Here is a 55,753-nt window from a genome sequence, read left to right on the forward strand (position 1 = left end):
TAACGACCCATCTGTATCATTTTTTAAAACTGGTGGTCGTTACTGGGCTCGAACCAGTGACCCCCTCCTTGTAAGGGAGGTGCTCTCCCAGCTGAGCTAAACGACCTGGGATATTGCTAAATGATGGTGGGTCGTGCTGGATTCGAACCAGCGACCAATTGATTAAAAGTCAACTGCTCTACCGACTGAGCTAACGACCCATCTGTATCATTTTTTAAAACTGGTGGTCGTTACTGGGCTCGAACCAGTGACCCCCTCCTTGTAAGGGAGGTGCTCTCCCAGCTGAGCTAAACGACCTGGGAATTCTGTCTCCACCTGGTGGAGAAAATGGTGGGTCGTGCTGGATTCGAACCAGCGACCAATTGATTAAAAGTCAACTGCTCTACCGACTGAGCTAACGACCCTCACCACGACCAGCTCCGACCGCGTTATCGCTTCGGCTCTGACGGCGGCCTATATTACGGATTTAAATTTCCGGTGCAACCTAAAATTCGTAATTTAAATCCGTTTGCTCACTGCGCATACAAATGCGCGCCGTTTTTACAGTACCGTTACGAAAACAGTAACATACGGCAATGTTACAGCTTGCTCAGGCTCTGCTTGGCCAACTGGGCCGGCGAGGTGTTGGGATATCCCTTGATCACCTGCTCATAGAAGCTCTTGGCTTCCGCCTTCTTGCCATCCAGCTGTGCCAGCATCCCCAGCTTCAGCAGGGCATCGGCGCGCTTGGGCGACTTGCTGTATTTGTTGGCCAGGGTGGCAAACTGGGTAGTGGCTCCGGCTCTGTCCCCCTTGTTGAACAGCAGCTGACCCAGCCAGTAGTGGGCATTGGGGGCATAGCTGGAGTTCGGGAACTGCTTGATGAACCCTTCGAAGGCAGGAATCGCCTTGTCGTAGTTCTTCTCCTTGAGCACCATGTTCACCGCGGCGTCATAGGCCTGATTCTCGTCCTGGTTGGTCGAGTAGTTGGCCGCCGTTGCGGGAGTGGTGGCGGGCGCGGCAGGAGCTGCCGGAGCGGCCTGCTGGCTGCTGGCAACCTTTTCCAGCTCCTGGTAGAGCTGACGCTGACGCTCCTGCGACTGTTCCATCTGGTAGGTCTGTTGCTCCAGCTGACCACGCAGCTCGGAGACTTCACCTTGCAGGGAGTCAACCTGCTGTTGCAGCTCGGCCTGCATCCGCAGACGGGCGTTGAGGGTGCGCTCCAGCAGGGCAACCCTGTCTTCCAGGCTGCCAGACGGGACTATGGCACCGTTATTGCCGCTAAGGATAACGCCACCGCTCGAATCACCGCCCAGATCGCTGACCGGAGCCGCGGCATGAGCAGTGACTGCAAATAAAACGGCCATCGAAATGGCCGCTTGCTTATACACAAAATTCATCCGAATCAAACCTTAGTAAACCAGGACCGCACGACGGTTCTTGGCAAAGGCATCCTCGGTGTGAGACAGATCCAGCGGCTTCTCTTCGCCATAGCTGACGATGGAGAGCTGCTCAGCCTGCACACCCAGGGTTTGCAGATACTTGGCAACAGCCTTGGCACGACGCTCGCCCAGCGCGATGTTGTACTCCGGAGTACCACGCTCGTCGGCGTGACCTTCGATCAGCACTTTGACGGACGGGCGCTCACGCAGGTAGCTGGCGTGGGCATCCAGCAGATCAGCGTACTGACCCTGGATGTCATAACCGTCGAACGGGAAGTAGATGACGTTGTCACGCTGCAGTGCTTCGAACTTCTGACGCATCTGCTCTTCCGGGGACAACATACCGTTGGCGCCGCCGGTTTGTACACCGCCCATGCCGTCGGTCATGCCTGATTCGGCACCAGCGGCGTCGGAATCAGAAGAAGAGCTACAAGCGGCCAGGGTGAACAGTGGCAGTGCGATGGCCAAACCCTTGAGCAGTTTATTGAGTTGCATGCTATTTCCTTAAACCTTTATAACAAAACAAAAAACAATCGGATTTTTATCAATTCAAGAAGGGCGACCAAGCTGGTGCACGTATTTCACCGCTACTGGTCGGAAGCACAGCCTTGAAGCGACCATCAGTCGACACCAATGCCAGACTCTTACGACCCTGATAGATGGTGGCATAAATGATCATGCTGCCATTGGGAGCCACACTGGGCGACTCGTCCAGAGCACTTTGGGTCAACACCAACAGAGCACCGGTTTCCATGTCCTGACGTGCGATGCGATATTGTCCCTGAACCCGGGTCACCATCACCATGGTCTTGCCGTCCGGAGTAATGGATGCCCCCTGGTTGGATTCACCTTCCCAGGTCATCCGGCGAGTCACGCCAGTCGACAAATTTACGCTATAAATCTGGGGTTTGCCACCACGTTCGGAGGTGAACAGCAAAGTTTGCCCATCCGGCATCCAGGACGGTTCAGTGTCGATGGTGCGGTTATTGGTGACTCGAGTGAGTTGCTTGCTAGCCACATCAACGACATAGAGATCAGGCTGACCATCTTTGGACAAAACGATAGCCAGACGACGACCATCCGGAGACCACTCCGGCGCCCCGTTGATGCCACGGAAACTGGTGATCAGGCTGCGCTGCTGGGTGTAGATATCCTGCACGTAGATCTCGGACTTCTGGTTCTCGAAGCTCACATAGGCCAGCTTACTGCCATCCGGCGACCAGGAGGGAGACATCAGCGGCTCGCGGGAGCGCAGCAGAGTCTTCTCGTTGTAGCCGTCGTAATCGGAGATACGCAGCTGATACGGGAACTGGGCACCCTGCTGGACCGCAACATAGGCCAGACGGGTCAGGAAGGCGCCACGCTCGCCAGTCAGACGCTCATAGACGATGTCGGAGATACGGTGGGCAAACTGGCGCATCTGGGCACCTGGGATGGTCGCCATCCGGCTGTCCAGGATGTAGCCGCTGCTTTCACCGCCCTGTGCCTTGGCCAGCTGGCCCTTGAGCACATCGACCAGCTCGAAGTTGACCTTGTAGGTGCCATCTCCGACCGGCGCAATGGTACCAACCACGACCGCTTCTACCCCCTGGGCAGCCCAGGGCGCGAAGTTGATCTCACCGCTGGTGCTCGGGGTCTGCGGCATCTGGCTGCGGGCCAGCGGCTTGAACTTGCCGCTGCGCATCAGGTCGTTGGAAACCACTTCGGCGATGTCCTGCGGCAGCTGGCCATTGCCTTCCCACTTGAAGGGAGCGATGGCGATGGGACGTGCGCTATCGATACCGCCTGTGATGACGATGTCCAGGGCCGCCTGGGCACTCTGGCCCAGCAACAAACAGCCAACCAAAGCAAAAAACACTTTTCTGATCATGGCTTAAATACTCGGTTCCAATAAAAATGAGAGGTTCAATTCCTTTGTCAGCAAGATGCTGCCTACCACAGTCAATGACCCCGTTATCCCGTGCTTAGATGTTCGGTTCCAACTGGAGGTTGAACTCCTTCAACATCTCGAATGCCGCAGGATCCTTGGGTACCGGCAAGGAGCCAGCCTTCAGGACCGCCGCCTTGCCGGAGCGACAAACAGCCGGATCACCTTGGCCATTATCCACCGAGATGACAAAACCGGAGCTCGCAAGACGTACACCGATAGTACAGGTTTTGCCCCGCATTGTGGGATCCAAAATCATATACCGCTCAACAGTGGCCTTGATGAGGGCCGCGTATTTGTCGACCTCCCCCTGCGCCGCCGCCGATGCCGCCTGACTGCGGGCATTGGCCTCGGCCGCCAGCTGCTGTTGCATCATGGCTTCCATCTCTTTTTGCAATCTGGCCTCTTCCGCCGCCTTGCGCTTGCGTTCAGCCTCGGCCTTGGCCTTCTTCTCGGCCTCCTCCTTGGCTTTCTTCTCTGCGTCAGCTTTTGCCTTCTTGGCCGCCTCTTCCTTGGCCTTCTTCTCGGCCTCGGCTTTGGCTTTTTTCTCTGCTTCCGCCTTGGCTTTCTTCTCGGCTTCGGCTTTGGCTTTTTTCTCCGCTTCCGCTTTCTTGGCCTTGGCCTCTTCTGCCTTGGCCTTCTCCTCAGCTTCTTTTTTCTCTTGTTCCTTTTTCTTTTTCAGCGCCAGCGCCTTGGCATCTTCTGCGGCCTTGCGCTCGGCTTCCGCCTTCTTGGCCTTCTGCTCTTCCAGCTTGCGGGCTTCCTCGGCTTTCTGGGCCTTCTCTTCCGCCAGCTTCTGCTCGGCTACTTTTTTCTGTTTTTCGGCCTCGGCCTTGCGGGTCGCCTCTTCAGCTTCCTTGCGCTTGGTCTCGGCGATGCGCAGACGCTCCTGCTCCTGGGCCAGCTCACGCTTGGCCTGCTCCGCCTCTTCCTTTTTCTTCTGCTCGGCAGCCTTGGGCTGGGCCTTCTGCTGCTGGATCTGCTTCGCCTGCTGATCCAGGAATTCGCTGTCCAGCATCACCGCATTGACGATCTGCCCCGTTGACTCGGGTCGCTTGGGCTTGCTGAAGTCGAGACCGACAAACAGGATGATGCCGATGATCAGATGCAGCAGGAACGATGCAACGAGATAACCGGAAATACCACGCTTCACATCCATCTCCGTCAGTTCACCGGATCCGTCATCAGACCAACCTGAGGCACACCGGCATTCTTGAGGGCCACCATCAACAGGATCACCTCCTCGTAGCGCACAGCCTTGTCACCGGCGACGACCACGGGGGCGTTCTGGTTGATGGCCAGATAGCCCATGGCCTTCTCGGTGATGTATTGCTGCATCGCCTCGGGCGTGCCACTGGGGACCGGCTCGTCATCCGCCTCGCCCGCCTTGATCACGTATTCACCGTCAGTATTGACGCTGACGATGAAGGGCGGCTTGGCATCTTCCGGCAGCTGCTCGGATTCAGCCTGCGGCAGATCAACCTTGACCCCTTGCGTGATCACGGGCGTCACCGCCATGAAGATGATGAGCAGCACCAGCATGACGTCGATATAGGGAACCACGTTGATCTCGGCCACCTTCTTGCGCCGGATCCGCTGATAGGTTTGCATTACTGATCACCCTGCTGCTGAGCAATTTGACGGTTCAGAATGGTGGAGAACTCGTCCATGAAGTTGGCGTAGGCGTTCTCCAGCCGCTCGACCTTGTTGGAGAAGCGGTTGTAGAAGATAACCGCCGGGATCGCCGCAAACAGACCCATGGCGGTGGCGATCAACGCCTCCGCGATACCCGGAGCCACCATCTGCAGGGTCGCCTGCTGCACCTGACCCAGGGCGATAAAGGCGTTCATGATCCCCCATACGGTACCAAACAGACCGATGTAGGGGCTGATGGAGCCGATAGTCGCCAGCACCGGCAGGTTCGATTCCAGATCGTCCACCGCGCGGGAAAGGGAGACACGCATGGCACGGTAGGTACCATCCATCACCGCATCCTGGCCACGGGCGCCGGCCTTGAGCAGACGGGCATACTCCTTGAAGCCGGAGTAGAAGATGTCTTCCATGCCTTCGATGTCATCGCGGCGGGAGGAAGACTCCTGATAGAGGCGGTTGAGATCGACCCCGGACCAGAATCTGTCTTCAAACTGCTCGGAGGCAAGATTGGCCGCCTTGATCACCTTGGAGCGCTGGATAATCAGCGCCCAGGAGACCACGGACATCCCCATCAGGGTGATCATGACCAGTTTGACCAACAGGCTGGCTTGCCAAAACAGGCCAATAAACGAAATTTCAGCGTGCACTTAACAGCACTCCCTTGATATTTTCAGGTATTGCGACAGGTTTCATTTGCGGATGACTGACACAGGCTATCTGTACCATGGCCCGGGCGACAAGTCGTCCGTCGGCCGCCAGGATCTGCTGGGAAAAGCGCAGGGATGCGCGTTTCATTTCAGTCACTTGCGTTAACACATTCAGTAATTCATTAAAACGGGCCGCCGAGCGGAAATCGATCTCAGTGCGAGTCACAACGAAGGCGAATCCCTCCTGCAGCAGGACGTCCTGTTCGACGCCCATGGCACGAAGAAACTCGGTGCGAGCACGTTCCATAAACTTGAGATAATTGGCGTTGTAGACGATGCCCCCGGCGTCGGTATCTTCGTAGTAGACACGCACCGGAAACTCAAAGACTTCCCCCATAGCAATCTGTGATCCATTCGACAGTCAGATGGGGGGCTATCATAGCGCAGGGCTGAATAGGAAAGAAGCAGGGGGAGACAGGGAAATCCTGCCTCCCCCCGTTTTTTATGAAAGGAAATATGACTGCATCAACCAGAGCCCGTACAACAAACTGGGCAAGGCGAGCCAGGGGTTGAAGAACAGGCGTCCGAACAGGCTGCGGGGATGGAATCCCAGTCCGTGTAGCACGCCGCAACAGACAGCCCACATCAGCCAGGGCGCCAGCCAGTGACCGTGTTCACTGGTGTTGGCCGCGATCAGGTTCGGGGCCTGCAAAATGGCGACGCCCAACAGGGCCGCCGCCAGCAACATCAACCCCTGCCATGGCTGGCGCTCCAGGGGAGCGGCCAGCCTGGCGAGTCGATCACTTGTCTTCATCGATCTGGCGATCCATGTTCTCGGTGTGTTCCAACCACAGCGCATTGATGATGCCAAATGCGCAGGCCAGCAGCAGACCCAGGATCCAGGTGAAATACCACATTGTCAGGGCTCCTTCTTAGTAGGCCGAATGTTGGTTATCTTCGATGTGCTTGTTGGTCACCCGGCCATACATCTTGATGTAGGTCCAGAGGGTGTAACCCAGCACAATAGGCACGAAGATAGCAGCGGCCACCGTCATCACCTGCAGGGTGTTGAAGGAGGCTGTGGTATCCCACATGGTCAGGCTCTGTGACGGCTCAAGGCTTGAGGGCATCACGAACGGGAACATGGAGAAACCGGCGGTCAGGATGATGCCTGTCATCGCCAGGGAGGAGCAGGTAAACGCCAGCCAGCCCTTGTTCAGCTTGGCAAACACGGCAACCAGCAGGCTCATGGAGAGGCCCAGCACGGGGGCTGCCACCATCCACGGGTAGAGGCTGTAGTTGTTCATCCAGGCGCCGGCCTGTTGCACCACTTCCTTGCCGAGCGGGTTGGAGACGGCATCGGTCGCGGCAGCCTTGACGATGACATAACCATCCATGCCACTGACCCACCAACCGGCCAGGGCGAACAGCACCATGGTCAGCAGGGAGCTGCCGATGGCGGCGGTACGGGAGCGGGCCAGCACTTCACCTTCGGTCTTCATCATCAGCCAGGTTGCGCCCTGCGCCAGGAACATGCACAGGCTCACCACGCCGGCCAGCAGACCGAACGGATTGAGCAGGCCGAAGAAGTTGCCGTGATAGGTGGACATCAGGAACTGGTTGAACTCGAACGGCACGCCCTGCAGCAGGTTGCCAAACGCCACACCAAACACGATGGGCGGTACGGCACCACCGATGAACAGGCACCAGTCCCAGTTGTTGCGCCATCTCGGGCTTTCCAGCTTGGAGCGGTAGTCAAAACCGACCGGACGGAAGAACAGCGCCATCAGGGTCAGGATCATCGCCACATAGAAGCCGGAGAATGCGGTGGCATAAACCAGCGGCCAGGCGGCGAACAGGGCGCCACCTGCGGTGATCAACCACACCTGGTTGCCATCCCAGTGGGGGGCAATGGAGTTGATCATGACACGACGTTCAATGTCTTTCTTGCCGACGAAGGGGAGCAGTGCGCCCACCCCCATGTCGAAGCCGTCAGTGATGGCGAAACCGATCAGCAGCACACCGACCAGCACCCACCAGATGACACGCAGAGTTTCGTAATCAAACATGGTTACTCTCCTTATGCCTTGAGCTGTTCGAAGTGATACTTGCCGGTCTTCAGGCTGCTAGGGCCGAGGCGGGCAAACTTGAACATCAGGTACATCTCGATAATCAGCAGCACTGTGTAGAACAGGCAGATACCGATCAGGGAGAACCAAATCTCGGACGCAGGCACGTTGGAAGCGGAGACGAAGGTCGGCAGCACTTCCGCAATGGTCCAGGGCTGACGGCCGTACTCGGCTACAAACCAACCGGCTTCAATGGCGATCCACGGCAGCGGGATACCCCACAGCAGGGCCTTGAGCAGCCACTTGCGCTCGCCGATGCGGTGACGGGCACTGTCATAGAAGGCCAGGCCGATCAGCACCAGCATCACCATGCCGGTCGCTACCATGATGCGGAAGGCGAAAAACAGCGGCAGTACGTGCGGGATGGAGTCATCCACCGCAGCCATGATCTGCTCCTCGGTCGCATCGGTCACATTGTTGGTGTAACGCTTGAGCAGCAGACCGTAACCCAGATCCTGCTTCACTTCGTCGAAGCGAGCGCGGGTCTCGTCAGACTTGTCGCCGGATTGCAGCTTGGTCAGCAGGTCGTAGGCGGTCATGCCGTTGCGCACGCGCAGCTCGTGCTCGCTCTTCAGATCCTTGAGGCCGGTCACCTGACCGTCCAGGGAACGGGTCGCGATGATGCCAAGGGCATAAGGGATCTTGATGGCGTAGTCGGTGCGCATCTCTTCCTGATTCGGAATACCGAACAGGGTAAAGGCAGCTGGCGCGGGTTCAGTCTCCCACTCGGCTTCGATGGCAGCCAGTTTCACCTTCTGCACTTCACCTGTCTCGTAACCGGACTCGTCACCCAGCACCAGCACGGAGAGGATGGAGGCCATACCAAACGCGGCAGCGATGGCGAAGGAGCGACGGGCGAAGGCCACATCACGATTCTTCAGCAGGTAGTAGGAGGAGATGCCCAGTACAAACATGGCACCGCAGGTGTAGCCCGCTGCAACAGTGTGCACGAACTTGACCTGAGCTACCGGGTTGAACACCAGATCGGCAAAGCTCACCATCTCCATCCGCATGGATTCGAAGTTGAACTCGGCACCGACCGGATTCTGCATCCAGCCGTTGGCAACCAGGATCCAGAGGGCGGAGAGGTTGGTCCCCAGCGCCATCAACCAGGTCGCAGCCAGGTGTTGATGCTTGGAGAGACGATCCCAACCGAAGAAGAACATACCGACGAAGGTGGACTCCAGGAAGAAGGCCATCAGCCCTTCGATGGCCAGCGGGGCCCCGAAGATGTCGCCGACATAGTGGGAGTAGTAAGCCCAGTTGGTCCCGAACTGGAACTCCATGGTCAAACCCGTGGTCACCCCGAGGGCGAAGTTAATGGCGAACAACTTGCCCCAGAACTTGGTCATGTCCTTGTAGATGGGGTTGTTGGTCATAACATAGACAGATTCCATGATCGCGAGAATGAAGGTCATTCCCAGCGTCAGGGGGACAAACAAGAAGTGATAAAGGGCCGTCGCAGCGAACTGGAACCGCGATAGGTCGACCACATGCTCAGCAATCATGATGTTTCCTCACCGATTATTGGCACGGCTATTTTAAGATTTAGGGACAAAGCTTCCGTTGGGGGTTAGCAAATGGAGCTCGCTGTAAATCCTCACAACAAAACCCCTTCACCAACGACCAATATTAACAACAAGGCAATATCTGAGAACAAAGAAAGCTAATGTTTAACAATTCTAAAACAACCAGCTGGAATTTATTCTCGCCCATGATGACCGTGGTTTTATATCACCTTTATTTGATTGAAATCAATGTAAAAGCGCCCCAAATACATGGCTTCAAAAGGCATCTTTAAACTATTTACAAAGCAATGAAGAGAGCTGGATCACAAAATTATATTTGATGTAAAACATTGATTTAAATCAATTTAAATTTTTAACATCTCGCTCTGTAGTTTAATTTAAAAATAACAGCCAAGGTCATGTTTATCATGTTATCCGGATTGTTCTGGCCGCCTCGAAAAAGCAATTTAAAACTGCAAACAATGCATACTCATGCGAATCAATCAGACCAAACTCATCATTAGTTAAACTAATTTGAATGGTGCAATTTTTCTTGTTTGCCCGGGCTGATTCGAACTCCTACAATGCGCCTCGCAGTGAGGGCATCCCCTTGGATACAGGCCGGTTAATCAGGGTTCACGGTACGTATCCGACCATCCGTTTGAACCTGTTTATTGGAATCGAAGATGAAAAAGTTTGTTGCTAAAACCATCAGCTACTACAAGCTTTCTTTTGTTCAACTCTATCAATTGAACCGACTCTGAGAGCTCGCGACGGCTCACTCGTTTTTTTCCGGTCTGTATCCGGACGTACTCACTGGTTGTGAACATCCATCCTGAATTGTCTTTGCCCACCGCATCCGCCGTGGGCTTTTTTTTATCCCGCCAATAAAAAAACCGCCGTTGGCGGCGGTTTTCTATTCAAATGTCTGTTTTCACTTCTCATCTGGCCGCTGAAGGCCGAAATGGGCATAGGCTCGCGTGGTCGCTATCCGCCCTCTGGGTGTGCGTTGCAGATATCCCTGCTGGATCAGGTAAGGCTCCAGCACATCCTCAATGGTATCTTTCTCTTCCCCGATGGCGGCCGCCAGATTATCAAGCCCCACAGGGCCTCCCATAAACTTGTCGATGACAGCCAACAATAGCTTGCGGTCCATGAAGTCGAACCCCTCGTTGTCCACGTCCAGCATGTCCATGGCGCGGGCTGCAATGGGGCCGTCAATCTTGCCGTCAGACTTGACCTGGGCAAAATCCCGCACCCGCCTTAACAAACGGTTAGCAATTCGCGGGGTGCCGCGAGAACGACGCGCCACCTCGATGGCGCCATCCTCCGACATGTCGAGCCCCAGACAACGGGCGCTGCGGGAGACGATGTCGGTCAGATCCTTGACGTTGTAGAACTCCAGCCGCTGGACGATGCCGAAGCGATCCCGCAGCGGGCTGGTGAGAGAGCCGGCCCGGGTGGTGGCCCCAATCAGGGTGAAGGGGGGCAGATCGAGCTTGATGGAACGGGCCGCCGGCCCCTCCCCTATCATGATGTCGAGCTGGTAATCCTCCATCGCCGGGTAGAGCACCTCCTCCACCACGGGGCTCAGGCGGTGGATCTCGTCGATGAACAGCACATCGTTGGGCTCGAGGTTGGTGAGCAGCGCCGCCAGATCGCCGGCCTTTTCCAGCACCGGACCCGAGGTGGTCTTGATGTTCACCCCCATCTCATTGGCGACAATGTTGGCCAGCGTCGTCTTGCCCAGACCCGGCGGGCCGAAGATCAGCAGGTGATCGAGGGCCTCTCCCCGTTGCCGCGCCGCCTCGATGAAGATCTCCATCTGTTCGCAGACGGTATCCTGGCCTGTGTAGTCGGCCAGTTTCTTGGGACGAATGGCCCGATCGATAATGTCATCCTCACGGGCGGCACTTGCCGAGATGAGACGATCCGCTTCAATCATCGACTACCTCACACCAGACTACGCAGGGATTCACGGATGATCTCTTCCACCGACATGCCATCGGCGGCGATCTTGCTGACGATCTGGCTGGCCTGCTGTGGCTTGTAACCAAGGGCCACCAGCGCGCTGGCCGCCTCTTCTGCCGCATCCGGCGCCCGCAGGGCCGGTTCGCTGGCAGGCAGGGGCACGGCCGCCGGCGAGAAGAGATCGTGGCTGACCCAGCCCTTGAGCCTGTCCTTCATCTCGACCACCAGCCGCTCCGCCGTCTTCTTGCCCACCCCGGGCAATTTGACCAGAGAGCTTATCTCCTCGCGCTCGACACACAGGACAAACTGGCTGGCAGTCATGCCGGAGAGAATGGCCAGCGCCAATTTGGGGCCCACGCCGTTGGTCTTGATCAGCTCGCGAAACAGCGCTCGCTCCTGCTTGTGGTTGAAGCCATAGAGCAGCTGAGCATCTTCACGCACCACGAAATGGGTCTGGATGGTCGCCTCCTGGCCGATATCCGGCAGGTCGTAGAAGCAGCTCATGGGCATCTGCACCTCGTAGCCGACCCCGCCAACCTCCAGCAAAACCTCGGGGGGCTGCTTTTCAATGACAATGCCTCTCAAGCGACCGATCACGGCTCTCTCCTTACCAATACGACGATTCAAAAATTGGTTCATAGCATAAAGAATAACTGGATAAGTATCCAGCATAGGCCGTACACCGCCGGGTGGTCAGAGCGGCTTTTTATGCCTTTCACCACCATGCTTTCCTTATTGGTTACAAGGCACGGGCGATCCCTGCCACGCTGCGGGCGTTGTGCCGGAACATAAACGACTACACTGAATCCGTTCGGAACTCTGTTCGATCCAGTGTCGATACCAAGGAAGGCATCAGATGAAAATTGTCACCACATTCACCCTGGCGCTCACCATACTGCTCGCTTGCACCCTGGGTATGGGCGCTGCGGGTTGGTATGGCAGTCAGCGGCTGGAGGCACTGCTCTCCTACGTGCTGGGCGCAGCCTGGCAAACCGCGGACGGCGCCATGGAGGGCTCCATCGAACTGGGCAACCAGCAACTCCATATCCAGAAGATGCAAAACGGCACACCCCTTGATCGTCCGGCCCTCAATGCCGCCAGGGCCACCGCCGACGATGCACTGTCCCGGGTCGCCCAGGGCAAGCTGATCGACGACAGCACCATCGCCGCCATGACGCAGCGCAAGCAGGAGTATCAGCAGCAACAGGAAAAACTGCTGGGCCTCCATGACAGCTATATCGAGGTGGATAAGGCGCTGCGGGATAACGCCGAGCGCATGGAACGTATTTCGACCCAGCTGGAAGTGATCGGCGATGGCGCCGTCGAGGCGCTCACCCAGTCTCCCGACCAGCTCATCAGCTGGAATGGCGGCCTTGCCACCCGCTGGGAAGCGGCCGATGGCGGCATGGAGGCCAACATCGGTTTCTTGCGCCAACTCTATGCGCTGGAGAAGATGCGCAGCCAGGGCGTCACCCCCACCATCAGGAAAGAGCTCAAGGAGGCGACCGATTTCTATCAGAGCGCCGTTGACCGCATGCTGGCCACCGGGTTGTTCGACAGTGAAGGGAGCGGCGAATTTGCCGGCCAGTCGCTGGCCAGCCAGTACCGCACCCTGATGTCACGGCACCACCAGTTGCTGGAGACCTGGACTTCGGCCCTGAGCGCCTATCAAATCCAGCAAGCCAACTACGAGGCCAGTGCCGATGAGCTGCAAAAACAACTGGTTGATATCGAAGCCCAGGGGGACGCCACCGTGGAAGATCAGGTCGCCCGGCTGCACGACATCATCGGCCATACCCACGGTCTGTTGCTGACCGGTCTGGTGCTGAGCCTGATTGCGGTCATTCTCTGCGGGTTCTGGCTGACCCGCACACTGGTAGCCCCGCTGCTGCAGGTCGACAGGCGGATGCAGGACATAGCGGCAGGGGACGGAGACCTCAACGTACGCATCAACCTGCAGCGGGATGACGAGATTGGCTCGCTGGCCAACAGCGTGGATCGCTTCATCGAGAAGCTGCAGCAGATGATAAGTTCGACCATGGACAACAACCAGCACATCAGCGAGCACGTGCACACCTCGGTCAACCGGGTCGAAGCCATCAGCCAGAGCAGCCGCCAGACGGCGGAACACGCCCAGGCGCTGCATCAGGACAGCGAACAGATGGTGCAAATGGCCACTCACATCTCGGACAACTGCAGCATGGCCGCCCAGAATGCCAACGACGTACGCCAGCTGACCGTCGAGAGCAGCCAGTATATGGCGTCCGCCACCACGGGCATGCAACGCATGGTGACGGAGGTAGGCGAGTGCGCCATTGCCATCAACTCCCTCAAGGAGCAAGCGGGCCAGATCGGCCAGATCATCTCCACCATCAGCGGTATTTCCGAGCAGACCAACCTGCTGGCCCTCAACGCCGCCATCGAGGCCGCCAGGGCCGGAGAAATGGGTCGCGGTTTTGCGGTGGTGGCCGACGAGGTGCGTACCCTGGCCAGCCGCACAGCTGCCTCCAGCGCCGAAATCAGCCAGGTGATCAGCAGCATCCAGCAGCAGACGGAGACGGCCTACCTGATGATGCAGCGCAACATGAAGACGGTAGAGTCAGGGATGCAGGATTCCGAGAATACCAGGCAGATCCTGTTTCGGGTGGAAGAGGCCATCGACCGGCTGGCCACCATGGTGCAGCAGGTGGCCGATGCCACCGGCCAGCTCTCGCTCACCCTGAGCAGATCTTCCGACAAGGTATCGGGGATCAGCCAGCAAGCCAGAACCGGCGAGCAGGAGGCCCAGGAGTGCCTGCATATCGCCTCCTCCCTCCATCAGGTCAGCTTGCAGCAACAGAGCCTGCTCTCCCAGTTCCGGGTCTGACCCGGCCACGGAAACGAAACATGCCAGCCCGGACAAACGGGCTGGCATGTTGTTTTCTACTGGCCGAACTCTGTCTCCGGCCATGCCCTGTTACTGGCGAACCAGACGGTAGATGGCGTAACCGGGATGCTTCTCATCATCCATCGGCAAGGTGGACTGATAGGCCAGATCCGCCCCAGCCACCGCCTTGGCCTCCTCGCGGGGAGAGGAGTAGAGGCGTACATCGACGCCCGCAGGCAACGCCTTCATGTGCCAGTTGTTGTCGGCCACCGGACTGAAGCCCTGGGGCTGGCTGGCCGAACGTGACTTCAGGTACTGGGCCACAATTTCACGTGTCTCGAAGGGGTCTTCGTGGACAATATTGCCACCATCCACACCCGGGAAGTGGCCGCCACCGCTGGCGCGGTAGTTGTTGGTCACCACGTAGAATTTCTGGGCCGGATCGACGGGTTTGCCGTTGAAGGTCAGCTTGCCTATCCGCTCACCCTCGCTCACCTTGACCCCTTCCCTGTTGTAACGGGCGGGTTGGGTGATATCCACCTCGTAGCTGACCCCATCGATCACGTCGAAGTTGTAGGTGGGGAAACTCTCGTTCACCAGCCACTGCACCTCGCGGCTGGCGGGATCCACCCGGTTGAACTGGCCGGCGCTCATCTCCAGCCACTCCTTGACGGTGGCCCCGTTCACCTCGACCACCTGCAAGGTGTTCGGGTAGATGTAGAGATCGGAGACGTTGCGCAGGGAGATATCCCCCGCCGGCACATAGGTGAAGTCCGTGATGCCGTTGCGACCGCCACGAAACGGCGCCGCCGCCGAGAGGATCGGATAAGGCTCCTTGAGCAAACCATCCTTTTGCAACTGCTCGGCATGCCGGCGCTGGGCATCGCTCACCAGCTGCACCGAGGGATCGTCCTGCACCAGGGCGAAGAAACTGTGGATGGGGTTGGTGATCTTGCCAAGAGGGCGATCCAGCCACTGGTTGGTGCCCTCATGATCTGCCTTGACCAGCTCGGTGACTCGCGCATCCACCTTGCTCCCTTCGCTGGCATCGATCTGGCGCAGGCTGGCCTGGCTCTGCTTCACCCGCCACTTGCCATCCACCTGCTCCAGCTTGAGGTCGATGATGCCGAGGTGATTGCCCCAAAAGCCCGGCATCACGGTTGGTACACCACTCAGGGTGCCGGCCTGGTTGTCCACCTCCGGCAGATTGGGGAAATCCCCCGGGAAGTTCTTGTGGGCATGGCCCAGCATCAGGGCATCTATGCCCTCCACCTTGGCCAGGTGCCAGGCGGCATTCTCCATCATGGCCTCGTAACTGCCGGCATTGATGCCGGTGTGCGCCACCACGACCACCAAATCGGCCCCCTTGGCGCGCAGCTCGGGAATATAGTGGTTCGCGGTCTCGACCATGTCGGCCACCACTACCTTGCCCTGCAGGTGACGCTTGTCCCACTGCAGTACCTGCGGCGGGGTCAGGCCCAGAATGCCGACCTTGACGGTCTGTGGCTGCCCCTTGTCATCCTTCACCTGACGCTCCAGCAGCAGGTAGGGGGTGAACTTGTTGCCGCTCCAGTCGATCTTGCCCTCTCCATCGCGCTTGAAGGCATCGGCCGCGAACACGTTGGCATTCACGTAGGGAAATTTGGCCCCTTGCAGCACCTTGCCGAGGTAATCCAGCCCGTAGTTGAACTCGTGGTTGCCCAGGTTGCCGGCGTCATAACCCAGTTCGTTCATCGCCTTGAACACGGGATGCGCCTGCTTGTCGAGGTAGCCCTCGCCCGCTTGTTCGAAGATGTAGTCGGCCAGCGGCGAGCCCTGGATCAGGTCGCCGTTGTCGAGCAGCAGGTTGTTGGGGTTTTCGGCGCGGGCCTCCCGGATCAGCACGGCGGTGCGGGAGAGACCAAATTTGCGATCTTCCTTGTTCTGGTAGTAGTCATACCCCAGCACATTGGAGTGAATGTCGGAGGTCTGGATAAGCCGCAGCGAAACCACGCCAGGCTGCGCCTTCTCCTGTTGTTCTGCTCCGCAGGCTGATAGCAGCACGACGGAGGCGATAACCCCTAACTTCATGGTTTTATTCACTGGGTACTCCTGATTGAACCAGATCTCATAATGGAGTACTGAAATTTATCAGAAGAAAGTGACTCAGACAGGTATCTAAGGCCCATTTTTATGACTCCGGACCATAAAAACAGCCGCCAGCCTAGCGCCCCAAAGCCAGTTGCAGCGCCAGGGCCAGCATGATAAGGCCCACCAGCAGATCGATCCCCTGCTGCACCTTCCCCCTGGCCAGCCAGGGCGCCAGTGCCGCCGCTCCCAGCGCCAAGGAGTAGAACCACACCAGAGACGCCAGCATGGCACCGGCGGCAAAGGCCGGACGCAGCGGTTCAATCACCTGGCTGCCGAGGGAACCGAGCAGCATCAGGGTATCCAGATAGACATGAGGATTGAGCAGAGTAACGCCCAGGGTCATGGCGAGCACGCTTCTGGCGCCCATCAACTGCGGCGAATCCGCCAGTCCCTCTCCCTGGCCGCGCCAGGCACTGCGCAGGGAGCGTACGCCGAACCAGCCAAGAAACAGCACGCCCCCCCAGGTCAGCACCGTCAGGCCGACCGGGTTGGCGGCGATCAGATTGGCGCCGCCAAAGACCCCGATGGCAATCAGAGCCAGATCACAAAAACTGCAGAGCGTTGCCGTCAGCAGATGGTGATTACGATGAATGCCCCGACTAAGCACAAACGCATTTTGGGCACCAATGGGGATGATCATGGCAAGGCCGAGGGTAAAGCCTTGCAGAGTGGTCGCGAGCATAAGAGTACCGAGGGTAGTGATGAGTGAGTGGCACTATAGCGGGGGCAAATCATCCAGAGAAATTCATTGATTTACTGGTTGATTCATTTTGCTAATAACCCATCACACCCTTTTGCAACCGCTTGTCAATTACCGGATCTGACAATTGTGGCCTCCCCGATGACGGCAGGAGAATCCAGCAAACTGGTCAGGATACGCACTATTGCAACACCATGGGGAAGTTGGTCACCACTACCTGCTCCAAGTTCGGCAACAGCAGACCACTGCTGACCCCCTTGGCCACGGCCTGATAACGGTTCATGGAGCCGGTTTTGCGAGTGACCTGATTGAGATGGTAATTCACTGTGCGCTCGGTAATCCCCAGGATGCAGGCGATCTCGTTCGAGGTTTTCCCTTCGCTGGCCCAGAACAGGCACTCGGTCTCCCGATCGGTCAGAGGCTCCTTGTCCAGGTTCTCCACCATGCTGAGGCGCACGATGCGAATAGCCGCCTCGAAGATGTAATTGGACATCCAGGAGAGGATCGGCGAGGACTCCAGCAGCAGATCGCTCGAGGCTCGCTCGGAGGTGATGAAGGAGAGGATGCCGTTTTCACCGGCAGCCCCGTGCAGCGGGAAGGAGATGCCGTTGCGCAATCCGAACTCGGCGGCCAGCCCCATCACGTCCATGCTCCCTTCCTGCAGGAAACGGGCGCGCTCATCCAACCGGTTCCAGTAGATGGGCAGGGTCTGTTTGCGTGCCAGCTGGATCACGGGATCGCTGGCCAACATGTTGTGTTCGGTATAGGCCTGAACCCAGGAATCCGGGCACTGGTTGAACAGCACCACCTTGGGCCTTTGCATCGACATCGGCATGATCAACGCAAAGCGGAAATAGTCGTACCCCATCCCGAGCGAGAAGCTGCCGATCAGTTCGGACAACCGGTTGCCATCCGTCACCGTACTGAAATGTTCCAGGTACTCAAGCAGTTGGTCTCTTGTCATAAAAAAGCCCCCTTGGCCAGACATGTGATTATAACCGCGAATAACAAGAGAGAGAGTCCATAATGTTGGTTTTCAAAGGGAAATTGAGAGAACACCCGCGAAAAGAGGTCGAAAGTGAACTTTATCGCTTTCGAAACGACGTTTTTTCCGACCGACTCGGCTGGGATGTGGAGTCCCGTCAAGGACTTGAGCGAGACAGCTTCGACACCCCCGACACTCACTGGGTGCTGATCGAGGATGAGCAGGGAGTGTGTGGCTGCATCCGCCTGCTCAACTGCGCCGATGCCTACATGCTCCCGACCATTTTTCCCGCCGCCCTGGCCGGTGAACGCCCGCCATGCAGCCCGCAGATCTGGGAACTGACCCGGCTGGCCATCGACGCCTCCCGTGCCCCGCGCATGAGCAACGGCGTCAGCGAACTGACCTGCGTCATCTTCCGCGAAGTCTATGCCTTCGCCCTGGCGCACGGGATCCGCGAGCTGGTTGCCGTGGTCAGCCTGCCGGTGGAGCGCATCTTCCGCCGTCTCGGCCTGCCCATCGAACGCCTCGGCCATCGCCAGGCCGTCGATCTGGGAGCGGTTCGGGGCGTCGGTATCCGCTTCCATCTGGATGAACGCTTTGCCCGTGCCGTTTCCCAACCCCTGCTCGGTCATTACCAGCCCCATAGTCGTCCTGCTCAATCCCAACGACATCCGCTGGCCGCATCATCATAAAAAATCCCGGGAAACATACCCGGGATAAACGCATCGCTATGAGCCACATCCGGCAGCCACTGCCCGTGCGGCGATGTGCAGTATCCTCTCTGAACCGGTTAACCACTACTGTAAAAAATCACACTAGCGGCCTTGCCCCACTCTCATCGCAACCGGCCATTGTTGTCCGGATCCGGCTCGCGTAGAGTCTGCCACGGGATCAAGACAGGGAGATGGCATGAAAGAGCTGGACTACAAATTGCTGCGGGCACTGGATGCGGTACTGCAGGAGCAGAATTTCGAACGGGCAGCCAGATCGCTGCACCTCACCCAGTCCGCCATCTCGCAGCGGATCAAGCAGCTTGAACAGCAATTTGCCGAACCCCTGCTCATCCGCAGCCAGCCGCTGCAGGCCACCCCCCTCGGCCAGAAGCTGCTGGCTCACTATCGCCAGGTGCACCAACTCGAGATTGAACTGGCGGGCGAGTTGACCCCGGCCACGCCGCAAGGCCCCATCCGCATCAGCATTGCCGTCAACGCCGACAGTCTGGCTACCTGGTTCCTGCCCGCCATCGCCCCTTTGCTGGAGCAACACCCAATCGAACTCAATCTGCTGGTGGATGACGAGAGCCGCACCCTCGACAAGGTACGCGAGGGTCAGGCGTTTGGCGCCATCAGCCTGCAATCCCAGCCGCTGGCGGGCTGCTGCATCGACGAGCTGGGTGAGATGCACTACCTGCTCACCGCCAGCCCCGCCTTCGTCGCGCGCCACTTCCCCAATGGCCTGACCCGGGAAGCACTGGCCAAGGCCCCTGCGGTGGCGTTCGATCAGCGCGACGACATGCACGTCAGCTTCATGCACCGCCACTTCGGGCTGGAGCCCGGCGGCTATCCCTGCCATACGGTGCACTCGTCGGAGGCCTTCGTTACCATGGCCGAGCAGGGGCTGGCCTGTTGCCTCATCCCTGAATTGCAGATCCGCCAGCATCTGGCCACGGGCAGCCTGGTCAATCTCAGCCCGGACCAGCGCCTGACAGAGCGACTCTACTGGCACCGCTGGGTACTGGAAAAAGGCATCCACAAGCAGCTCTCCCTGAGGCTGATTGACTACGCCCGTTGCCAGCTGCAACCAAGCTGAAAAGGCCATTCACCTTGGCTTTGGAGGGCTAAAAACGTATAGTGCTGGGCGTTTCTTCATCAGGTCTCCACTCAGGTTCCTCACTTATGTTCCAAGACAATCCGCTGCTGGCCCAGCTCAAGCAACAAATCCGCGAAAACATCCCCAAGAAAGAGGGTGTTATCCGCGCCTCCGATAGGGGCTTCGGCTTTCTGGAGGTCGATGAGAAGACCAGCTATTTCGTGCCGCCGCCCTACATGAAGAAGGTGATGCACGGCGACCGGGTGACCGCCCTGATCCGTACCGAAAAAGAGAAAGAAGTGGCAGAGCCGGACGAGCTGCTGGAGCAATCCATCACCCGCTTCGTGGCCCGGGTCAAGATGTTCCGCGACCGCCTCAACGTGGTAGCCGACCATCCGCTCATCAAGGATGCCATCAAGGCCCGCGTCAAGAAGGGGCTGGACGAGAAAGAATTCAAGGAAGGGGACTGGGTAGTCGCCACCCTCAAGCGCCACGCCCTGGTTGACGGCAACTTCTCCGCCGAGATCACCCAGAAGATCGCCTCTCAGGAAGATCACAACGTGCCCTGGTGGGTGGTGCTGGCGCGCCACAACCTGGCCCAGGTCGAGCCGGCGGATCTGCCGGAGTGGAAGGTGATCGAAGAGGAAGAGCTGCCCCGCCGCGATCTGACCCAGGTGCCTTTCTTTACCATCGATGGCGCCAAGACCAAGGACATGGACGACGCCCTGGCCATCACCAAGCTGGACAACGGCTGGGAGCTGCTGGTCGCCATCGCCGACCCGACTGCCTACGTGGCCGAAGGGAGCGAGCTGGACAAGGAAGCCGCCCAGCGCGCCTTCACCGTCTATATGCCGGGCCGCAACGTACCGATGATCCCGCGCACCCTCTCCGACGAGCTCTGCTCCCTGAAAGAGGGCGAGGAGCGCAACACCCTGTGCGCCCGCTTGCTCATCACCGAGGATGGCCTGCTGCAGGAGGAGACCGAGTTCTTCGCCGCCCGCATCTGCTCCCACGCCCGCCTCAACTATGACGACGTCTCCGACTGGGCCGAACACGGCAAAGAACTGGATATCGACGCAGGCGTCTTGGCCCAGCTGCCGCTGATGAAGGCGATGACCGAGGCGCGCATCGCCTGGCGCACCGAGCATGCACTGGTATTCCCGGATCGTCCCGACTACGACTTCGAACTGGGCGAAGATGGCGAAGTGCTGGCCATTCACGTCGAGCCACGCCGCATCGCCAACCGCATGGTGGAAGAGTCGATGATCGCCGCCAACATCTGCGCCGGCCGCGTGCTGGGCAAGACCGTCGGCTACGGCATCTTCAACGTCCACACCGGCTTTGACGAGGAGTCCCTCGATGGCGCCATCGACCTGCTGAAAAGCGCCGAGGCTCCGTTCGAGAAGGAAGAGATCGCCAGCCTGTCCGGCTTCTGCGCCCTGCGCCGCTGGATCGACGGCCTCGATACCCGCTGGCTGGACGGCAAGATCCGCCGTTTCCAGAGCTATGCCCTGATGTCCTCCGAGCCGGGAGCCCACTACGGCCTGGGTCTGGATGCCTACGCCACCTGGACGTCACCTATTCGCAAATACGGCGACATGGTCAACCATCGCCTGCTCAAGGCCGTCATCGCCGGCAAGACCCCGGGCGAGCGTCCGAGCCAGGAGCTCACCGAGCACCTGACCGCCTGCCGCCGCCTGCACCGCATGGTGGAGCGCGACATCGGCGACTGGCTCTATGTGCGCTACCTCAAGGCTGCCGCCGGTACCGATCAGGTATTCAACGCCGAGATCATCGACGTGATGCGTGCCGGCCTCAAGCTGCGCCTGCAGGAGAACGGTGCCGTGGTCTTCATGCCCGCCCGCCACATCCTGGACAACAAGGAGCGCCTGGAGTGCAACTGGGACAACGGCCGCGTCTATCTGGACAAGACCGAGGTAGTCTACGAACTCGGCCAGATCATCGAGGTGAAGCTGACCGAGGCGGTGGAAGAGACCCGCTCCCTCATCGCCAAGCCGGCGGTGGAGCTGGTGCCGGGTCCGGCGCCGGTCGCACCGGCAGCCGAGGCCGATGCAACCCCGGCCGAAGAAGCGCCCAAGGCAGAGTAAACACCTGTCAACTTATAGAAAAAGCCCGCCATTGTGCGGGCTTTTTTATGTCCCTGATGCCTGCTCTCCTCGTTCAGATCATGCTTTTCTCACCTGCTAACGACCCAGTCGCCCCCTTCAGGCAAATTGCGACCGCCTCCCAACCTTAAAGCAGCAGAATTTATGCGCACTGGCTCTCTTTTTTAATATTTCAATCAATATATTAGAGGGAGTGTATATATACTCGCTTGGGTACACCCAAAGGGACATTGGCATGCAAGAATGGGCACCTGAGCAGTTCACCAGCTTCGCGCAGCTCTGCGAGGCGAGTCTCGCGACCATCAGGGAGAAAACCGAGGCGGAGCGCCTCTATCTCTGGTTGCAGGCGCCGGAGCTCCTGCTTTACAGCTTTCATCCGGATCAGGGGTTGCTAACCCTGGATCCGGCCCATCTGGTGACGTTGCAGTTGCCGGATGAATTGATCTCCCGGGCCGTCGAACACGGGCAGATGGTGGTGGAGCAGATCCAGCCGCAGAGCGATATCTGGGAATATGTGGAAACCGTACAACCCAAGCTGCGCGTCTGCTTCCCCCTCAAGCGTCATCAGGAGCTGGATGGCGTCATCTATCTGGAAACCCGGCGCCGGCTCGATCGCCTCTCCCGTCATCAGCGCCAGGGGATCCAGCTGCTGACTCACTACCTGACTGCCGAACTGAGCAACCATCTGCTGGCCTGGCAGATAGATCATGAACGGGATCAGCGCCGCCACACCCAGACCGATCTGGTGCAGAGCCAGGCGATGCAGCGCTCCTTCCTCCAGATGTTGCAGGCCCTGCACACGGTCAGCGTCACCCTCTCTCGCAGCCAGAGCGAACACCAGCTGCTGCGGGAAGCCGTGGTGCTGGCCCGCGAGGAGCTGCAATTCGATCGGGTCGCCATCTTCCTCATCGAGCCCGATGGCAAGACCATGCGCGGCACCTGGGGCACAGATGAAGAGGGCAAACTGGTGGACGAGAGCGGCTTCATCAGCCCCATCCCTGATCACCCCACGGTACAGCAGGCGCTGCGCAGCAAGGACTATGTACTGGTGCTGGAGGATACCCCCCTCTACTATGAACGCCAGCAGGTGGGCCGCGGCTGGAACGCCATGGTCTCGCTGTGGGACGGCGCCACTCCCATCGGCTGGATTGCCGCCGACAACCTGCTGTGGCAACGGCCACTCAAGGCCTACCAGAGCGAGATCTTCAAGCAATACGCCGCCATGCTGTCGCAGTTGTTGATCCGCCAGCGCACCCAGGAGGAGCTGGAGAAACTCAACCGCCAGCTGGAGGCTCGGGTGGCCGAGCGCACCATGCAGCTTGCCGAGACCAACCGGGCGCTGGAGGAGGCCAACCAGCGCCTCTCCCTGCTTTCCCTCGAAGATCCGCTCACCGGCATCGCCAACCGCCGCCAGTGGGACCTCACCATGCAACGGGAATGGGAGTGGGCCCGCCGTACCCAGAGTCTGCTGGCGGTGCTGATGATCGACGTGGATGACTTCAAGGCCTACAACGACCACTTCGGCCATGCCAAGGGGGATGAGTGCCTGCGACTGATCGCCAGCGTGCTCAGGGAAGCGGAGCGACGGCGTACCAACCTGGTGGCCCGTTATGGTGGCGAGGAGTTCGTGATCCTGTTGTGCGCCCCCCAACCGGGAGAGGCGGAGCAGCTGGCCGAACGGATCCATGATGGACTGGCCCAGCTAAAAGTGCCCCATCCAGGTTCACGAGTTGCTGATTTCATTACAGTTAGCATAGGCTTTAGCTATCTGGTTCCCTCCCAGGACGGGGCATGGCAAACCCTGACCGAACAGGCAGACCAAGCGCTTTACCACGCCAAGTCGCAAGGGAGGGCTCGCACTCTGACCTATCGGTGATCCCATGCTGCTGCGCCGCTATCCCATCTTCAATCGCCGCCTGGCTCTGGTGGCCTACGGTATCGATTATCAGCTCGTCGACCCGGCCCAGTGGCCTGCACTAGCCCAGCATTGCCGCATGCTGGCCCAGGGGCGTCAATACCTGGTGCCTTTCAGCCACGAACAATTGGATGATCAACGCCCCCTGCTGTTCGATCAGGACACCATTCCCCTGGTGGAGGCCTCCAGCGAGCGCCTCCCGACCTCTTTTCCGGTGCTGGAACAGTGGCGTGACAGTCGTCGTCGGCTCGCCGTCCACGGTGCCCACCGGGATCCCCGCTGGCTCGGCGCCAGCCGCTTGCTGGTGTTCTGGATGGGAGAAGAGGGCATTTGCCAGCCCACTGAACACAAGCGGATGGCCCTCAATATCGATACCTGGCAGGATTTCCTTCCCCTCAGGGAGGCTGGAGTGGATTTCTTCGCCGGCGGTTTCCTCGCCCGTCCCGAGCTGGTGAACCAGCGGGCCACCCAGCCGGATATGGCGCTGGTGCAGCAAATTCTCCAGCTCATCTGCCACGAGGAGTTCTCCTTCAATCAGGTCGCCAAACTGCTGGAGCAGGATGCCTACCTGCCCGGTCAGCTGCTCACCTATGTCAATGCGCCTGGCTTTGATCACGCCAGCCCCATCACTTCCGTCTCCCGCGCCCTCTCCTATCTGGGGGAGCAGGAGATCCGCAAATTCGTGCTGATCAACGGCCTGGCCCGGATCAGCCCGCACATGCCGGAGGCCTGTACCCGCATGGCCATCGCCCGTGGTCGCTTCTGCGAGCTGATCGCCCTGACCGCCCTTGGCAAATCGGAGGCCAGCTGGGCCTTTCTGGTGGGACTGGTACTGGATGGTTCACTGCTGTCGGATGCCCTCAAGGCTCATCTGCCCAAGAACGTGAAGCGCGCCATCGAGCTGCGGGAGGGGCCGCTGTTTCACCTGTTCCAGCTGGTCACCACCTATGAACAGGGCAATTGGCCGTTGCTGGCCCAGCTGGCGCCTCGTTATCAGCTGGACCCGACCAGGCTGACACCCATCTATTTTCAGGCGCAAATGTGGGGGCAAGCGTTTCTCACCAGCTAGCCAATGGCGGGGAGGGGCAGCTCTGGCTAGAATGGGCTCCCTTTTTCCAGAGACAGACTCAGCACCATGACCCTTTCCGGATTCCAAGGCCTGGTCTTCGACCTCGATGGCACCTTGGTCGACTCCATGCCGCTCCACCTGGCCGCCTGGGAACACACTGCCCGTGAATTTGGCTTCCATTTCGATGCCGACTGGTTCTATGAACTGGGGGGCATGCCGAGCCGCAAGATTGCCCTGCTGGTGGCCGAAGAGCAGCAGATCCCACTCGATCCCGTTCAAGTTACTCGCTGCAAGACAGACCACTATGTGGCCAATCTGCATAAGGCGACCGTCTTCCCGGCCATGCAGGCCCTGATCGAGCGCCACCACGGCCTCATCCCGATGGGGATAGGCACGGGCTCCCCCCGCGTCAACGCCCAGGCGGTGCTGCGCAATACCGGTCTGGATCGCTATTTTGAGGTGGTGGTGACCGCCGACGACGTGGAGCTCCACAAACCCAATCCGGATACCTTCCTGCTGGTGGCCAGCAAGCTGGGGGTCGAGCCGTCAGGCTGTCTGGTGTTTGAAGATACCGGCATCGGCGTGCAGGCGGGTCAGGCCGCAGGCATGCAAACCTGTCTGGTCAGGGAAGGCAAACCGGTCGAGATGGTGGCGTGATCGGGCAAATATCTCGCCCGAAAGCAGACAGATGACGTTCGCTCTCATACGGGACATGAATGTAAATGAGAGCGAACGACCGCTGCCGTCAGACTCGGGAGGGATGGCGGCAGAGGCGGGGCAAGGGATTATTCGTGGTTGCCGCCGCCCTGGTTGTCGTCATAACGACCCGGAGCACCGTGCGGACGCGGCGCCATGGAGACCCGCGGCTTGCGTGCACGCTGGATATTCACCTGCGGACGACCGGTGTGCATGGCGATGGTAGAGATCTTGGCCTTGTAGACCAGCTGCTGGTTGCCATGGGCATCGGTCAGCAGCACGCTGTATTGATCGAAACCACTGATGGTTCCTTCCAGCTTGATGCCACTCACCAGAAAAATCGCGACCTGGCTGCGGTTCTTGCGCAACCAGTTAAGGGCGGAATCTTGCCCGTTCCCAAGGGAGAAGGCTTGCTCAATCGTGGAGTAACTTGGGGATTCGGTTGTCATAAATTATTGTCCCGCGGAAAAAAGTGGCGTTTGATTGTGCTAAATGGCCAGTGGCTTGTCAAAGTCATTCGCATGCTCATCAACAATCGTGCTACACGGGGACTGGCCGCTGGCCGACACAACTGCGATAATCGGCGGTTCTGGCTTCCTGACGAGCCTTATTCGAGGTTTTATTTTGCATCCGGCTTCACACCCACCTCGGACCTATGTCCACGATGCCACCGCCTGCGAAGAGTGTGACCTGCTGATCCCGGCCACCCCCCTCGCCGTGGGCCAGGCCAGTTGCTGCCCACGCTGCGGCCACACCCTGAGCCGCTACTTGCCGGATCAGGAGCTGCGCCCCATCGCCTACGGGTTTGCGGCGCTCATCATGTTCGTGCTCGCCAATGCTTTCACCTTCATGTCCTTCTCCAGCAAGGGAATTGGGCAGGAGATGACGTTCATCCAGTGCATCTCCACCCTGGTGGACGAGGGTTACCTGTTCCTCGGCGCCGTGCTGAGTCTGACCCTGATCGGCCTGCCGCTCATCTACATCGGTTCCATCATGCTGGTGCTGTGGCGGGTCGACAAGGATCTCCACAGCAAAGCACTGCGCTCCCTCGGTCGCCTGCTCTGCCAGATAAAGCCCTGGCTGATGGTGGATGTGTTTCTGGTAGGGGTGCTCATCTCCCTGGTCAAGCTGATGGGGATGGCCGACATCAAGATGGGGCTCTCCTTCTGGGCCTTCGTCGGTTACACGGTGCTGCTCGTCAAGATGATCTCGTCGCTGGACACCATGTGGCTATGGCAGCGGCTGCTCGGCCCGACCGATGCCTGCGGCGTCGATGAGACAACCGATGCCAGCGCCATGGAAAGCGGCCTGACGGGGTGCCATATCTGCGGCGCCCTGAGCAAGGCGGGCAGCCATCGCTGCGGCCGCTGCGGCGGGCACCTGCACGATCGCAAGCCGGGCGGGTTGAACCGCACCTGGGCCCTGCTCATTACCTCCAGCATTCTCTACATTCCCGCCAACATCTATCCCATCATGGATACGGTGTTTCTCGGGGATGACACCCCTTCCACCATTCTCGGGGGCGTGGTGCTGCTGTGGGCAATGGGCTCCTACCCCATTGCCGCCGTCATCTTCTTTGCCAGCGTGGTGGTACCGCTGGTGAAGATACTGGCGCTGTTCTGGCTCTGCTACGCAGTGCAAAACGGCCACGCGGCCTCGCCGCTACGCAAGCTCAAGCTCTATCGCATGACGGAATTTGTCGGACGCTGGTCGATGATCGACGTCTTCGTGGTGGCCATTCTGGCGGGCCTGATCCGCCTCGACAATCTGATGACCATCTACCCCGGCCCCGCGGCCGTCGCCTTTGCAGGGGTGGTGCTGATCACCATGGTCGCGGCCATGAGCTTCGACTCCCGCCTGATCTGGGATTTACAACAAGGAGAACGCGAACGTGAGTGAGCGTAAAACAAGGTGGAAACCGGGCTCTGACTTTCTGAGCTCTGCCGCCGCAATCTGGATGGTGCCACTGCTGGCGCTGTTCATCGGTCTCTGGATGCTGTTCCAGCACTGGTACTCCCAGGGCCCCAGCTTTACCCTGACGGTCGCCACTGCCGAAGGCATAGTGGCGGGCAAGACGGTGATCCGCTCCCGGGAGGTCGACGTCGGCCGCATCGAGACGGTCGAGCTGAGCGATGACTACAGCCACGCCGTGCTGCGCGGCCGCCTCACCAACGCTGCCTCCGGCATGCTCAAGGGCGACAGCCAGTTCTGGGTGGTCAAGCCCAGGGTCGGCCGGGAAGGGGTATCGGGTCTGGGAACCCTGCTCTCCGGCGCCTATATCGAACTCCTGCCGGGCAAGAAGGGTAAGGCGCGGGACGAGTACGCCATGCTCGACAAGCCGCCGCTCGCTTCGCAAAGTGCCAAGGGGCTGCGCCTGATCCTCTCCAGCCGCGATGCCCGCGCGCTGGGAGAAGGTTCCCCCATCAACTACCAGGGGTTCACCATAGGCCAGGTGGAAGAAGCCACCTTCCTGCCCGAAAAGAGCGAGATGCAGTACCAGATCTTCATCAACGCTCCCTATGACATCCTGGTCAGCAGCAACTCCCGCTTCTGGCTGACCCCGGGTTTCGAGCTGTCCGTCAACAGCGAAGGGATGAAAGTGAAGATGGACTCGCTGGAGAGCCTGATCGACGGCGGCATCACCATGGGTCTGCCGCCCGGCTGGTCTCCTGGCGAGCCGGCCAAGCAGCGCGACGAGTTCACCCTGTTCCAGGATGAGGCGAGCGTGCTGGCCGGTAGCCTGGATCAGTTCATCGACTACGTCTTCCTGTTCGACGACAACGTGGCCGGCCTGCACCCGGGCGCGGCCGTGCAGTATCGTGGCATCCGGGTCGGTACCGTTATCTCTGCCCCCTATCTCATCGAGGAGAAGGGCGTACGCCTGTTCCAGGATCGCCAGATCCCGGTACTGGCCCGCATCGAGGTGCAGCGCCTCTCCCACCGCTACGCCAAGGCGGAGAGAGAGCAGTGGCGCGCCCTGTTCAGCAAACAGTTCAAGGAAGGTCTCAGGGCCAGCCTCAAGACCTCCAGCCTGCTGACCGGCGGCAAACTCATCGATCTCAACTTCTACCCGGATGCGCCCCGTTTCGAGCAGGCCAAGATCTCCGGCTATCAGGTCTTCCCGACCGTGCAGGCGGGGCTGGATCAGATCGAGCGCAAGGTGAACCTGATCCTCGACAAGTTTGTCGACATGGACATGGCGACCACCCTCAGCAAGGTCAACAGCTCCCTCTCCACCCTGGATGGGACCCTGAAGAACATCAGTGCGGTCAGTGCCAACCTGGACAAGCTGACCAGCAAAGAAGCGACCCAGCAACTGCCGGCATCCCTGAACCAGAGCCTGAAACAGTTGCAGGAAACGCTGCAGGCCTATGACGGCCATTCACAGACCAACCAGGATCTGCGCCAGTCAGTACAGGCCCTAAATCAGTTGATGCGTGAACTGCAGCCGCTGGTGCACTCCCTGAACGAGCAACCCAGCTCGCTGATCTTCGATCGCGCCCAACCATCGGACCCTGAGCCCAAGCGAGGAACACAATGAAAAAACAGATCCTGACGCTGGCCCTGCTCGGCCTGCTGGCCGGTTGCAGCGCCAGTCAGCCCAGCCTGCATTACTACTCGCTTGACGCCAGCCAGCCGTCATCCGGCGCGGCCCCGGCCACTCCGCAGCACCAGCTGGTGCTGCGACCCATCACCCTGGCCAGCCAGCTCGACCGGATCAGCATGGTCTATCAGCTGGAGGGGCAGGAGTTGCACTTCACCGAGTACCACCGCTGGGCGGGCTCGCTGGATGATCAGCTCAATCAGGTGACCATGAACGGCCTCTCGGCCCGGTTGCCCGGTTGGGTGATACGGCAGGATGGCGCCCGCAAGGGGCCCGTGCTGAGCATAGTGGTGGAGCGCTTTCAGGGGCGCTACGACGGGCGCGCCGTGCTGAGCGGACGCTGGCGTCTGCTGGCGGAAGACGGCACCGTGCTGCGCGACGCCCCCTTCCGTCAGGAACGGGTACTGCCCGCCGACGGCTACAATACGCTGGTCGGCGAACTGGGTCAGGGCTGGCAGCAGTTGCTCGACCAGATCGCCACCGAGGTGCGCCTGAGCGCGGGTTAATCCCCTCACGCCGTGCGGCAGATATAAAAAAACGACTCCAAATGGAGTCGTTTTTTTATGGCCAGCGGGTCGGGCAACCTCGCCACCTGCGTCTGTGTGGCCCTGATCAGCCCTTGGCGGGCAGGCTCAGGCGGGCAACGGCTTCGACGTGCATGGAGTGAGGGAACATGTCCACCGGCTGCACCTCGTCCAGCACGAAGCCCTGCTTGACCAGCCAGGCGAGATCGCGAGCCAGGGTCTGAGGGTTGCAGGAGACATAGACCAGCCGGCGCGGCGCCATGGCCACCAGGGTCTGCAATACCGCCTTGTCACAGCCCTTGCGCGGCGGATCCATCACCACCACATCGGCGCTCACCCCTTCGGCGTGCAGGGCTGGCATCAGCTGCTCCGCCTTGCCGACGTGGAACTCGGTCTGCTCGATGCCGTTGAGGGCCGCGTTGCGGCGGGCGTCGCTGATGGCGCTCTCCACCGACTCGATCCCCACCACCTTGGCGGCCTTGCCCGCCAGGAACAGGGAGATGGTGCCGATACCGCAATAGATGTCGAACACCGTCTCGTTGCCGGTCAGCTCGCAATACTCCAGCGCCTTGGAGTAGAGCACGTCGGTCTGGCTCGGGTTGTTCTGGAAGAAGGAGAGCGGCGAGATCTCGAATTCGAGCTCGTGGATCTTGTCGCGGATCACCCCGCTGCCCAGCAGCACCCGGTTCTTGTCCCCCAGGATGCGGTTGGTGCGCGCCTCGTTGATGTTCTGCACCAGGGTAGTGACCGGCAGATCCTGCAGGGCGGCCAGCAGCTCGGCTTCGAACGGCAGCTCCTCACCCAGAGTCACCAGCACCACCATCAGCTCGCCGCTCTTGAACCCCTTGCGGGTCATCAGGTTGCGCACGCAGCCGGTGTGGGCCACTTCGTCATAAGCCGCGATGTCGTGCTCGCGCATCCAGTTGCGCACCCGGGCGTTCAGCTCCACGTGCAGAGAATCTTGCACCGCGCAGTCATCGGCGGTGATGAGATCGTGGGAGTGCTTGCGATAAAAACCGATCTCGGCGCCAGCCTCGCAGCCACGCACCGCGTACTGCGCCTTGTTGCGATAGGCGAACGGCGTCTCCATGCCGAGGATGGGATTGACCACGGCCTCACCCAGCCCGACCTGCTCCAGGGCGCTCTGCACCAGGCTCTGCTTGAGCTTGAGCTGGGCTGGATAGGCCAGCGGGCGCACCTGGCAGCCGCCGCACTCTGTGTTGGGGCAGAAGTCGGCAACCCGGTCGGCGGAGGGCTGGAGCAGCTCGGCCACCTTGCCGTGCAGGTAGTTGGGCTTCACCTCGGTCAGTTCGACCAACGCCTGCTCACCCGGCAGCAGACCTTCGACAAACAGGGGGCGGTCGAACAGGCGTCCTTTGCCATCTCCTTTGTCGGTCAGTTCCAGGATCTCGATCTGGTGTTGATGTCCCACTAACGGCATGAGCGGCTCCAAAAGTACAAAAAATAAGGGGGGACGGGAGTGGCATAGCCCTGCCCGTCGAGAAAAGGTGGCAGAGTTTAGCGAAGATCCGGCCAAATTGCAGGCATAAAAAACCTGCTTGTCGTGATGTTATCCCCCATGAGTCCGCGCTGGCTCGCCGTCCCTTTGGCCATTGCGGCAAATTTAGCCCTTGGGCCGCAACGCTGCGCCTGTTAAAATTCCGCCCTTGAATTTATCCAGGGCCCCGCGCCCGTTTAGCTAAGGTCTACCGCGATGCGTACCAGCCAATATCTGCTTTCCACTCTCAAGGAAACCCCGTCCGATGCGGAAATCGTCAGCCACCAGCTGATGCTGCGCGCCGGCATGATCCGTAAACTCGCCTCCGGCATGTACGCTTGGCTGCCGACCGGTCTGCGGGTCCTGAAGAAGATCGAGAACATTGTCCGCGAAGAGATGAACAATGCGGGTGCCGTCGAGGTCTCCATGCCGGTGGTGCAACCGGCGGAGCTGTGGCAGGAATCCGGCCGCTGGGACGACTATGGCCCCGAGCTGTGCCGTCTGACCGACCGCCACAATCGTCCCTTCGTGTTGGGCCCGACCCACGAAGAGGTGATCACCGCCCTGGTCCGTTATGAAGTAAACAGCTACAAGCAGCTGCCGCTGAACCTCTACCAGATCCAGACCAAGTTCCGTGACGAAGTACGCCCCCGTTTCGGCGTGATGCGCGGCCGCGAGTTCCTGATGAAGGACGCCTACTCCTTCCACATCGACAAGGCCTCCCTGGTCGAGACCTACGAGAAGATGCATGCCGCCTACTGCAAGGCCTTCACCCGCATGGGTCTGAACTTCCGTCCGGTGCAGGCCGATACCGGCTCCATCGGTGGTACCGGTTCTCACGAATTCCAGGTGCTGGCCGAGAGCGGTGAAGATCTTATCGCCTTCTCCGACAGCTCCGATTACGCCGCCAATATCGAGATGGCCGAGGCGCTGGCCCCGGCGGGCGAGCGCCCGGCTGCGACCAAAGAGCTGACCAAGGTCGCCACCCCGAACGTTCACACCATCGACGAAGTCGCCGCCTTCCTGAGCGTGGCCCCGAGCGCCGTCGCCAAGACCCTGCTGGTGCTGGGCGAGGCGGACGAGCACGGCAACCAGGCGGTCATCGCCCTGGTGCTGCGTGGCGACCACGCACTGAACGAAATCAAAGCCGAGAAGCTGCCGGGTGTCGCCAATCCGCTGGCCTTCGCCAATGACGAGCAGATCAAGGCCGCCGCCGGTTGCGACGCGGGCTCCATCGGCCCGGTTAGCTTTGCCGGTCGCATCATCGTCGATCGCAGCGCCGCCCACCTGGCGGACTTCGTCTGCGGCGCCAACGAGACCGGCTTCCACCTGACCGGCGCCAACTGGGATCGCGACATCGCCTCTTACGAAGTTGCCGACCTGCGCAACGTGGTGGAAGGCGACCCGAGCCCGTGCGGCCAGGGCAAGCTGCTGCTCAAGCGCGGCATCGAAGTGGGCCACATCTTCCAGCTCGGCACCAAGTACTCCGAAGCGATGAAGGCAAGCGTGCTGAACGAGGGCGGCAAGTCCGTCACCATGGAGATGGGTTGCTACGGCATCGGTGTCTCCCGTCTGGTGGCCGCCGCCATCGAGCAGAACAACGACCAGTACGGCATCATCTGGCCGGACGCCATCGCCCCGTTCGAAGTGGCCATCGTGCCGATGAACATGCACAAGTCCGTGCGCGTCGCCGAGCTGGCCGAGCAGTTCTACGCCGAACTGAAAGCCGCCGGCGTGGACGTGCTGTTTGACGACCGTAAGGAACGCCCGGGCGTAATGTTCGCCGACATGGAGCTGCTGGGCGTGCCCCACGCCATCGTCATTGGTGAGCGCGGCATGGACAACGGCGTGGTGGAGTACAAGTGCCGCCGCACCGGCGAGAAGCAGGAAGTGGCCATCAGCGACATCGTCGCCATGATCAAGGCCAAGCTGGGCCGTTAATCGTCCCGCAGCCCGAGATAAAAAAAGCGCGCCAGATGGCGCGCTTTTTGTTTGTCTGACTATCTGTTGGCAAAACAGCAGGAAAAGCCGGCCCTACTCGTTGCGCCCGATAAAGAGATCGGTCACGTGGCAACTACTTCTGGCCTCCAGCGCATCCAGCATGTAGGCCGCCGCGTCTTCCGGGGTCATGAAACGGCTCGGATCCACGTGATCCGAGTTGTCCCAGAATTCGCTGCGGATCCCGCTCGGATAGAGGTTTACCAACCTCAGGGGCGAGCCCTTGAGCTCGGCCCGCAGAGACTCCAGAAAGCCCCGCATGCCCCATTTGGAGGCACAATAGAGGCTCTCGTTGGCCTTGCCCACCTGGGCGGCGGAGGAGAGCACATTGGCCAGCACCCCGCCTTTCTCGCCGATGAGCCGCACCGTCTGCTGGGCCACCAGTATGGTGGAGACCAGGTTGCTCTCCACCACCCTGCGTACCTGCTCGGCGGTGTAGACGCCGACCGGACCGAACTCACCCACCCCGGCGCAGTGGATCACCAGGTCGGGCAGACCTCCCCATTCCACCGCGGCGGTAAAGGCCATTTCCACCTCTTCGTGGTGAGAGAGATCGGCGGCGATGCCGATCACCGCCTTGCCGAGCAGCTGTTCCTGCTCCTGCAGTTTCTGATAACGGCGCCCCATCATGGCGACCTGATGGCCCCGGCCAACCAGCCCGATGGTCAATGCCCGGCCGAGCCCGGAGCCCGCCCCTGTCACTATGATGTGCCCCATTATCTCTCCTCTCCCTGCCTTGCTAGATACCTGCCAGCACCATGACGTGAGACATCATCATGCTGACTTCCGTCAGATTAGAAAGTGAATTCGCCGCCCATGAACCAGCCATCGATGCGCTGATCGACGCCGTCGAAGTCAACCTTGGCCTCGCGCCAACCGGCACGCAGCTTGACCGGTACGGAGGAGAACTTGTAGGCACCGCCCAGACGGTAGTCCAGGTTGTCCGCATCCTTGGAACGCACGTCGCCGAAGAAGGAGACACCGGTACCCGGGATCCGTACTTCGCTGCCGGCATAGGCCATCAGCATGTCTTCGTCATAGCCTTTGCGGCTGAAGTACATCTGCTCGCCGTCGTAGTGACGACCGGTCAGGCCCAGATCGATCTGGAACAGATCGTTGTTGAACAGACGGTAGTAGAGGCTGAGATCGTAAGCGGTCAGATCGTTCTTGAAGTTGCCGCCGGAGGTGCTCAAATCAGAGATCTCGAACTTGGCGTTCGGCAGCAGGATGATGCCGTGCTCCAGTTGCAGGTAGCCGCTCCAGTTGTAGTTGTCGTCATAACCGCCATCGGCACTTCTGCCGTATGCCTGGCCGCTGCCCTGAGCAGACCATACGTCGGTACCGGCGGCAAAACGCCAGTCATCGGCAGCCATGGCAGCTTGGCTGCACAGCGCCAGAACAGCACCGGCAATCAGTGTCTTTTTCATCACGTCACTTCCTCTTGCATGGATGGAAAGGGCACTATTTTACTCCGCGCAGCCAAAATACCCAGCGAGAATCCTGAACAAACGACGACAAATGTCAGTGCTTCATGTGCTGCATCTCGCCCATCGGCTCGATCGGCTTCACCGGCAGCGACAACGCCAGCTGCTGGCCATCATCCAGGGTGAGGGTGAGCGGCATGGGGGTCTGCTCGGAGAGGGTGCCGATCTCGAACAGCATGATGTGCAGGCTGCCCGGCTTCAGTACCACTTCCCCCTTGGCCGGGATCTCGATGCTCTCGACCTGGCGCATCTTCATGACCCCGTTCTCGTGCAGATGGGTATGCAGCTCGGCGCGGCCCGCGGCTGGAGAGGACGCTGCCACCAGCTTGACCGCCTGATCGGCATCGTTCTTGAGTACCATGAAGGCCGCCGTATTCGGCGTACCGGGGGGCAACAGGCGCACATAACCGTCGACCGCCTCCACCTTGGCCAGGGCGGGAGCCGTCATCCCGAGCAGCAGCAGAGAATAAAACGCACGTTTAAACATGGTTGAAATCCTTTTATGATGTTGTTAAACGAGGCAAAGGTTACCCCAACAGAAACCTTTTATGCACCCTTCAATAACAAGGATTTAGACATGGCGCCCATTCTCATTGCCGAGCGGCAGGACGGCTTGCTCACTCTGACCCTCAACCGCCCTGACAAGCGCAATGCCCTCAACACAGAACTTTACCGCCAACTGGTGAGCGAGTTGCAACAGGCCGCGGCCGATGAGGGTGTACATGTGTTGCTGTTGCAGGGTCAGGCGGAGTGCTTCACTGCCGGCAACGATCTGGCCGATTTTGTCGGCAAGAGCAGTCTGGAGCAGGACGATCCCATACTGCAGTTCCTTCACACCCTGGCCGATTTCCCCAAACCGGTGATCGCCGCCGTGGGGGGCCCGGCCGTCGGCATCGGCACCACCATACTGCTGCACTGCGATCTGGTCTATCTGGGGGAGAATGCCCGCCTGCAGCTGCCTTTTGTCGAGCTGGGGCTGGTGCCGGAGTTTGCCTCCAGCCTGCTGCTGCCCCGCGCCGTCGGCCAGCTGAAGGCCACCGAGCTGTTGCTGCTGGCCGAATCCATGGATGCTCATGAAGCACTGCGCCTCGGCCTCGCCAACCGGGTGGTGGCCAGCGCGGATCTGCTGGCATTTGCCCGCGAACAGGGGCTGAAGCTGGCCGCCAAACCGCCCAGGGCAGTGCAAAAGAGCAAGGCGCTGCTCAAGCAGGAGCTCAAGCAGGCGGTCCACTTCGTCATCGATCTGGAGGCGCGCGCCTTCGCCCAGGCCCTGCTGGGGGAAGAGGCGCAGCAACGCATCGCCGCCAGGCTCGGTCGCAAGGGCTAGCCCGTTGCCACCATAGCGCGCCGGTCAGTTGAGGCGAAAGCGCCCGATCAACTCGCAGCCCTGTACCTTGTCCTGCAACTGGATAAGCTTGGCAATCTCGGGGTTGGGGTGGCGCTTGAGAAACCCGAGCAGGGCCGCGCGGCAGCAACCCAGTTCGCTTATCAGCGACTCGCACTCCCGGTTAGGACATTGCGGCACCAGCGCCGTCACCAGCTCGGAGGCGAGCTTGAGGTAACGCAGCTCGTAGGCGGGTTCATCCATGGCGCGCCAGAAATCCGCCAGACGATGGCAGGTCGCCACCCGCATGGAGGCCAGCATCTCGAGATCCGGCTCTTCCTGGGTCATCTCTATCGGCGCCGAGATGGTGCCAAGGGCCTGTTGATAGAGGCAGACTGCAGAGCCCAGCGCCCCTTGGCTCAGGGAGTGCTCAGCTTCCATCATGTAGCGCTGCCAGTGTGTCTGGGCCTGATCCGGCCCGTCTTGTGCCTGTGTCATGGGAGGGCTCCTTCCTCTGGGTGGAGTCCTTCATGATGCCTAATTGAGAATGAATATCAAGCCGACAGACTGTGCAGGATCTCGGCGCCTGTTGCGCCGGTCACACTCTTTCACCGGCGCCATCCTCTCTCCTCCGGACGCAGGTTAAGATGTGGCCAACCAAGGAAGGGAATGATGAACAATGGAAGTCGGGGCCTGCTGATTGGCCTGTGGATCACGCTGATGGTGGGGCTCGCCTTCATGGCCCGCCAATGGGGACTGGAGAGCCTGCGCCAGCAGGCCCAGCTCGACAATGAGCGGCTGGCGGGCCAGCTGTTGGTGGAGCTCGACAAGTATCGCCGCCTGCCCGCCCTCATCGCCACTCGCAGCGAGCTGCAGCAGGCGCTCTCGCGAACGATCTCCCCCGCCAGGCTCAACCCCCTGCTGGAGCAGCAAAACGAGATCCTGGGCACGGACGCCATCTACCTCATGACCGCTCAAGGGGACGTCATCGCCGCCAGCAACTGGCGCCAGCAGGACAGCTTCGTCGGTGACAACTACCGCTTTCGCCCCTATTTCCAGCAGGCGATGCAGGGACGGGCCGGCAGCTATTTTGCTCTCGGTCAGCGTTCCGGGCGGCGGGGCTACTACTTCTCCTATCCGGTGCAGGAGGGGGATCACCGCCTCGGTGTGGTCGTGGTCAAGGTGGCCCTCTCCCTCATCGAGGAGCGCTGGGACAGCCGCGATGACTTCGACTACCTGCTGACCGACGAGTACGGGGTGGTCTTTTTCTCCTCCAGGGCAGAGTGGCTCTACCGTCCCCTGGTCAGATTGAACGACACGACCCGCGCCACCCTGAGCGATGAGCGCAAGTATGGCGACAAGCTGGGGGATCCCCTGAGCGATCAGCCCACCCTGGGGCTGCTGCGCAGCCAGGATGAGTGGCGTTGGGGGCAGGGTTATCTCTTCACCGGCACCGCCATGCCCAGCGCCGGCTGGCATCTCTATACCCTCAAGCCCCTGCACGGCCTGCTGCCCATCATGGCCAAGGCGCTGGCCAGCTTCACCCTCATCTCCCTGCTGGTGCTGATGATCTGGCTCTACTGGCGCCAGGAGCTGCTCGGCCGGGCCCGTCTCGCCCGCCTCAACAACCAGCTGGAGCACAAGGTCAGCGAGCGGACTTTGGCCCTCTCCACCAGCAACCAGGAGCTGGTGGCCACCATCGACAAGTACCGCCAGACCCAGCGCGAACTGGTGGATACCCAGGAGCAGCTGGTACAGGCCGCCAAGCTGGCCCTGCTGGGGGAGATGTCGGCCGGCATCAACCACGAACTCAACCAGCCGCTGGCTGCCATGCGCGCCTATGGCGAGAATGCACTGCAGCTGCTCGACAAGGGACGCCTCGACAGCTGCCGTGACAACCTGCTGCAGATCAACAGCCTCAATCATCACATGAGCGAGCTGGTCGCCCGTTTCAAGGTGTTCGCCCGCAAGGGGGAGCAGACCCTGCAGGCGGTGACGCTGCAGCCGGTGATCCACGCCAGCCTGGCGCTGCTGCACAGCCAGATGATCAAGCAGGGCCTGCTGATCGAAACCCGGTTGCCGGCAGAGCCCCTCTATGTTCGGGCCGATGCGGTGCAGCTCGAGCAGGTGCTGGTCAACCTGCTGCACAACGCGCTGCAGGCCTGCGCCACCAGCCCCCCTCCCCGGGTCTGGCTCACCCTCGAACGGGTTGATGATCGGGTGGTGATCGAAGTCAGTGACAACGGCCCGGGCCTCCCGGTCGAGGCGAGCCGGCTGTTTGCCCCCTTCTACACCACCAAATCCCAGGGGCTCGGGCTTGGGCTCACCATTTCGCTGCGCATCGTCACCGCCTTTGGCGGCCAGCTGGAGGCGGCCAACAGCCCGGCCCACGGCGGCGCCAGCTTCACTATCACCCTGCCCGCCGTCGACCCCAGCCTGCGCAGCGAGCCAGGATCCCCAGCCTTTACCCCTTCAGGAGAGAGCCATGACTCAGATAATGCTGATCGATGATGAACATCACCTGCGCCTCTCTCTCGGCCAGACCCTGGAGCTGGCCGACTGGCAGGTCACCACCTTCGCCAGCGCCGAGCAGGCCCTGCCCCATATCGGCGCCCAGTGGCCCGGCATCATTATCAGCGACATCAACATGCCCGGCATGAACGGCATCGACCTGCTGCGGGAGATCATGGGGCGCGACTCCGAGCTGCCGGTGATCCTGCTCACCGGCCACGGCGACATCTCTACTGCGGTGCAGGCCATGCGCCTGGGGGCCTACGACTTCATCGAGAAGCCGTTCGGTACCGAGCAACTGCTGGAAGTGGTGCGCCGGGCCTGCGACAAGCGGCGCCTGGTGCTGGAGAACCGGGAGCTGCGCAGCGAGCTGGAGGCCCAGAGCGGCCCCGGCCCCAGGCTGCTCGGCACCCATCCGGCCATCAAGCGGCTGCGCCAGATCCTCACCCACATCAAGGATGCCCCCACCGATGTGCTGATCATGGGTGAGACCGGCAGTGGCAAGGAGCTGGTCGCCCGCTTCCTGCACGATCACTCGGTGCGGGCGGCCGAGCCCTTCGTCGCCATCAACTGCGGGGCCGTGCCGGAAACCATGATGGAGAGCGAGCTGTTCGGCCACGAGGCGGGAGCCTTTACCGGCGCCCAGAAACGCCGGGTGGGCAAGATAGCCTGGGCCAACAAGGGCACCCTCTTCCTCGACGAGATAGAGAGCATGCCGATGGCGCTGCAGATCAAGCTGCTGCGGGTGCTGGAGGACAGGGAGGTCGAGCCGCTCGGCACCAACCAGAAGATAGCGCTCGACATCCGGGTGCTGACCGCCAGCAAGGTCGAGCTCAAGACCCTGGTCGAGCAGGGCAGCTTTCGCGCCGACCTCTACTACCGGCTCAACGTGGTGCGGGTGGATATCCCCCCATTGCGGGATCGCAAGGAGGATGTGCCCCTGCTGTTCGAGAATTTCCTGCGGGTAGCCGCCACCCGCTACCAGCTGGCGCCACCGCGGCTCGGTGCCGAGCAGCGGGCCTGGCTGCTGGCCCACGACTGGCCCGGCAACGTGCGCGAGCTGCGCAACCTGGCGGAGCGCTGCGTGCTGATGGGCGAAGAGGGCGCCTTTGCCGATCTCACCCTGGGGCGGGAGGCGCTGACTCTGGCCGAGCAGGTAGACCGCTTCGAGCGCATCCTGCTGACCGATACCCTGAGCCAGCACAGGGGGCGACTGAAAGAAGTGCAGGAGGCCCTCGGCCTGCCGCGCAAGACCCTCTACGACAAGATGCGCAAGTACGGCCTCGACAAGCAGGACTACAAGCTCGACGACGGGGGCGAGTGAACATGGGCAGGCTCGGCTCCCCCTCCCCCGGCTGACCCGGTTAACCTTGCCATCATGGGCGGCATTCCCCCCGCCTGCCCGACTCCATGGGGGGATTTCCACCCATTTTTGACCCGCTCTGTTTTCCCCTGCCTGGCGCCAGCGCCCATTGTTAATGGCTTGTTTCAAAAATAAGGAAGATGGCACACAAGTTGCCTTGCTATGGGTGATTTACCTGAACCCACTCAAGGATGACAACAATGACACTCAAGCTCCGCGCCCTGACCGCCGCCTTTACCCTGGCCCTCGGCCTCTCCTCCGCCTTTGCTGCCCCCGTTGAACTCAAGTTCTCCCACGTGGTGGCAGAGAATACCCCCAAGGGGCAGATGGCCATCCACTTCAAGCAGCTGGTGGATGAGCGCCTGAAAGGCCAGGTCGAGGTCAAGGTCTACCCCAACTCCCAGCTGTTTGGTGACGGCAAGGAGCTGGAGGCCATGATGCTCGGGGATGTGCAGATGATTGCCCCCTCCCTCTCCAAGTTCCAGAAGTTCACCGATCAGCTGCAGATCTTCGATCTCCCCTTCCTGTTCGATGACATGGCAGCGGTGGATCGCTTCCAGCAGGGCAAGGAGGGGCAAGCCATGCTGGGCTCCCTCGAAAAATACGGCCTGATTGGCCTGGGCTACCTGCACAACGGCATGAAACAGCTCTCCGCCAGCCAGCCCCTCAAGACCCCGGTCGACGCCAAAGGCAAGAAGTTCCGCATCCAGACCTCTGATGTACTGGCGGCCCAGTTCGAAGTGATCGATGCCGTACCGGTGAAGAAGCCCTTCGCCGAGGTGTTCACCCTGCTGCAGACCAAGGCCATCGACGGCCAGGAGAACACCTGGTCCAACATCTACTCCCAGAAATTCTTCGAGGTGCAGCCCTACATCACGGAGACCAACCACGGGGTGCTGGATTACCTCATCGTCACCAATGCGGATTTCTGGAACGGCCTGCCGGAGCAGGTACGCAACGAGCTCAAGCGCGCGCTGGATGAGTCGGTCGCCTTCGGCAACGAGATCGCGGCCGCCAAGGACAGCGAAGACAAGGCCGCCATCTTTGCCTCCGGCAAGAGCCAGCTGGTGACCCTGACCGACGCCGAGCGCAACCAGTGGGTCGAGTCGATGAAGCCGGTCTGGAAGCAGTTCGAAGGCACCATAGGCAAGGAGCTGATCGACGCAGCCGTCGCCGCCAATCAACCCTAAGCCGTCAGGATGTGCCCGCCGGGAGGCGGGCCTACTCACAGGGATAGTCCAATGAAAAAACTCATGCATCAGCTGGAAGAGGCCATCATAGGCCTGCTCCTGGTCAGCACTGCCCTGCTGGTCTTCCTCGAAGTGGTGATGCGCTTCTTCTTCGATACCGGTCTGCTCTGGGCCCAGGAGCTGACCCTGAACCTCTGTGCCTGGATGGTGCTGTTCGGCGCCTCATGGGGGGTGCGAGTCGGGGCCCACATCGGCGTGGACGCCTTCATCAAGATCCTGCCGGGGGTCTGGCAACAGCGTCTCACCCTGCTGGCGGTGGTGCTCTGCCTTATCTACTGCGCCCTCTACTTCTATGGCGCCTGGATCTATCTGAGCAAGCTCAAGATGATCGGCATCGAGATGGAGGATCTGCCCATCCCCCGCTGGCAAGCCATGAGCATACTGCCGATCGGACTGGCCCTGCTGTTCCTGCGCTTCCTCAACGTGGGCATCATGGTGTGGCGTGGCCAGATGAGCGGCTTTGCCCTGGCCGATGAGGCCAAAGAGAGCATGCACCTTATCGACCACGACCCGAATCAGAAGGCATAACCATCATGGCGACCCTGACCCTGTTTACCCTGCTGATCGGCGCCATGCTGCTCGGCATGCCCATTGCGGTGGCGCTCGGCCTCTCCAGCGTCACCACCATATTGCTCTTTTCCAACGACTCCCTGGCCTCCCTGGCGCTCAAGCTGTTCGAGGCCACCTCGGAGCACTACACCCTGCTTGCCATTCCCTTCTTCGTGCTGTCGTCGGCCTTCCTGTCGACCGGTGGGGTGGCGAAGCGGATCATCCACTTCGCCATGGATTCGGTCGGCCATATTCGCGGCGGTCTCGCCATGGCCTCGGTCATGGCGTGCATGCTGTTTGCCGCCGTGTGCGGCTCCAGCCCGGCCACGGTGGCGGCCATCGGCAGCATCGTCATCGCCGGTATGGTGCGTTCCGGCTATCCCCGCGCCTTTGCCGCCGGCGTTATCGCCAACGCGGGCACCTTGGGGATCCTGATCCCCCCCTCCATCGTCATGCTGGTCTACGCCGCCGCCACCGAGGTCTCCGCCTCGCGCATGTTCATGGCCGGTTTCCTGCCAGGACTGCTGATGGGGGTCTGCATCATGGTGGTCATCTATGTGGTGGCCCGCATCAAGGGACTGCCGAGCCAGCCCTTCCCCGGCGTGCTGACCCTGCTGGCCAGCGGTGGCAAGGCGCTCGGCGGCCTGTTCCTGATCATCCTGGTGCTGGGCTCCATCTATGGCGGCATCGCCAGCCCGACCGAGGCGGCCGCCGTCGCCGCCGTCTACGCCTTCTTCATCGCCGTGTATGGCTATCGCGACATCGGGCCCCTCAAGGGGATCCCCTGGCGTCATGACGGGGAGTCCATCCCCGCCGCCGCACTGCGCAACCTCTGGCTGCTACCCCTCTCCATGATCAAATCCCCCTTCAACGGCGAGGTGGGTCATGTGGTACGGGATGCCGCCAAGGTGAGCATCATGCTGCTGTTCATCATCAGCAACGCCATGCTGTTCGCCCACGTACTCACTTCTGAGCGTATCCCCCACGCCATCGCCGAGACAATCGTGACCTGGGGCCTGCCGGCCTGGGGCTTCCTGATCGTGGTCAACATACTGCTGCTGCTTGCGGGCAACTTCATGGAGCCCTCCGCCATCGTGCTGATCATGGCCCCCATCCTGTTCCCCATCGCCATGCAGCTCGGCATAGACCCGATCCACCTGGGGATCATCATGGTGGTCAACATGGAGATAGGCATGCTGACTCCGCCGGTCGGTCTCAACCTGTTCGTGACCGCCGGGATCACCGGCCAGAGCATGGGTTGGGTGATCCGGGCCTGCCTGCCCTGGGTCGGCTTCCTGCTGCTGTTCCTGATGCTGATCACCTATGTGCCGCAGGTGTCGATGTTCCTGCCCGAATACCTCGACGGCAAGAGCCTGCCCGCCAGCCCCTGAGACGGGTGAGGCAAAAGATGTGCATACGAAGAGGCGACCCAAGGGTCGCCTTCTTCGCTTCCTTTCCCTATGGCCAGGGCGTCACTCAGACCTTACTTTGTCCGGTTCAGGCTGCATTGCCGGCCCGGGTAGCCGGGCAGAGCGCTGGCCTCCTGGCGACAGGCCAGCCGCTTGGCCTGCTGCAACCTTACCCTCAGGTTGGCGCTATCGATCGGCCGCCACTCCATCTGCTGGCCAAGCCAGCTGGCCCAGGCAAATTCGACGAAATAGACCTGCTCATCCTTGCTGAAATAGCCGGCATCCTGCAGCAGCCCCGCCAGGGTGCGGTACGGGTAGTCCGGCAGCAGATCGATACGGGTCGGCAGCTGTTCCGGGGTCAGTGGCTGCCCTTTTTCATCCTTGAGCCAGGCCCAGTGGTTGTTCTGCATCTGGCTCCAGAAGTTGGCCCGATCCTGCAGGCGGGCGATCACCTTGACCCGAACCTGCTTCACCCCTTGCTGCCACAGCGCCTTGGTCAGGTGATGCCTGTCCACCAGCCAGTAACCGCCATCCGGGGCGATCACCACGGGGATCTCTTTCTTTTTCATCAAGTTGTCGAGCTGCTTTGCACTCTTGCCCGCCAGCTTGCGCTGGATTGCATCGACCTGGAGCTGGCCCACACCGCCCTGGGTCGGGTGCAGCGCGGCTATCCCCGCCTCGCACCAGGATCCTACGGCGGTGCCACCCTGGCACGGCGCCAGCGCCCAGGCGCTCGAACTCAGGGCGCAGACCAGCAATAACCATGATTTCATCGTCCCACACTCCTCAATCACGCGCTCATGCCGGCCACCAGATGAAGGAGGGATGCAACCCCGAGCATGTGAGTCACACGCTGGCGGTCTGAGCTGCAAACGGGATATCATGATTTCCCATCTGCCGGCGATAGTTTCTCGTCGAGTTTTCTCCCTGCTTCACACTATTTGAAGGATCCGACCCATGAAAGGATGGAGCCCACTGTTGGCCCTGCTGGGCTGCGCCGCTGTCCAGGCGGCCGACATTCCCGCCGGCACCGAACTTGCGACCGAACAGGTGGTGGTTCGTCACCTGAAAGATGAACCTGCCAGCCTGAGCCCGCTCAAACTGGTCGGCCTGCCCGAGCTGCAGGTTTTGCGGGATCTGTTCGAGGGGCTCTTGACCCAGGGGCCGGACGGGAAGCCGGTACCGGGGGTCGCCGCGCGCTGGGAAAACCGGGACAACCAGACCTTTACCTTCCACCTGCGGCCCGATGCCCGCTGGTCCAACGGCGATCCGGTCAAGGCCGGTGACTTCGTCTACGGCTGGCGCAAGCTGGTCGACCCGAAAGAGGCGGCCACCTTCGCCTGGTTCGCCCAGCTGGCCCGCTTTGACAAGGTGGACGAGATCCTGGCCGGCACGCTCCCCCCAGACGAGCTGGGGGTGAAGGCCCTCGATGACCGCACCCTGCAGGTAACCCTCTCCCAGCCCGTACCCTATTTCCTGAGCCTGCTGACCCATCCCAGCCTGTCACCGCTCCACCAGGCCAGCATGGCGCAATATGGCGAGCAGTGGACCCAGCCCGGCAAGCTGGTGGGCAACGGCGCCTTCGTGCTCGGCAAGCGGGTGGTCAACGAGAAGCTGGAACTGACCCCCAACCCCTATTACTGGGACCGAGCCCATACGGTGCTGACCAAGGTCATCTTCATGCCCATCAATCAGGAGAGCACGGCAACCAACCGTTATCTGGCTGGCGATCTGCACATCACCGAATCCTTCCCCAAGGAGCAGTACGCCAAGCTGATGGCGCAGATCCCGAGTGAGGTCTACACCCCGGAGCAGCTGGGGACCTACTACTACGCCTTCAACACCCGCAAGCCCCCCCTCGACGATGTGCGAGTGCGCAAGGCGCTCTCCTACGCCATCGATCGCGGCCTGATTGCCGACAAGGTCCTCGGCACCGGAGAGAAACCGGCCTACCACTTCACCCCGGACGTGACAGCGGGCTTCACTCCCAAGGACAATCTGCTCTCGCAAAGCAGCCAGCAAGTGCTGGATGACAAGGCAAAGGCCCTGATCAAGGAGGCCGGTTACGGCCCGGACAAGCCGCTCAAGCTGACCCTGCTCTACAACACGGCGGAGATCCACAAGAAGATGGCGCTGGCCATCGCCAGCATGTGGAAGCAGAAGCTGGGGGTACAGGTCGAGCTCACCAACCAGGAGTGGAAGACCTATCTCGACAGTCGCCAGAGCGGCCAGTTCGAGGTGATCCGCTCCTCCTGGGTCGCCGACTACAACGACCCTTCCGCCTTCCTCGGCCTGTGGGGCTCGGGCCACAGCGGCAACATGGCCGGGTTCGCCAATGCGGACTATGACAGACTGCTGGCCAAGGCGGCCAAGACCCGGGTTACGGCGGCGCGCAGCCAGCTGTTTGACAAGGCGGAGGCTATCTTGCAGGAGCAGGCCCCCATCGCCCCCATCTACCAGTACACCAACGCCAGGCTGATCAAGCCCTGGCTCAAGGGATATCCCATCAACAACCCGGAAGATGTGGCCTACAGCCGCCAGCTCTATCTGATCAAGCACTGATCCTGCCATGCACAGCGAGGGCCGCACCGGGCGGCCCTCGCTTATTGATACTGTTCACTCCCGATTTTTAGGCATAGAATGCCGCCTTTCCTGTTAATCCCCTTCCTGTCACTCCGGTTTGCCATGCGTTATCTGTTACTGCTGCCCCTGCTGTGGACCCTGTCAGCCCAGGCCCAGAGCGATACCGAATCCCAATGCCAGCAGGAGTTTGTCGAGTGGATGCTGCACCAGCAGCAGCTGTTCAGCAATCGCAAGTCAGACAAGATAGAGCGGCGCCGGGCCGAGCGCGCCATCGATCTCGCCCGCCAGGATTACGAGAAACTGGCCAGCTTCTGCAAAACCATGCAACTCGTCCGCGGTTATCAGGATGAAGACCCTCGCCTCAAACCGAGAGCCGGAGAGGTCCACGATTTCACCCCCGCCAGCTAATACCCGTTTCTTTTGCCTGCAAGCGGGTCTGTTCATTGACCCAGGCCAAAGTTGACCCCTATGATGCCCCTAGAATAGTTAGCTAAACAGCGCAGATAAAACACTATTTTATCAATAAGTTAACTACACTCGGAGCGACCCATGAGCCAACCCGTTCAGGAAGGGGAGATCCACTTCCCCGACAACATTGCGCTGATCTCGACCACGGATCCCGCCAGCTATATCACCTACGCCAACCAGCACTTTTGTGACGTGGCCGGGTACTCGGTGGAGGAGATGGAGGGAGTCCCCCATAATCTGGTGCGCCACCCCGACATGCCCAAGGCTGCCTTTGCCGACATGTGGCAACGGCTGCGCCAGGGCAAAAGCTGGATGGGGCTGGTCAAAAACCGCACCAAGCAGGGCCGGTTTTACTGGGTGAATGCCTATGTCACCCCGATCCTCAACGCCAGTGGGGAGACCATTGAGTACCAGTCGGTTCGTACCAAACCGGCACAGGCCGAGGTTGCCTGGGCAGAGCGGCTGTATCGCCAGCTGCGCACCGGCAAGACGCTTCCCTGGCTGAGCCGGATACAGATCGAACCCGGCCAGATCATGCTTGGTCTCACCACCACTGCCCTGCTCGCCACCCTGGCTACCGCCGTCACCAGCAATCCGTTCTGGCTATGCCCGCTTTTGGCGTCGTTACTGGCACTGGCCGGCTATGGCTGGCATCTGCAGCGTCGCCTCGGCCATCTGCAGACACTGGCCGGTGATGCCCAGGGCACCCGGCTCTGCCAGGTACTTTACACCCGGCGCCGGGACTCCCTGGCCATCATAGAGCTGGCCCTTAAGATGAAACAGGCGGAGCTGAAAGCCGTGGTCGGGCGTTCTGCCGATACCAACCAGCAGATCCTGCAGGCGGCGGAGGATGACAGGGGCAATATCCAGACCATTGACACCCACCTGCAGCAACAGCGTGCCCAGAGTGAACAGATGGCCAGCGCCATCACGGAGTTGAGCCACTCGATCCGGGACGTCGCCCACAGTGCCCAGGAGGCAAGCGAGCTGGTAGCCGAGGTGCAGCAAGTCTCCACCGAAGGTCGGCAGGCGCTGGCCACCACCCGGGATGCCGTCAATCAGTTGCATCGGGAGCTGGACGCCAACCACGCCGTGCTGGCGCAACTGACCCATGACAGCCAGAAGATCAGCGGCATCCTGGAGGTGATCGGCCAGATCGCCGATCAGACCAACCTGCTCGCCCTCAACGCAGCCATCGAGGCGGCCCGCGCCGGGGAACAGGGGCGCGGCTTTGCCGTGGTGGCCGACGAGGTACGGGCCCTGGCCCAGAAGACCCGCGCCTCCACCGGCGAGATCCACGAGATGATCCAGGCGCTGCAACAGACCACCAGCCAGCTCTCGGACGGCATGACTCAGGGGGCACAAACCTCGGAGCGCTGCCAGCAGCATGCCGGCACCACGGCCGATGTGCTGGATCGGATCAACCGTATGCTGGGTCAGGTGACGCGTACCAGCGACGAAATAGCCCAGGCCGTGAGCCAGCAGGCGGATGTGACATCGACCCTGGATCAGGGGGTGCACCAGATCCACCAGCTGGCCAGCCATACCGCCGACAACAGCAAACAGGCCCTCGACGGCATCACCCTGCTGGTGGAGCGGTTGCAGGATCTCTCCCGTCTGATCAACCAGTTCAGGCATTGAGGCTATTCGTCAGATATAAAAAAAGCGCGTCCATGGACGCGCTTTCTCTTTGAGCCACTCGCAGGCCGAGGCTTACTCGGCGGCATCTGCGTCGGCAAACTCCGGCACCTTGGCCATGGCATCCAGCACCACCTGGATATCGGCCCCCGGACGGCAGGCGTTCTCGCTGAGATGGCGACGCCAGGCGCGAGCCCCCGGCATGTTCTGGAACAGGCCCAGCATGTGACGGGTCATGTGGGAGAGGTAGTTACCCTTGGCCAGCTCCTGCTCCATGTAGGGCAGCATCATGCGCACCACCTCGTGGCGGCTTGGCACCTCGCCCGCCAGGCCAAACACCCGGTTGTCCACTTGCGCCAGAATATAAGGGTTCTGGTAAGCCTCGCGTCCCATCATGACACCATCCACATGCTGCAGATGCTCAAGGGTCTGCTCCATGGAGGTCACGCCGCCGTTGATGGCGATGGTCAGCTCGGGATACTCCTGCTTGAGTCGATAGACACGGGGGTAGTCGAGAGGCGGGATCTCGCGGTTCTCCCGCGGACTCAGGCCACTCAGCCATGCCTTGCGGGCGTGCACGATGAAGGTATCACAGCCGGCGTCGCGCACCTGCTCGATGAAGGCCTGCAAAAATTCGTAGGAGTCCTGATCATCGATGCCGATGCGGGTCTTCACCGTCACCGGAATATCCACCACGTCACGCATCGCCTTGACGCAGTCGGCCACCAGGGCGGGTTCCCCCATCAGGCAGGCACCGAAACGGCCATTTTGCACCCGATCGGACGGACAGCCGACGTTGAGGTTCACCTCGTCATAGCCGCGCTCTTGGGCCAGCTTGGCACAGTGGGCGAGATCGGCCGGATTGCTGCCTCCCAGTTGCAGGGAGATGGGGTGCTCCTGCTCGCTGTAGCCCAGATAATCTCCCTTGCCGTGGATGATGGCGCCCGTGGTCACCATTTCGGTATAGAGCAAGGTCTGACGGCTCATCAGTCGATGAAAATAACGGCAATGCCGATCGGTCCAGTCCAGCATCGGGGCGATGGAAAAACGCTGCGCCTGCATAAGAATTATCCGGGTTGGCTTAACAAAGGGGCGGATATTATCACAACGTGAAGCAGCCCCAGAAAATGAATTTTGTCGCCGCGCCATGCGAGGCCCTGTGATAGTATCCGCCTAATAGAAAGGGTATTTGCGCGATCATGAATCAAGACCAACTTTTACAACGGGCCGAACGACTCTGTATACAAAGAGGGATCCGCTTCACCCCGACACGTCGCCAGGTGTTTCGCCTGCTGGCGGCCCACGGCAATGCCATCAGCGCCTACGACCTGCTGGCCCAGCTGCAACAGACGGAAGCCAATGCCAAACCCCCCACCGTCTACCGGGCACTCGATTTTCTGCTCGAACAGGGGTTTGCCCACAAGGTGGAGTCGCTCAACGCCTTTATCTTCTGCTGTCACTTCGATCACGCCCATCCGATGCAGTTGCTCATCTGCGACCAGTGCGGGGATGTGGTGGAGCTGCATGATGCGGCCATCGACAGCGCGTTTTCAGAGCAGGCCCACCAGCATGGCTTTACTATTACCAATAAGACAATTGAGGCACATGGCCAATGTGCTCGCTGTACGCCCACTGTAGGAAGTCATCATGAAGGCTGATTTTGTAAACCCGTTCCTGCTCTCTCTGCTCAATGTGCTCTCGACCATGGCACAGCTGGAACTCAAACCGGGCAAACCGAAACGCAAGATGGATGAACTGGCCCGTGGCGATGTTTCCGGCCTCATCGGCATGGTGGGTCCGCAGACCCGCGGTTCCCTCTCCATCAGCTTCGAAAAGGGGCTGGCGCTGGAGATCATGCGCCGCATGCTGGGTGAAGCCCCTGCCAACATCAACGAGGAAGTGACCGACATGGTGGGCGAGATCACCAACATGGTCACAGGTGGTGCCAAGCGCATGCTGGGTGAGAAGGGTTACGAGTTCGACATGGCCACCCCCATCATCGTCTCGGGTCCCAACCACACCATCTCCCACCGCGCCGACGGCACCAAGATCATGATGCCCTTCGAATCTGAATATGGCCGTGCCACCATCGAAATCTGCTTCGAGTAACCTCTATGTGGAAAGCACTGAAATGGATTTTCATCTGCTGGGCCCTGCTGCTGATCCTCTCCGATATCCAGATCAGCACCTCGCTCTACAAGTACGAGGATAACCGGGTGGTGATCAACTTCCCCCGCTGGCAGGCCCAAAAACCCTGGGGCACTTTCGAGTGGCACGCCGGACGGGTGGCGGCCCACTGGTATGGCATGGATGGCAAACCCGAAACAGGCCCAAGGATCTGACCCTCCCAACCGGTCATGTTCAAAAACCAGACAACAAAAAGGCCAGCTGATGCTGGCCTTTTTGTTTATTTCAGTGACGAGGTTCAGGCGGCTTCGGCAGCCAGTTTCTCGCTCTGGCGCACCACCATGCCCACCACGCAGGCCAGCAGGGTCGGCATCAACCAAGCCAGGCCCTTGTCAAACAGCGGCAGGAAGGCAAAAGCATCCATCTTCATGCCGGCAGCACCCAAGCCATCCAGGCAGCCGAACAGGAAGGCGACGATCAGCACACCGCGGAACACCAGGCGGGGACGACCGAAGTAACCTTTCAGGAAGGTGACCAGCACCAGGGCCACGGCCACCGGATAGATGGCAACCAGTACGGGGATGGAGAGGCTGATGAGCTGGCTCAGACCCACGTTGGCTACCACGGCACAGATGGCACCCAGCAACACAACCAGTTTCTTGTAAGCCATACCGGTCAGGTTATGGAAGAAATCGGAGCAGGCGGAGATGAGGCCGACCGCAGTGGTGAAGCACGCCAGGGTGATGATGGCCGCCAGAATGAACTGACCCGGCTGGCCGAACAGGCTCAGCACGTAGGCGTTGACGATGGCGCCGCCGTTGCTGACGTCAGTCGCCACGCCCGCAGCGGTATTACCCAGCTGGAACAGGGAGACATAGACCACGGACAGACCCACGGCCGAGATCAGGCCGGCGATCGCCAGATACTTGAACTGACCCTGATAGTCATTGATGCCCTTCTGGCGCAGCAGATCCACGATCAGCGCACCGAACATCAGGGAAGCCAGGGTATCCATGGTGTTGTAGCCTTCCAGGATCCCCTTCACGAAGGGGCTGTTCTGGTAGTCACCGGTCGCATCCGGCATGGCGCCTTGCGGGGCGGCGAAGACACCGATAGCCAGCGCCAGCAACAGCACCATCAGCACCGGGGTCAGGAACTTACCGATGGCATCCATCAGCTTGCCCTGGTTCAGGGAAACCACGATGGCCAGCCCGAAGAAGATCACAGTATAAGCGGCAAGACCGGCCTGACCCATGTCACCGATGAAGGGCTTGAGACCCATCTCGTAGGCTACCAGGCCAGTACGGGGTGCGGCAAAGGCCGGACCAATGATGATGTAGATGGCGACGGCCAGCGCGGTCGCCACGCCGGCAGGCAGCAGCTTGGTCATGCCGGCCCAGCCGTTGCCGGCCTTGGCCACGGCAATAATGGTGATGAGTGGCAGACCGACCGCGGTCACCAGGAAGCCCAGCATCGCCAGAGAGAGATGCTCACCGGCCATGTAACCGGCCAACGGCGGGAAGATGATATTACCGGCGCCCAGATAGAAGGCGAAGGTCATAAACCCCAATCCGAGTACATCGGACAATGTGAGTGATTTCGTCAAGTTCAACCTCGTCTGTCTTGTAACTTATTGCTTGTTATAGTTTTTATCGGTCGCTGACCGGGTGTGTTCAGGTGGGTAAAAAAAAGAGCGCCGCGTGTTTTTTCATCACAACCAGTGATTTTCGCTGGTCTGGAGCGGGCGCTCGATCTGCAACCAGCATAATGGCGTGAAAAAATAGTTCAAGACGAAATTTACATCTTCAAATAGAAGGGACTGGTCAGTTGGATGTATCTGTCGGAATAGGTTCCATCAGCAGAATGGATCACAATTTCCCCCCTGTCACACCTATTTAATCCTCTGCCAAGCCGCAATAAAACACGATTTGCCTCTTTTCCAGCCCTGGTGATAACAGCTGTGTAACAAACGGCATGCAGATCATAATCTGCCGAAATGCATAAAATTTCATCCGCCATGGCGGTCGGCACAATCAGCGCCAATTCACCGGACGACGCCAGCAGACGGTTGCTTGCTGCCAGCAATCCATGGCTGTCGAGGGCGCCGGTATGACGGGCCAGCGCCCGCGCCGGATCGCTGAATGCCTGGCCTGCCACGAAGTAGGGGGGGTTCGAGACGATGAGATCATAAGGCGCGGCCTGATACTCCTGAATGGCGCTCTCAATGACCTTGATGCGCGCCGCCCAGGGGGAGGCAGTCACATTGTCCCTGGCCTGGTTCACCGCATTATTATCCAGCTCTACCGCATCGATGACGCAGTCAGATCTGCTGCGCTGGGCCAGCATCAGTGCGATCAGACCGCTGCCGGTCCCGATATCCAGCACCCGGTGGACGTTGGCAACCGGGGCCCAGGCTCCCAGCAAGATGCCGTCCGTACCGACTTTCATGGCACAGCGGTCATGATCGACATGGAATTGCTTGAAGGTAAATCCGCGGCTACGCCCCATCTGGCCCCCGTCATCCGAAAAAATGGTGGGGGATTATAGCGGCTAACCCACTCTCGCCATAGGAGCCGACGAGATAATCGCCTATAATCTGCCGTTTCCTTAAATGACCGAGTATTGCCATGAGCCAGTCCTTTGATGATTTCGACCTGCATCCCGCCCTCAACCGGGCCTTGGCCGAGATGGGATTCACCCGCCCCACCACCATCCAGCAGATGGTGCTGGAGCCAGCCCTGGACGGCCGCGATATTCTGGCATCCGCACCAACCGGCACCGGCAAGACGGCCTCCTTCCTGCTGCCGGCGCTCCAGCATCTGCTGGACTTCCCGCGCCGCAAGCCGGGCCCCTGCCGCATGCTGGTGCTGACCCCGACCCGCGAACTGGCCCTGCAGGTGACCGCCCACGCCAAGGCGCTGGCGGCCCACACCAGCCTCAGTATCGAAACCATCATCGGTGGCGTCAGCCATGAAGAGCAGTTGCCGGCCCTGACCAAGACCACCGACATCGTCGTCGCCACTCCGGGCCGCCTGCTCGAGTACATCGAGAAAGAGGAGTTCGAGAGCCACGACATCGAGGTACTGGTGCTGGACGAAGCGGATCGCATGCTGGACATGGGCTTCATCAAGGATGTGAACCGCATCGTGGAAGAGGCGCGCTATCGCAAGCACACCATGCTGTTCTCCGCCACCCTGGAAGGGGCTGGCCTTGAGAAGTTCGCCAGCGAGATCCTCAAGGATCCGGTAGAGCTGCATGCCGAACCGCCGCGCAGCGAGCGTCGCCCCATCACCCAGTGGATCCATCTGGCCGATGACGCCGCCCACAAGCTGGCCCTGCTGGTGCATATCCTGAAAAACCCGGAAACCCAGAAGGCCATCATCTTCGTCAAGACTCGTGAGCGGCTGGCGGAGCTCTCCGGCCAGCTGCAGGCAGCCGGTGTCTCCTGTGCCTGGATCCGCGGCGAGATGGAGCAAAGCAAGCGTATCGAGTCGATCCGCAAGTTCCATGAAGGGGAAGTGCCCTTCCTTATCGCCACCGACGTGGCCGCCCGCGGCATTGACCTGCCAAACGTCAGCCATGTCATCAACTATGACATGCCCTATGGCGCCGATGTCTATGTTCACCGCATCGGCCGTACCGGTCGCGCCGGCAACCGTGGCTGTGCCATCAGCCTGGTGGAAGCCCACGACATGGCCATGGTCGCCAAGATCGAGCGCTACACCGAGGAGCGCCTCAAGCGCCGGGTGATCGACGAGCTGCGCCCCAAGCACAAAGAGGCGCGGGTACCGGTGAAGAAGAAAAAGCCGGCCGATGCCAAGAAAAAAGCAGCCAAGAAGAAAAAGAAGAAGTGATCGCTGCCAGATAAAAGAGAAGGGCCATCCCGCGGGATGGCCCTTCTGCATTCGATGTTCTCTGACAAGGGCGCTGTTACGCGACTGACTTGCGCATCCCCATATGGGGAATATCGTCCTCCAGATACCCCTCTCCTTCGGACACGAAACCGTGTTGGCCATAGAAGCCCTGCAGATGGGCCTGTGCCCCCAGCCAGATGCTGTGGGCTGGCCAGCGCGTCTCACATGCCTTCACCGCCTCACCGATCAACTGATGGCCGAGGCCATCGCCCCTTGCCCTCGGCGACGTAACGACCCGGCCGATGGCGGCGCCGCTATCATCCCCGATCCCGGGCGCCATGATCCGGGCATAGGCGGCCAGCAGATCCCCGCGATAACCGAGCAGGTGCCACACTCCCTCGCGGCGATCCAATCCATCCAAATCCTGGAAGGGGCAGGTCTGCTCCACCACGAACACCTCGGCGCGCAGGGCCAGCAACTCGTACAACTCGTCAGTGGTCAGTTCAGACCAGGGCTTCAGGATCCAGTTCATCGGCGACTCCATCTCGATTCGAACGGCCAGCATAATCCGGGCACGGCCAGCCGACATTAACCTTTGTTAATTGCTTTCAGCCGTTTGCGAATGCGGTTCAGGCTGATGGGGGTGATGCCGAGGTAGGCGGCGATCAGGTGATCCGGCACCCTGGCATCCAATCCGGGGAAGCTTGCGAGGAAATGCTGGTAGCGGGCCTGGGGGCCCTCGGTCAGGAGCAGCAGCTCTTTCTCCTCCTTGATGCGCAATTGCACCTCCAGCAGATGCCGGTACCAGGAAGGCCAACAGGAGAGCTGGCGCAGATCGGCCAGCTGAAACAGCTGCAACCGACAGGGCTCCAGCGCTTCCACGCTGTAGCGGGCCGGCTCACCGCTCAGCAGGTGGTGAAAGTCGAGAAACTCGTCCCCCTCCCAGTAGAACTCCTTGATGTACTCGCGGCCATCCGCCAGCACCACTCGGGCACGCAGCAGCCCCTGTTCCACCCTGACCAGCAGATCCGGGTTGTCCCCTGCATGCCAGAGGTAGTTTTTGGTGGCAAGCGTCAGCGAGCGGGCAAAAGAGAGGAGGCGCGCGGCCTCCTGCTCATTCATGACCTGCTCCCAGCGAAAGGGAGGTCTGTCCATCATGTCAGGCACGGCGCTGACGCACGGCTTCGAACAGGCAGACGCCGGTAGCTACAGAGACGTTGAGGCTCGATACCGCCCCTGCCATCGGGATGCTCACCAGCTCGTCGCAGTGCTCGCGGGTCAGGCGACGCATCCCCTTGCCCTCTGCTCCCATCACTAGCGCCATGGGACCAGTGAGTTTCGCCTGATAGAGGTCGTGATCCGCCTCGCCAGCGGTGCCGACGATCCAGACATTGCGCTCCTGCAGCTCGCGCAGGGTGCGCGCCAGGTTGGTGACCTGGATCAGCGGCACCACTTCGGCGGCGCCGCAGGCCACCTTGCGCACGATTGGGGTCAGGCCGGTGGCCTTGTCGCGCGGCACTATGACCGCGTGCACACCCGCTGCATCGGCGCTGCGCAGGCAGGCGCCGAGGTTGTGCGGATCGGTCACCCCGTCCAGCACCAGCAGGAAGGGGGCAGTCTCTTGCACCGCCAAGCCGTCCAGCAGACTGGCCAAATCGTGTTCGGCCAGCTTGGGCGCCTCCTTCACCCGGGCCATGATGCCCTGGTGATTGTTGCCCTCAGCCTTGTCATCAAGGGTCTTGCGGTTCACGCTCTGCACCTTGAGGCCGAGCGCATCCAGCTCGGCCAGCAGGGGCTGCAGCCGCTCATCGTCGCGGCCCTTGAGGGCCCACACTTCGATGAAACGCTCCGGCTCGCGCTCGAGAAGGGCGGCCACAGCGTGGATGCCGTAAATCAGTTCACTGCTCATGTTCAAGATCCGTGGTGTCGGGTCGCACCCAGTGCGCCCCAAAGAAAAATGGCCCTACCGGCAGCCTGACCAGCATGATGCTGGCGTCGTCACCGGTCGCTAAATGAT

Annotated in this window: 53 protein-coding genes and 4 tRNA genes; 24 read left to right on the forward strand and 33 right to left on the reverse strand. The window is 60.5% G+C overall.

Annotation, left to right across the window (positions count from 1 at the left end; translation table 11 throughout):
• Positions 1-30: 30 nt before the first annotated feature.
• From ACB028_RS13745 to ruvA, 17 genes are all read right to left on the reverse strand, one after another.
• Positions 31-106: transfer RNA gene (locus ACB028_RS13745), tRNA-Val, on the reverse strand.
• An 18-nt stretch (positions 107-124) separates the two neighbouring features.
• A tRNA-Lys gene (locus ACB028_RS13750) sits at positions 125-200 on the reverse strand.
• 21 nt (positions 201-221) lie between these two features.
• Positions 222-297: transfer RNA gene (locus ACB028_RS13755), tRNA-Val, on the reverse strand.
• Positions 298-328: 31 nt separating this feature from the next.
• Positions 329-404: transfer RNA gene (locus ACB028_RS13760), tRNA-Lys, on the reverse strand.
• Positions 405-578: 174 nt separating this feature from the next.
• Positions 579-1,379 carry a tol-pal system protein YbgF gene (ybgF, locus tag ACB028_RS13765; RefSeq protein WP_371144520.1) on the reverse strand — a complete coding sequence of 267 codons (801 nt, stop codon included), beginning with the start codon at positions 1,377-1,379 and terminating at the stop codon, positions 579-581.
• Between the two features lie 12 nt (positions 1,380-1,391).
• The gene (gene pal / locus ACB028_RS13770; protein WP_005313284.1) at positions 1,392-1,916 is read right to left on the reverse strand and encodes a peptidoglycan-associated lipoprotein Pal; all 525 of its coding nucleotides are present in this window, start codon (positions 1,914-1,916) and stop codon (positions 1,392-1,394) included.
• A gap of 49 nt (positions 1,917-1,965) precedes the next feature.
• Positions 1,966-3,291 (reverse strand): Tol-Pal system beta propeller repeat protein TolB, encoded by a 1,326-nt coding sequence (gene tolB, locus ACB028_RS13775; RefSeq protein WP_061476402.1) that lies wholly within the window; start codon positions 3,289-3,291, stop codon positions 1,966-1,968.
• Between the two features lie 94 nt (positions 3,292-3,385).
• The gene (tolA, locus tag ACB028_RS13780; RefSeq protein ID WP_342017763.1) at positions 3,386-4,507 is read right to left on the reverse strand and encodes a cell envelope integrity protein TolA; all 1,122 of its coding nucleotides are present in this window, start codon (positions 4,505-4,507) and stop codon (positions 3,386-3,388) included.
• 5 nt (positions 4,508-4,512) lie between these two features.
• A complete protein-coding gene (gene tolR / locus ACB028_RS13785; protein WP_026456924.1) occupies positions 4,513-4,959 on the reverse strand; it encodes a protein TolR in 447 nt (148 codons plus the stop codon).
• Positions 4,959-5,636, reverse strand: a complete 678-nt coding sequence (gene tolQ / locus ACB028_RS13790; RefSeq protein WP_216994102.1) for a protein TolQ — start codon at positions 5,634-5,636, stop codon at positions 4,959-4,961. Before tolQ ends, tolR begins: the two co-directional genes overlap by 1 nt.
• 1 nt (position 5,637) lies before the next feature.
• Positions 5,638-6,045: a tol-pal system-associated acyl-CoA thioesterase gene (gene ybgC / locus ACB028_RS13795; RefSeq protein WP_026456926.1), complete on the reverse strand. Its 408-nt coding sequence runs from the start codon at positions 6,043-6,045 to the stop codon at positions 5,638-5,640.
• Between the two features lie 105 nt (positions 6,046-6,150).
• On the reverse strand, positions 6,151-6,462 hold the full coding sequence (locus ACB028_RS13800; RefSeq protein WP_223379909.1) for a cyd operon YbgE family protein: 312 nt from the start codon (positions 6,460-6,462) through the stop codon (positions 6,151-6,153).
• The gene (gene cydX, locus ACB028_RS13805; RefSeq protein WP_026456928.1) at positions 6,449-6,565 is read right to left on the reverse strand and encodes a cytochrome bd-I oxidase subunit CydX; all 117 of its coding nucleotides are present in this window, start codon (positions 6,563-6,565) and stop codon (positions 6,449-6,451) included. Before cydX ends, ACB028_RS13800 begins: the two co-directional genes overlap by 14 nt.
• A gap of 15 nt (positions 6,566-6,580) precedes the next feature.
• Positions 6,581-7,717, reverse strand: a complete 1,137-nt coding sequence (gene cydB, locus ACB028_RS13810) for a cytochrome d ubiquinol oxidase subunit II (protein ID WP_061476411.1) — start codon at positions 7,715-7,717, stop codon at positions 6,581-6,583.
• Positions 7,718-7,728: 11 nt separating this feature from the next.
• Positions 7,729-9,285: a cytochrome ubiquinol oxidase subunit I gene (locus ACB028_RS13815; protein WP_026456929.1), complete on the reverse strand. Its 1,557-nt coding sequence runs from the start codon at positions 9,283-9,285 to the stop codon at positions 7,729-7,731.
• A gap of 934 nt (positions 9,286-10,219) precedes the next feature.
• Complete coding sequence (ruvB, locus tag ACB028_RS13820; RefSeq protein ID WP_042026598.1) at positions 10,220-11,230, reverse strand: Holliday junction branch migration DNA helicase RuvB; 1,011 nt, start codon at positions 11,228-11,230, stop codon at positions 10,220-10,222.
• Positions 11,231-11,238: 8 nt separating this feature from the next.
• Positions 11,239-11,853 (reverse strand): Holliday junction branch migration protein RuvA, encoded by a 615-nt coding sequence (gene ruvA, locus ACB028_RS13825; protein ID WP_042070383.1) that lies wholly within the window; start codon positions 11,851-11,853, stop codon positions 11,239-11,241.
• Between the two features lie 259 nt (positions 11,854-12,112).
• On the opposite strand from ruvA, the gene ACB028_RS13830 reads away from it, so the two are divergent.
• Positions 12,113-14,122: a methyl-accepting chemotaxis protein gene (locus ACB028_RS13830; RefSeq protein ID WP_371144521.1), complete on the forward strand. Its 2,010-nt coding sequence runs from the start codon at positions 12,113-12,115 to the stop codon at positions 14,120-14,122.
• A gap of 90 nt (positions 14,123-14,212) precedes the next feature.
• Here the strand turns inward: ACB028_RS13830 and ACB028_RS13835 are convergent, their stop codons facing one another.
• From ACB028_RS13835 to ACB028_RS13845, 3 genes are all read right to left on the reverse strand, one after another.
• The gene (locus ACB028_RS13835; RefSeq protein ID WP_371144522.1) at positions 14,213-16,192 is read right to left on the reverse strand and encodes a bifunctional 2',3'-cyclic-nucleotide 2'-phosphodiesterase/3'-nucleotidase; all 1,980 of its coding nucleotides are present in this window, start codon (positions 16,190-16,192) and stop codon (positions 14,213-14,215) included.
• Positions 16,193-16,325: 133 nt separating this feature from the next.
• A complete protein-coding gene (lysE, locus tag ACB028_RS13840; protein WP_371144523.1) occupies positions 16,326-16,934 on the reverse strand; it encodes an L-lysine exporter in 609 nt (202 codons plus the stop codon).
• A gap of 199 nt (positions 16,935-17,133) precedes the next feature.
• A complete protein-coding gene (locus ACB028_RS13845; RefSeq protein WP_026457604.1) occupies positions 17,134-17,916 on the reverse strand; it encodes a LuxR family transcriptional regulator in 783 nt (260 codons plus the stop codon).
• A 62-nt stretch (positions 17,917-17,978) separates the two neighbouring features.
• On the opposite strand from ACB028_RS13845, the gene ACB028_RS13850 reads away from it, so the two are divergent.
• From ACB028_RS13850 to ACB028_RS13875, 6 genes are all read left to right on the forward strand, one after another.
• On the forward strand, positions 17,979-18,629 hold the full coding sequence (locus ACB028_RS13850; RefSeq protein WP_201981079.1) for an acyl-homoserine-lactone synthase: 651 nt from the start codon (positions 17,979-17,981) through the stop codon (positions 18,627-18,629).
• Between the two features lie 217 nt (positions 18,630-18,846).
• Positions 18,847-19,746: a LysR family transcriptional regulator ArgP gene (locus tag ACB028_RS13855; RefSeq protein ID WP_371144524.1), complete on the forward strand. Its 900-nt coding sequence runs from the start codon at positions 18,847-18,849 to the stop codon at positions 19,744-19,746.
• A gap of 86 nt (positions 19,747-19,832) precedes the next feature.
• A complete protein-coding gene (locus ACB028_RS13860) occupies positions 19,833-21,854 on the forward strand; it encodes an exoribonuclease II (RefSeq protein WP_371144525.1) in 2,022 nt (673 codons plus the stop codon).
• 253 nt (positions 21,855-22,107) lie between these two features.
• Complete coding sequence (locus ACB028_RS13865; protein ID WP_371144526.1) at positions 22,108-23,748, forward strand: diguanylate cyclase domain-containing protein; 1,641 nt, start codon at positions 22,108-22,110, stop codon at positions 23,746-23,748.
• A gap of 4 nt (positions 23,749-23,752) precedes the next feature.
• A complete protein-coding gene (locus ACB028_RS13870) occupies positions 23,753-24,856 on the forward strand; it encodes an EAL and HDOD domain-containing protein (RefSeq protein ID WP_042070392.1) in 1,104 nt (367 codons plus the stop codon).
• A 66-nt stretch (positions 24,857-24,922) separates the two neighbouring features.
• On the forward strand, positions 24,923-25,513 hold the full coding sequence (locus tag ACB028_RS13875) for an HAD family phosphatase (protein ID WP_061476425.1): 591 nt from the start codon (positions 24,923-24,925) through the stop codon (positions 25,511-25,513).
• Positions 25,514-25,641: 128 nt separating this feature from the next.
• Here ACB028_RS13875 and hfq read toward each other — a convergent pair whose 3' ends face one another.
• On the reverse strand, positions 25,642-26,001 hold the full coding sequence (gene hfq, locus ACB028_RS13880) for an RNA chaperone Hfq (protein ID WP_026457968.1): 360 nt from the start codon (positions 25,999-26,001) through the stop codon (positions 25,642-25,644).
• Positions 26,002-26,176: 175 nt separating this feature from the next.
• Between hfq and ACB028_RS13885 the strand changes: the two genes are divergently transcribed.
• Genes ACB028_RS13885 through ACB028_RS13895 form a run of 3 tightly spaced genes read left to right on the forward strand, consistent with a single transcriptional unit; the run spans position 26,177 to position 29,662 of the window.
• Positions 26,177-27,451: a PqiA/YebS family transporter subunit gene (locus tag ACB028_RS13885; protein ID WP_042070395.1), complete on the forward strand. Its 1,275-nt coding sequence runs from the start codon at positions 26,177-26,179 to the stop codon at positions 27,449-27,451.
• Positions 27,444-29,093: an intermembrane transport protein PqiB gene (gene pqiB, locus ACB028_RS13890; RefSeq protein ID WP_201941829.1), complete on the forward strand. Its 1,650-nt coding sequence runs from the start codon at positions 27,444-27,446 to the stop codon at positions 29,091-29,093. The genes ACB028_RS13885 and pqiB overlap by 8 nt, the downstream gene beginning before the upstream one ends.
• Complete coding sequence (locus ACB028_RS13895) at positions 29,090-29,662, forward strand: membrane integrity-associated transporter subunit PqiC (RefSeq protein ID WP_026458594.1); 573 nt, start codon at positions 29,090-29,092, stop codon at positions 29,660-29,662. Before pqiB ends, ACB028_RS13895 begins: the two co-directional genes overlap by 4 nt.
• Positions 29,663-29,768: 106 nt before the next feature.
• Here ACB028_RS13895 and rlmD read toward each other — a convergent pair whose 3' ends face one another.
• On the reverse strand, positions 29,769-31,121 hold the full coding sequence (gene rlmD / locus ACB028_RS13900; RefSeq protein ID WP_342010879.1) for a 23S rRNA (uracil(1939)-C(5))-methyltransferase RlmD: 1,353 nt from the start codon (positions 31,119-31,121) through the stop codon (positions 29,769-29,771).
• A gap of 273 nt (positions 31,122-31,394) precedes the next feature.
• On the opposite strand from rlmD, the gene ACB028_RS13905 reads away from it, so the two are divergent.
• Entirely contained in the window at positions 31,395-33,119 is a 1,725-nt protein-coding gene (locus ACB028_RS13905) for a proline--tRNA ligase (protein WP_371144527.1), read from the forward strand.
• Between the two features lie 93 nt (positions 33,120-33,212).
• On the opposite strand, the gene ACB028_RS13910 is transcribed toward ACB028_RS13905, so the two are convergent.
• From ACB028_RS13910 to ACB028_RS13920, 3 genes are all read right to left on the reverse strand, one after another.
• Positions 33,213-33,893, reverse strand: coding sequence for an SDR family oxidoreductase (locus ACB028_RS13910; RefSeq protein ID WP_042026613.1), 681 nt, complete (start codon positions 33,891-33,893; stop codon positions 33,213-33,215).
• A 77-nt stretch (positions 33,894-33,970) separates the two neighbouring features.
• A complete protein-coding gene (locus ACB028_RS13915) occupies positions 33,971-34,603 on the reverse strand; it encodes a TIGR04219 family outer membrane beta-barrel protein (RefSeq protein ID WP_225633380.1) in 633 nt (210 codons plus the stop codon).
• Between the two features lie 94 nt (positions 34,604-34,697).
• Positions 34,698-35,147, reverse strand: coding sequence for a copper chaperone PCu(A)C (locus tag ACB028_RS13920; RefSeq protein ID WP_026456391.1), 450 nt, complete (start codon positions 35,145-35,147; stop codon positions 34,698-34,700).
• Between the two features lie 90 nt (positions 35,148-35,237).
• Here ACB028_RS13920 and ACB028_RS13925 point away from each other — a divergent pair, with 90 nt between their 5' ends.
• A complete protein-coding gene (locus ACB028_RS13925; RefSeq protein WP_042026615.1) occupies positions 35,238-35,987 on the forward strand; it encodes an enoyl-CoA hydratase-related protein in 750 nt (249 codons plus the stop codon).
• Between the two features lie 24 nt (positions 35,988-36,011).
• On the opposite strand, the gene ACB028_RS13930 is transcribed toward ACB028_RS13925, so the two are convergent.
• The gene (locus tag ACB028_RS13930; RefSeq protein WP_042026616.1) at positions 36,012-36,482 is read right to left on the reverse strand and encodes a DUF2753 family protein; all 471 of its coding nucleotides are present in this window, start codon (positions 36,480-36,482) and stop codon (positions 36,012-36,014) included.
• Between the two features lie 171 nt (positions 36,483-36,653).
• Between ACB028_RS13930 and ACB028_RS13935 the strand changes: the two genes are divergently transcribed.
• From ACB028_RS13935 to ACB028_RS13955, 5 genes are all read left to right on the forward strand, one after another.
• Entirely contained in the window at positions 36,654-38,495 is a 1,842-nt protein-coding gene (locus ACB028_RS13935; RefSeq protein WP_371144528.1) for an ATP-binding protein, read from the forward strand.
• Entirely contained in the window at positions 38,470-39,819 is a 1,350-nt protein-coding gene (locus ACB028_RS13940) for a sigma-54-dependent transcriptional regulator (RefSeq protein ID WP_371144529.1), read from the forward strand. The genes ACB028_RS13935 and ACB028_RS13940 overlap by 26 nt, the downstream gene beginning before the upstream one ends.
• A gap of 239 nt (positions 39,820-40,058) precedes the next feature.
• Positions 40,059-41,048 carry a TRAP transporter substrate-binding protein gene (locus tag ACB028_RS13945; RefSeq protein ID WP_371144530.1) on the forward strand — a complete coding sequence of 330 codons (990 nt, stop codon included), beginning with the start codon at positions 40,059-40,061 and terminating at the stop codon, positions 41,046-41,048.
• A gap of 51 nt (positions 41,049-41,099) precedes the next feature.
• On the forward strand, positions 41,100-41,636 hold the full coding sequence (locus ACB028_RS13950) for a TRAP transporter small permease (protein ID WP_371144531.1): 537 nt from the start codon (positions 41,100-41,102) through the stop codon (positions 41,634-41,636).
• A 5-nt stretch (positions 41,637-41,641) separates the two neighbouring features.
• The gene (locus tag ACB028_RS13955) at positions 41,642-43,048 is read left to right on the forward strand and encodes a TRAP transporter large permease (protein ID WP_371144532.1); all 1,407 of its coding nucleotides are present in this window, start codon (positions 41,642-41,644) and stop codon (positions 43,046-43,048) included.
• 92 nt (positions 43,049-43,140) lie between these two features.
• On the opposite strand, the gene ACB028_RS13960 is transcribed toward ACB028_RS13955, so the two are convergent.
• On the reverse strand, positions 43,141-43,839 hold the full coding sequence (locus ACB028_RS13960) for a ParB-like protein (protein ID WP_371144533.1): 699 nt from the start codon (positions 43,837-43,839) through the stop codon (positions 43,141-43,143).
• Positions 43,840-44,023: 184 nt separating this feature from the next.
• On the opposite strand from ACB028_RS13960, the gene ACB028_RS13965 reads away from it, so the two are divergent.
• The 3 genes from ACB028_RS13965 to ACB028_RS13975 all read left to right on the forward strand — a co-directional run bounded on the left by ACB028_RS13965 (position 44,024) and on the right by ACB028_RS13975 (position 47,758).
• The gene (locus ACB028_RS13965) at positions 44,024-45,628 is read left to right on the forward strand and encodes an ABC transporter substrate-binding protein (RefSeq protein WP_371144534.1); all 1,605 of its coding nucleotides are present in this window, start codon (positions 44,024-44,026) and stop codon (positions 45,626-45,628) included.
• 123 nt (positions 45,629-45,751) lie between these two features.
• Positions 45,752-46,057 (forward strand): hypothetical protein, encoded by a 306-nt coding sequence (locus ACB028_RS13970; RefSeq protein WP_026457363.1) that lies wholly within the window; start codon positions 45,752-45,754, stop codon positions 46,055-46,057.
• A 141-nt stretch (positions 46,058-46,198) separates the two neighbouring features.
• Positions 46,199-47,758 (forward strand): methyl-accepting chemotaxis protein, encoded by a 1,560-nt coding sequence (locus tag ACB028_RS13975; RefSeq protein ID WP_371144535.1) that lies wholly within the window; start codon positions 46,199-46,201, stop codon positions 47,756-47,758.
• A gap of 72 nt (positions 47,759-47,830) precedes the next feature.
• Here the strand turns inward: ACB028_RS13975 and dusA are convergent, their stop codons facing one another.
• Complete coding sequence (gene dusA / locus ACB028_RS13980; RefSeq protein ID WP_371144536.1) at positions 47,831-48,817, reverse strand: tRNA dihydrouridine(20/20a) synthase DusA; 987 nt, start codon at positions 48,815-48,817, stop codon at positions 47,831-47,833.
• A 137-nt stretch (positions 48,818-48,954) separates the two neighbouring features.
• Here dusA and zur point away from each other — a divergent pair, with 137 nt between their 5' ends.
• Genes zur through ACB028_RS13995 form a run of 3 tightly spaced genes read left to right on the forward strand, consistent with a single transcriptional unit; the run spans position 48,955 to position 50,097 of the window.
• A complete protein-coding gene (gene zur, locus ACB028_RS13985) occupies positions 48,955-49,413 on the forward strand; it encodes a zinc uptake transcriptional repressor Zur (RefSeq protein WP_026457366.1) in 459 nt (152 codons plus the stop codon).
• Entirely contained in the window at positions 49,403-49,864 is a 462-nt protein-coding gene (locus ACB028_RS13990) for a chemotaxis protein CheX (RefSeq protein ID WP_026457367.1), read from the forward strand. The genes zur and ACB028_RS13990 overlap by 11 nt, the downstream gene beginning before the upstream one ends.
• Before the next feature lie 5 nt (positions 49,865-49,869).
• On the forward strand, positions 49,870-50,097 hold the full coding sequence (locus ACB028_RS13995) for a hypothetical protein (protein ID WP_042026626.1): 228 nt from the start codon (positions 49,870-49,872) through the stop codon (positions 50,095-50,097).
• Between the two features lie 83 nt (positions 50,098-50,180).
• Here the strand turns inward: ACB028_RS13995 and brnQ are convergent, their stop codons facing one another.
• Together brnQ and ACB028_RS14005 are read right to left on the reverse strand one after the other, a co-directional pair.
• The gene (brnQ, locus tag ACB028_RS14000) at positions 50,181-51,488 is read right to left on the reverse strand and encodes a branched-chain amino acid transport system II carrier protein (RefSeq protein WP_371144537.1); all 1,308 of its coding nucleotides are present in this window, start codon (positions 51,486-51,488) and stop codon (positions 50,181-50,183) included.
• A 191-nt stretch (positions 51,489-51,679) separates the two neighbouring features.
• Positions 51,680-52,390, reverse strand: coding sequence for a tRNA1(Val) (adenine(37)-N6)-methyltransferase (locus tag ACB028_RS14005; protein WP_225633387.1), 711 nt, complete (start codon positions 52,388-52,390; stop codon positions 51,680-51,682).
• A 119-nt stretch (positions 52,391-52,509) separates the two neighbouring features.
• Between ACB028_RS14005 and srmB the strand changes: the two genes are divergently transcribed.
• Positions 52,510-53,736, forward strand: a complete 1,227-nt coding sequence (srmB, locus tag ACB028_RS14010; RefSeq protein WP_026456887.1) for an ATP-dependent RNA helicase SrmB — start codon at positions 52,510-52,512, stop codon at positions 53,734-53,736.
• 76 nt (positions 53,737-53,812) lie between these two features.
• Here the strand turns inward: srmB and ACB028_RS14015 are convergent, their stop codons facing one another.
• Genes ACB028_RS14015 through rlmB form a run of 3 tightly spaced genes read right to left on the reverse strand, consistent with a single transcriptional unit; the run spans position 53,813 to position 55,645 of the window.
• Complete coding sequence (locus ACB028_RS14015) at positions 53,813-54,268, reverse strand: GNAT family N-acetyltransferase (protein ID WP_371144538.1); 456 nt, start codon at positions 54,266-54,268, stop codon at positions 53,813-53,815.
• A 56-nt stretch (positions 54,269-54,324) separates the two neighbouring features.
• Positions 54,325-54,891: a Crp/Fnr family transcriptional regulator gene (locus tag ACB028_RS14020; RefSeq protein WP_371144601.1), complete on the reverse strand. Its 567-nt coding sequence runs from the start codon at positions 54,889-54,891 to the stop codon at positions 54,325-54,327.
• 4 nt (positions 54,892-54,895) lie between these two features.
• Positions 54,896-55,645, reverse strand: coding sequence for a 23S rRNA (guanosine(2251)-2'-O)-methyltransferase RlmB (gene rlmB / locus ACB028_RS14025; protein WP_371144539.1), 750 nt, complete (start codon positions 55,643-55,645; stop codon positions 54,896-54,898).
• Between the last annotated feature and the right edge of the window lie 108 nt (positions 55,646-55,753).

Source organism: Aeromonas sp. S9(2024) (genome assembly GCF_041403185.1).
Classification (GTDB): domain Bacteria; phylum Pseudomonadota; class Gammaproteobacteria; order Enterobacterales; family Aeromonadaceae; genus Aeromonas; species Aeromonas enteropelogenes.

Excerpts from the sequence above, each read along its gene's own strand:
- lysE (WP_371144523.1), bottom strand. The coding sequence starts at position 16,934 with ATGCTCGCGACCACTCTGCAAGGCTTTACCCTCGGCCTTGCCATGATC.
- ACB028_RS13950 (WP_371144531.1), top strand. The coding sequence starts at position 41,100 with ATGAAAAAACTCATGCATCAGCTGGAAGAGGCCATCATAGGCCTGCTC.
- srmB (WP_026456887.1), top strand. The coding sequence starts at position 52,510 with ATGAGCCAGTCCTTTGATGATTTCGACCTGCATCCCGCCCTCAACCGG.
- ybgC (WP_026456926.1), bottom strand. The coding sequence starts at position 6,045 with ATGGGGGAAGTCTTTGAGTTTCCGGTGCGTGTCTACTACGAAGATACC.
- cydX (WP_026456928.1), bottom strand. The coding sequence starts at position 6,565 with ATGTGGTATTTCACCTGGATCCTGGGTCTGCTGCTGGCCTGCGCATTT.
- tolR (WP_026456924.1), bottom strand. The coding sequence starts at position 4,959 with ATGCAAACCTATCAGCGGATCCGGCGCAAGAAGGTGGCCGAGATCAAC.
- tolB (WP_061476402.1), bottom strand. The coding sequence starts at position 3,291 with ATGATCAGAAAAGTGTTTTTTGCTTTGGTTGGCTGTTTGTTGCTGGGC.
- ACB028_RS13990 (WP_026457367.1), top strand. The coding sequence starts at position 49,403 with ATGAAGGCTGATTTTGTAAACCCGTTCCTGCTCTCTCTGCTCAATGTG.
- ACB028_RS13830 (WP_371144521.1), top strand. The coding sequence starts at position 12,113 with ATGAAAATTGTCACCACATTCACCCTGGCGCTCACCATACTGCTCGCT.
- ACB028_RS13800 (WP_223379909.1), bottom strand. The coding sequence starts at position 6,462 with ATGAAGACAAGTGATCGACTCGCCAGGCTGGCCGCTCCCCTGGAGCGC.
- ACB028_RS13975 (WP_371144535.1), top strand. The coding sequence starts at position 46,199 with ATGAGCCAACCCGTTCAGGAAGGGGAGATCCACTTCCCCGACAACATT.
- ACB028_RS13955 (WP_371144532.1), top strand. The coding sequence starts at position 41,642 with ATGGCGACCCTGACCCTGTTTACCCTGCTGATCGGCGCCATGCTGCTC.
- ACB028_RS13925 (WP_042026615.1), top strand. The coding sequence starts at position 35,238 with ATGGCGCCCATTCTCATTGCCGAGCGGCAGGACGGCTTGCTCACTCTG.
- rlmD (WP_342010879.1), bottom strand. The coding sequence starts at position 31,121 with ATGCCGTTAGTGGGACATCAACACCAGATCGAGATCCTGGAACTGACC.
- zur (WP_026457366.1), top strand. The coding sequence starts at position 48,955 with ATGAATCAAGACCAACTTTTACAACGGGCCGAACGACTCTGTATACAA.
- ACB028_RS13995 (WP_042026626.1), top strand. The coding sequence starts at position 49,870 with ATGTGGAAAGCACTGAAATGGATTTTCATCTGCTGGGCCCTGCTGCTG.
- ACB028_RS13970 (WP_026457363.1), top strand. The coding sequence starts at position 45,752 with ATGCGTTATCTGTTACTGCTGCCCCTGCTGTGGACCCTGTCAGCCCAG.
- pal (WP_005313284.1), bottom strand. The coding sequence starts at position 1,916 with ATGCAACTCAATAAACTGCTCAAGGGTTTGGCCATCGCACTGCCACTG.
- ACB028_RS13860 (WP_371144525.1), top strand. The coding sequence starts at position 19,833 with ATGTTCCAAGACAATCCGCTGCTGGCCCAGCTCAAGCAACAAATCCGC.
- ACB028_RS13930 (WP_042026616.1), bottom strand. The coding sequence starts at position 36,482 with ATGACACAGGCACAAGACGGGCCGGATCAGGCCCAGACACACTGGCAG.
- ACB028_RS14005 (WP_225633387.1), bottom strand. The coding sequence starts at position 52,390 with ATGGGGCGTAGCCGCGGATTTACCTTCAAGCAATTCCATGTCGATCAT.
- ACB028_RS13905 (WP_371144527.1), top strand. The coding sequence starts at position 31,395 with ATGCGTACCAGCCAATATCTGCTTTCCACTCTCAAGGAAACCCCGTCC.
- ACB028_RS13895 (WP_026458594.1), top strand. The coding sequence starts at position 29,090 with ATGAAAAAACAGATCCTGACGCTGGCCCTGCTCGGCCTGCTGGCCGGT.
- ACB028_RS13920 (WP_026456391.1), bottom strand. The coding sequence starts at position 35,147 with ATGTTTAAACGTGCGTTTTATTCTCTGCTGCTGCTCGGGATGACGGCT.
- rlmB (WP_371144539.1), bottom strand. The coding sequence starts at position 55,645 with ATGAGCAGTGAACTGATTTACGGCATCCACGCTGTGGCCGCCCTTCTC.
- ACB028_RS13935 (WP_371144528.1), top strand. The coding sequence starts at position 36,654 with ATGATGAACAATGGAAGTCGGGGCCTGCTGATTGGCCTGTGGATCACG.
- ACB028_RS14020 (WP_371144601.1), bottom strand. The coding sequence starts at position 54,891 with ATGGACAGACCTCCCTTTCGCTGGGAGCAGGTCATGAATGAGCAGGAG.
- ACB028_RS13940 (WP_371144529.1), top strand. The coding sequence starts at position 38,470 with ATGACTCAGATAATGCTGATCGATGATGAACATCACCTGCGCCTCTCT.
- ybgF (WP_371144520.1), bottom strand. The coding sequence starts at position 1,379 with ATGAATTTTGTGTATAAGCAAGCGGCCATTTCGATGGCCGTTTTATTT.
- hfq (WP_026457968.1), bottom strand. The coding sequence starts at position 26,001 with ATGACAACCGAATCCCCAAGTTACTCCACGATTGAGCAAGCCTTCTCC.
- ACB028_RS13850 (WP_201981079.1), top strand. The coding sequence starts at position 17,979 with ATGTTGGTTTTCAAAGGGAAATTGAGAGAACACCCGCGAAAAGAGGTC.
- ACB028_RS13960 (WP_371144533.1), bottom strand. The coding sequence starts at position 43,839 with ATGAAATCATGGTTATTGCTGGTCTGCGCCCTGAGTTCGAGCGCCTGG.
- ACB028_RS13835 (WP_371144522.1), bottom strand. The coding sequence starts at position 16,192 with ATGAAGTTAGGGGTTATCGCCTCCGTCGTGCTGCTATCAGCCTGCGGA.
- ACB028_RS13945 (WP_371144530.1), top strand. The coding sequence starts at position 40,059 with ATGACACTCAAGCTCCGCGCCCTGACCGCCGCCTTTACCCTGGCCCTC.
- ruvB (WP_042026598.1), bottom strand. The coding sequence starts at position 11,230 with ATGATTGAAGCGGATCGTCTCATCTCGGCAAGTGCCGCCCGTGAGGAT.
- cydB (WP_061476411.1), bottom strand. The coding sequence starts at position 7,717 with ATGTTTGATTACGAAACTCTGCGTGTCATCTGGTGGGTGCTGGTCGGT.
- ACB028_RS14015 (WP_371144538.1), bottom strand. The coding sequence starts at position 54,268 with ATGAACTGGATCCTGAAGCCCTGGTCTGAACTGACCACTGACGAGTTG.
- tolA (WP_342017763.1), bottom strand. The coding sequence starts at position 4,507 with ATGGATGTGAAGCGTGGTATTTCCGGTTATCTCGTTGCATCGTTCCTG.
- ACB028_RS13870 (WP_042070392.1), top strand. The coding sequence starts at position 23,753 with ATGCTGCTGCGCCGCTATCCCATCTTCAATCGCCGCCTGGCTCTGGTG.
- ACB028_RS13965 (WP_371144534.1), top strand. The coding sequence starts at position 44,024 with ATGAAAGGATGGAGCCCACTGTTGGCCCTGCTGGGCTGCGCCGCTGTC.
- ACB028_RS13855 (WP_371144524.1), top strand. The coding sequence starts at position 18,847 with ATGAAAGAGCTGGACTACAAATTGCTGCGGGCACTGGATGCGGTACTG.
- ACB028_RS13910 (WP_042026613.1), bottom strand. The coding sequence starts at position 33,893 with ATGGGGCACATCATAGTGACAGGGGCGGGCTCCGGGCTCGGCCGGGCA.
- dusA (WP_371144536.1), bottom strand. The coding sequence starts at position 48,817 with ATGCAGGCGCAGCGTTTTTCCATCGCCCCGATGCTGGACTGGACCGAT.
- ACB028_RS13845 (WP_026457604.1), bottom strand. The coding sequence starts at position 17,916 with ATGACAAGAGACCAACTGCTTGAGTACCTGGAACATTTCAGTACGGTG.
- ACB028_RS13875 (WP_061476425.1), top strand. The coding sequence starts at position 24,923 with ATGACCCTTTCCGGATTCCAAGGCCTGGTCTTCGACCTCGATGGCACC.
- ACB028_RS13865 (WP_371144526.1), top strand. The coding sequence starts at position 22,108 with ATGCAAGAATGGGCACCTGAGCAGTTCACCAGCTTCGCGCAGCTCTGC.
- ACB028_RS13815 (WP_026456929.1), bottom strand. The coding sequence starts at position 9,285 with ATGATTGCTGAGCATGTGGTCGACCTATCGCGGTTCCAGTTCGCTGCG.
- ACB028_RS13915 (WP_225633380.1), bottom strand. The coding sequence starts at position 34,603 with ATGAAAAAGACACTGATTGCCGGTGCTGTTCTGGCGCTGTGCAGCCAA.